This is a genomic window from Paenibacillus sp. J22P143, from assembly GCF_059692035.1.
The window spans coordinates 56,997-114,667 of record NZ_JCAUAQ010000015.1 but is presented as its reverse complement, the minus strand read 5'-3'; the positions used below and the strand labels follow the sequence as shown (position 1 = coordinate 114,667).

Here is a 57,671-nt window from a genome sequence, read left to right as displayed (position 1 = left end):
GTTGTTTGGCGGGACTTTGCCTGTTGCGTTTGCGGCGGATGCCATTTCCCCCCTCCCACATCTGGGTATTTATTATGGCTGGCCCTCACTCGTCAACGGCGCTGCAGGCAATGTAACAACGGCTACGGCTACATTCAATCAATTTGACATTCTCGTTTTTGGTGACGGTATCGAACATGCGGCTCACGGAGACAATGCGAAAACAAAACAAATTATTACGAACTTAAATGCAAACGGTAAAAAAGTATTCGGTTACGTGGACCTCGGCGTTTCCACTCAAAATCTAAGCATTGCCACGATGAAAACGTATGTGGACGAATGGAAAAGCATGGGCGCCTATGGCATATTTTTGGACGATTACGGGTTTGATTACGGCGTCACGCGCGCCAGACAAAATACGATGCTAACCTATATTCACAGCGTAGGACTGAAAGCATTCATGAACTCATGGAATATTGATCATGCACTCGGCAATTTAGACGAATTTGGCGCAAACAATCCTCCTAATACGGTAGCAGGCGATTATTACTTAGCGGAAAGTTGGCTTATATCGGGAAATAGTTATCAATCCGTTTCGAGTTGGTCAGCCAAAGCCGACAAAGCACTCAGCTACTATCGCACGAAAGGCGTGATTACGGCTGCCTTGTCAACGAATGCTGCCAATGGTGCGACAGCTTCGGACAACACAACAGACAAATTCAAGATGGCTTGGTGGGGCGCTGCCATGTACGGTTTCCCGTTCCAGTGGACGGATCTTTGGTACTCAGCAAGTAATAACACACTCCATTACTATTCGAACTTAAGCACGAGTTACGGAACTTCTTTCCCAGCAGATCCTGTTCATCAAAGCAGCTCCACCCTAAACTCTCGCGTTTCAAACTCAGGTACAATTAACGTAAACGGTAACGGATCTTCAACTGGTACTGGCAGCTTTACGTCAATTCCAACCATTACGGTTGACGGCAGTACAAGCGACTGGTCAGCCATCACGGCGCTAAACAGCAGCGGGTCTGGAACTGTTTCCACCATTAAAGCGACAAATAACGGTTCGAACCTGTACCTCCTTATTCAGGGAAGCGGCTTAAATGTGAAAAATCAATTTTATTTAAACACGGACAATAGCACATCATCTGGATACAACCCGACCGGATGGACAACAAGCGGAGTCGATGATTTATTGGAGAATGGTAACCTGCATACCTATGCAGGTCCGATTAATACCTTTAACTGGACATTCGCGCTTACGTTAAGTTCATCTCAATTCGTGAATAATGGCAGTACGATTGAAGTCTCGATTCCTTTATCCTCATTGGGTTTAAGCGCAGGGAACACGATACGATTAGGCTTTATTCAAAATGACTCCGCAACGAATCGCTTGCCTGCTTCAAGCGGAACGCTTTACAGCTACACTTTGCAATAGTCTGGTCATAAGGAAGAAGAGCCATGTTAAGAAACACGGCTCTCTTCTTTTTTATCTCACCATATTGAAAATGCGATAAATCATCACAGCTGCTTGCGCGCGAGTTGTATAATCGCTTGGTGCAAAGCTGCCGTCTTCCATGCCAGTTACGATTCCAGCTTGACGAAGCGCGGTTACCGCATCTTTCGCATATTCTGCTATTTTCGATTGATCTTTAAATGTCTGAGAGCTCACAGTGTTCGGCAGTTTCAGGCCCGACTTTTGGACCATACGGTAGATCATAACAGCCATATCTTGACGGCTGATATTCTCGTTAATGCCGTAACTGCCATCTTCCTTGCCGTTAACGATGCCAAGTTGTTGCGCACTAGCGACAGCTTGCTCATACCAAGCTCCCCGCTCAACATCGCTAAATGTACTCGTTGCTTGCTGATTGATTAAATCCAATGCCCCCATGAGCATTTGAATGAATTCAGCTCTTGAGACTTGGCTTTGAGGGCTAAATTGGCCTTCGCTGATGCCGGATACGATTTTGCGAGCTTCTAGCGCTTCAATGTCAGCTTTTGCCCATGACACAGTGCCTAAATCGACAAACATGGACTTCATATCCACTGCGGCATATTGGCTAAAATGAGCTGGTTTGAATTCGACCATACCAGTCACGGCGTTGTATTTGCCGTTTTTGACAACTTCTAATTTACCATCATCTGACAAGTAATAGATAACTATCTGATGAGGTGATTCACCTGGCTGCAGCTTATATGGAATAGCGACTACAGGACGGTTATTTCCGAATTTGCTTATGGTCTGGCCATCGACCGTCAGTTTGAAGTCATATACAGTGTGATTTCCAATCGTATGCTTGACAGCATCCGACAATGTAGCAGCGTCAACTTTAGAAACAGTAAGCTGAACATCACCTGATTTACCTGAGTCATTCAACAGTCCTGGGGAAATAGTGACGCTTGCCAGACCTGTATTGATTTCGATTTTATCGATTCCAGCATCGTTCGCATGCTGAATTTGCTGTGATGGTATTTGAACGACGACTTGATTCGATTGCTCTGCTCCCTTAATGTTAATCTGCATGTTGTTATCCGTTGTAGAATTGATTGCTTTATCAAATAAGTCTGGCAGAATGTTGACGTTCGATGTACCGTTGGGGCCTGGCGTTGTATCTACATTAACTACTCCTGGGTTTCCTGAGTTTCCTGAGTTTCCTGAGTTTCCTGGATTTCCTGGGTTTCCTGGATTTCCTGGGTTATCAACGCTAGTCACTGTAAGTTCAATTGCGCTGTCGGAACCGTTAGGTATAAATCGACTCTCTGCCAAATTAGCATCCATCAATTTAACCAAGCTAACAGACACTTTCACTTTACCAGCATCTTTGCCCGTAAAAACAAATTTACAAAGTTCTGATTCCCCGTTTATGACAGGCTGGTTAGTGTTCAGGGCGAATGCGCAACGAATTTGATTACTTTCCGTTTTCTGGGCTGAAGAGCCAGTTCCATGCATTAAATTTTGAGGTTCCCCAGGCGTTATGAGTGTCGATTGATCCCAGTTCAGTTGCACTTCATATGCTGCAACACCTTGTAGACCGCTTCCCTTCACGGTAAAAGTTACACTATCCTTGACTTTAATCGTACTCACGTCTGAAGTTAATCTGAAAGTTGGCGAATTGCTAGCGAAAGCTTTATTTCCTAGTAAGGGTAAGAGCATACAACAAGTTAGCATCCATGCAAGAATGGCAATACGTCTCACGAAGTCAACACCTCTTTTGGGGAGAAATAGGAAGAGGACAATCACTTGCCCTCTTCCTTTCATGATTGAAAAATTAATGATTCAGCAGACATCTAACAACAAAGGCCAATTCGTAAAGTCCTACTTCGCCGTCTCCGTCAAAATCCCAAGTTGCTTTCCATCCTGAGTCTCCGACTTTACTTCCGTAGTGAGCAGCAATAACTCCGACATCTCCGATATCGATTCCTACTTTATTGTTAACATCGCCTGTTGTGCTAGTAATGACAAGACTGTCAAATACGGCAATTGCCGAGTTCAGTGCCGCAGCTGCGCTGCTGAGTTCCGCTTGTGTCGCACTTGAATTTCCAGCAACTAACTGTGCGGCATCAAGTGCCACTTGAAGTTTACTTTTTGCACTAGCTGGATACTGACCGACTTGGATTCCTGCAACAGCGTGCGCAAGTTTGTCCTGTCCAGTTTCGATAGCTGCCGTCAGTGCAGTACTGCTAATGATTTCAACAGATACTGCTGCCCCAGTTACATTCGCTGATGTTACTTCACCTGCAGCATCTGAGAAAGCAGCTTGCTTCACTGAGAAGTTTCCTGTCCCTTCAGCGGAGGCAACCGGAGTAAAGTTAATTTTAAGTAATGCAGGTTGATCTCCGTTCAATGCGTTACCCGTACCAGTATTAACGACAATCAAGCGTACTGTTCCTGCAGCCGAATCATTATCGACGTCTTGAATAGCTGATTTACTATCTAAAGATACAGCGTTGTCGAAGGTAAACTTTTGAGCATCATATTTAATGACAACATCCTGTGCCGTAACTTGTTGAGCGCTTGTCACACCAAATTGTAATGCTACGTGACCTGTAGTAGTAACCTTTTGTGGACCTGACAAGACTACTGATGCAGTAGCTGGAGTTGAACCGTTCGACACTTGAATCTGATCCAGTGCGTACCAACCATCGCTGCGTTTACCTGTAATCGCCAAATCAATACCAGGTTTATTTGTGTCGGGAGCAATTACGCCAACCAACACTTTATACGTTCCTGTCGCAAGATTAGCAGGGATTTGCAGTGGAAGATTTGCATCATTGCCACCCGGGAGCCATTTACGAATATCTGTTTGAGTTGCTTTTGTTACGGATGAAGCAACGATATTCCCGCTCGCATCGGCAAGTGCAACAGCAACCGGCCAGTTGTAATAGAACGGAGCCACACCTTTGTTATTCCAATGCGTTGCAATGGAAACCGAATCGCCAGCAGCAGCTTGTGCAGGATGAAAAGCCGATTCAAGTACATAACGATAACCGACCGTTTTCATCCAGGAATCCAAGTTTTCTTGGATATTTTGCGTGACACCATTCTCACCCACAACAAATTTGGAAGGCGAGTTTGGACCTACCCATGATGTATGGGAATAGCGAACTTCATTCAGCTGTTCCACAATATAGTCGTCAGTGAAATGATTAGGCAATGAAATATTGCTTGTAAATTCTCCACCAGAGAAATTAGTTTTCCAGAAATCAGGCATTGCAGAAGCAGCCTTCATTTGTGCTGCATTTTGACCAGGATCAAGAAACAAACCGACATCTCCCCAGCCGTTAACTGTCCAGTCTTTCCATGTTTCCGTCGAACCCTTATCCCCAATAATGTCGTTGAACAATCCCAAATGATTGCTTGCTGAAATCGGGAATGGTTTTCTCATACCAAGTAATTTGTTATGAAAGTTATCGATATAAGGTTGTACATACTGATCGGATACGGAAGCTTTTGGGAAATTACCTAGAGGTGCATTAACATAGGTATTATGGAACTCACCCCAATGTCCCAAAGAACCGATCTGGATGAAAGAAATTCTCGGATCATTATCATAGTGCTCCGCGAACGCTTGAATCATTCTTCTATGTTCACTGATCAGTATCTGGCTATTGTAATTCGGCGCAAAACCTGTACGAGATGTAACATCGCCATAAATCGTTCCAGCATTTGCAACTCCTTGTTCAGCCACAATCTCGTCATACAACCAATCCGGGATATCCCGATGTACTACGCCGCCTGGCGTATCCATGACAATGCGCAGATTAACCTTTGCACCCTGGCTGTACCAATAATCAAGTTGATTCGTTGCTTCGATACCTGCCCAGTCGAAATTGCCCTTCGTAGGCTCGAGGTCTTTCCAGTTGATGCCAGCATAAAGAATTTTTACATCTTGCGGGTATGGCGTATTCTTCAGAGTCCCACTTGTTGTTTCTACACCTTTCGCCCATGGCATGAAGCCCATATACGGATTGTGGAGAACATCAAAGTTTTCTCTTGGGTAGTAAACGCCTGCAGTCACATCTTGATGTACAAGTGATGAGACGTTCAGCATTGCCGCTCCTACTTCAGGAAGAGCTGTAGCGTTTTTGGATACATAAGCAACTTTCAATTGCCCTGGAGCTGATAGTCCTAGTTGATCCAAGTACAGATATACACGACTTGTAGTTGCAGTAATCTCACTGTTCACTGAGCCAACCTTAACCCAATTTGTACCGTCAAAATGATACAGCGTGTTATACGATACTTTGTAATCAATACCTGCATTCGTCCATCTAGTGTCATGATAACCTGTTTGAGCGTTGTTATCGCTGTCGATGAAATATTCATTCTGGGAGTTCAGATTCGCACCTTGCGTCAGCAAGTAAAGCTTGTTGTCATCTTGAACCGCATTCAATGTCATAGAAGTCGAAGTCGAATCTGATTTATTATCGATTGCGCTCCAATCGCTTTCTTGGCCATCTACGGTCATTGTAACGCCATTAGTTGCAGAAAGTGCCATTGGATATTTCGTCCCCGCAGCTGGTGCATTATCGCTTCCAACGACAGCTCCAATATTTAATCCAACATTAACCTTATCCGAAACATTCGTAAAACTGTTCAGATCAACAGACATCTCGAAATTAGTAAAACCAGCTGGTGCATATGTAGCTGACATGACCGTTGGCTGGACGCCAATTGAAGTCCATCCCCATAATCCATTTGCTCCAGAATATTTATAGAGCTTACCGTTCTGAACCATATAGTCCGAACCTGTTGCCGGATTTGCTCCGAATTGTTGATAGCCAGTTGACGTGGAATTGTCAGAGTCAATGAACAGATTTCTAAAAGGTGTAGTCGACACATCACCATGATAATGAGCAAATGCATACACCTTTTTGTCTTTGACGAAAGAACTAAAATCAACAATACCGCCAGTTCCTGCCGCAAGCGGCGCGATGCCTGCCCAATCCGCATCATTACCGTCTACGGTCACTTTCGGAAGCGCAGGGATCACTTTCGCTGCAGCACCTGGTACTTTCGGGGCTCTTTGACCACTGTTACCGCCATCGAATCCTACATAAAGGGTACGCGGAGCTGTTAAGCCAATTAATGAAATCGGGATAGATACTTCTATTGTTTTGTTATCTTTCGTGCCGGATTCCGCATACTGCACACTTGGGTCTGTCAAGCTCGCCAATGAGTCCCAAGCCCATCCAGCGTTATGACTTTTATATACAGCTCCATCCGCGCCATTCTCGATCAAATAATCAAATCCTTGGTTGGGCCAAAGACTGGGTGCAAAAAATCCGGTATTTTTATTGTTATCGGTATCGATCAGAAAATCATTCCAATCGCCGACTTTTCCAGTAATCAATACATTGAGTCTTTCATTGTTCATAACCGCATATACGGAAGTTGTAACGGAACCCGCCGAAGTGGCAATTGGCTGCAATCCAGCCCAATCGTCCGTATTCGCGTCTACCGTAATGTTGGCATCTGGTCCGAAGGCAGGCACCTCTGTGTCAGCGCCTAGCATATTTTTCCCAACATCTGGCAGGAATGCGTTGAAGCCGCTTTGACTATAAGCAACCTTCATAGGTGCGGATGCACTGAGTCCAAGCTGGTCGATGCCAACTTCTGCTTCAGCAATTGCGCCCGTATTGGCATACGGGACAGTCCCTACTTGCGTCCATGCTCCGCTTGAAAATTGATACAATATATTGCCTGTAATCTTGTAATCGATACCGCCCGCATTGCTCCAGCTCGTCACTTTCTCGCCAGTTGCAGGATTATTATCCGCATCGATATAGAATGTGCCTTGATTGCTGACGCTAGTTCCTTTCACCAACATATGGAGCTTGCCGCCGCTTTGAGTCGCTTTAATCATTTGTAGCGAACTGCCTGCTGTGACGGAATCGTGCGGAATCGACGCCCACTCAGCCGATTGTCCGGTAAAATGAACCGTGGGTGGCGCAGCTGCACTCACGGGAACCGATGCAATCGGTACGAAGGCAGACACGAGAAGCGAGGTTAACATGGCCAAACTACTGCTTTTTTTCGACAATAAATTCCTTTTCACTACTAAATACACCTCTTTATGGAAGATTATAAGTCAAAAAAAGACAACAAAAAGACAGCAAGCTGAAAATGTCTTTGACAATAATGATCAAAAATCTTTTCATGAACTTGCTGCCTTCTCGTGATGTCACCTAGGGTTGGATAAAGCCATTACCTTATTTGCCGTAAAGTGTTTTAATTTCTTTCACGGCAGCGTCGATATCACCTTTTCCTGAGAGTGGTTGCGCTAATTTTTGCGGAATGATCTCCCATAGAAGTTTATCCTTACCATCAAAGAATGGCACAGGAATCGCAAATTTCTGAGAGTCAATAAATGTTTGTTTATTGAAACCATCATTAATACCAAGATAAGTTGCAGCAGCAGCTTTATTCGCAGGAATCGATTGACCTTGTTTAGCAAGGGCGATTTGGCCTTCAGGGCCAGCGAGCCAGCTCAACAGCGCCCAAGCGGCTTTCTCGTTTTTCGAATTCGGGCTCATCGCATTACCTGCAACTTGAACCACTGTTTTTGTTTCTTTGAATTTCGGAGGAAGAACAGTGTCGAACTGGATATTCGCTTTCTTGAACTCAGGAGCAGACCAGGAACCAGCGAAGCTCATCGCCACTTTACCCGTTGTTAAGGCCAAGAACGGCTCTTTGGAAAGCGATTGGCTTTGGCTTGACGTTGGTGTTACATGGTATTTCGTAACCAAATCACGGTAGAAATCAAGTACTTGCTTCGCTTCTGGTGAAGACAGGGCAAGTGTTTGATCGTCATTCACGACTTTACCGCCATTCGAAAGAACTTGCGGCTCTAGTACGGAATCTGCGGATCCAGCAGCATCCACCGTGATTCCCCATTGCACGATGTTGTTGGCATCGAACCCGGCATCAGCGGCAGTTTTACCGTTCTTGTCAATCGTCATTTTCTTAGCAATTTCCAGCGCTTCATCCCACGTCATTTCTTTCTTAGGTGCCGTAGCTCCAGCTGGATTGGACTTGCTATTGTCGAACAAGCCTTTGTTATAGTACATAACGATCGTATTGGCATCACGTGGAAGCGACATTTGTTTGCCCTTCACTTGATGAGCAGCAAGAACGCTAGGCTCGAAATCAGACGTATTGAAACCCGTTGATTTGATCAGATCGGTTAAATCTTTCATCGCGCCAAGTTTCGCATATTTATCAACATAAGCGAAGCTCATTTTATAAACATCAGGCAAATCTTTAGAAGCAGCTTGCGCTGTTAATGACGTCCAGTATGTACCCCAATCTTTACTTACAACTTCCACTTCGATCTTCGGATATTTTTTATTAAATTCTTTGAGCAACTCTTTCGTTTGCTCTGTCTCTACGTTCGTTCCCCACTGTGAATACGTCACTTTACCGGAAATCACTTCCGCTGTTGCAGCAGGTGCCTGCGTTTGTGCTGCCGTTGTTGCAGCTGCAGATGCTGCTGGTGCTGGAGTTGTTTGCTCTGTGTTTGAACTGCAGGCTGTAAGAAGTGTTGATGCACCTACGATAACGGTTGCTGTGCTAGTGAGCCATTTTTTTGTTTTCATGGAAAACCCTCCTTAGATTTATACATTCGTTACATGTTAATTCTATAGACAAGATATTGATCCAATCTGCATGACCCATCTTACTTCAAGCCGGTCATGACCACCCCCTCAATGAAATATCGTTGACCAAAGAAATAGATACAGCCAATTGGTAGCAGGGCGAGGAACGATCCTGCAGCAAGAACAGGAAAATCATGCGAAGTTTGACCCATAATCATTTGCAAGCCTACGCTCAGCATTTGAAGCTTCTCCGACTGAATGAAAATCAATGGTGTGAAAAAATCCGTCCAAGAGAACACGAAGGCAAAGATGAAAGCGGTAACAAGGATGGGCCTACAAAGCGGCATTGTTACTTTGCTAAATATGGTCCAGTATCCACCGCCGTCCATATGTGTAGCTTCGTCTAGTTCCATTGGAATGGTCATCATAAACTGGCGGAACATGAAGATAAAGTATGGGTTAGCGAGCATTTTTGGAACGATGAGCGGTAACCACGTGTTGTACCAACCAATGTTTTTGTATAAAATGTACAGCGGAATTAATGTGATTTGGGAAGGAATCATCAACGTGGCAAGGACGATGCCAAACAAAAATTTCCGCGATTTCGCTTTCGTTCTAGCAAAACCAAAAGCAATCAAGGCTGCGCACAAAACAGTTCCTACACCGACCATACCAGAGATTGCGAATGAGTTGAAAATCCATCGGCCCATTAGCGGCATCGTATCGAATAGCCGGCTGAACGCTCCAAAACTGATCGGATGTGGCAAAAATTCTGGTGGAAACTTAAACGACTGTTCCTGTGTTTTCAACATCGTGGAAACGAGCCATAGCAACGGTCCCATAAACACGGCCAATCCGATCAGCAGCAGTGCATATTTCGTCATTTTTGCTGCAAAAGCAGAAGTGCTTGTCATGCTCAGCTTCCTTTCTCCGACTCATAGAATACCCAGCGGTTCGAAGTTTTCATTACGATGAGTGTCAATACAAGAATGATGATAAACAATACCCACGATTGCGCCATCGCATATCCAAATTTCATATCCTGAAAGGCCGATTGATAAATATTCATCACGTACGTTCTGGATGCGTAGTTTGGACCGCCGTCGGTCAACAGTTTAGCTTCGGTAAACATTTGGAAGTAAAAAATGATTTGCATAACGAGCGCGAACAGAATGGATGGTGTTAGCATTGGCAGCGTAATGTTAAAGAAGCTGCGAATTGGACCAGCCCCATCTATTTTGGCCGCTTCGTACAGATGGCTTGGAATGTTCTTGAGCGCAGCCAAATAAACGAGTACAGGACCGCCTGACATCCAGACGCCGATCGAGACAACCAACGGCTTAATCAAAGCCTCCGTGCCGAACCAATCGATTTTGTTCACACCGAATACCGACAGAAGCTCATTGATAAATCCGTTATCCGTACCGAACATCAACTGCCAGATGATAACCGTTGCCACGGGCGGAACGAGATACGGTAAATAGTACAAGGTTCGAAAGAAGCGAATACCTTTAACCTCGAAATTGAGAATGACCGCAGTTAAGATTTGAAAGACAACTGTTACGGGTACTGCAATTCCTACGAAGAACAGTGTATTCGTGAATGCTTTAATAAATATTTTATCCTTTAGCAAATGGGTGTAATTATCCAAACCGATCCATTCTGGCTTCGTGATGGTGTTATAATCGGCAAAACTGAACACCAGACTGACGATTGCGGGCCCGACAAAGAAAGCTAAAAATCCGATAATCCAAGGCGAAATGAACAGTAAAAACTTCAGTTCTTCTTTGGGCTTTGAGGCCAACATCCGTATCCCTCCGCTATTTGATGCTTGTTGACACTTGCTCCAATTCAAGCTCCAGGTCCTTTTTCTGCGCGATAATTTGATCATAGTAGGCTTTCATCTCGATCACTTTACCCTGCTCTAGGCGCGATTGTTCCGCTGCAAATGCCATGATATGTCCTTCAACAGACGCTTCTGCAGAAGTTAGATTGCCATGCGTTCTCCCAAGCCTCACGTCGGCGATGAATTGTCGCATAATTCCCTCGTCGCCTCCGCCATGATGATGTGCAGGTGCATCCACTTGAACAAGTGTCCTTTTACGTGTGGAAAATTGGAACATATCGATTTCGCCTTTCTCAAAATCACCGCGAATTTCACCCTTCGTCCCCATAATCTGCACAATCCGATTAATATCTCGCGTGAAAGCGCTCATACTGAACATTACGGTTGCGCCGTTTGCAAACTCCATGTTAACTACTTGATGATCCACCACATTATTATCGGTACGGTAAACGCATTTGCCGTAAGGTCCCGCTTCCAAAGCTTTCATTCGGTTCTCCATTGTAGGGGGATCGGCAATGAGTCTAGCAAAAGGGTTATCTTCGAGATCCTGCAAGTAATACCGAGTTGCCGAGAACGGGCAAGTATGTTCTACAAGACAGCCATTCGTGCACCTGTCCGTAGATCCTTCTGGCGCATTCTCTTCTGTAAAGTGAGTAAGTGAACCGAAGGAACTAATCTTCTCGCACTCCGCTTCAACTAGCCAACGAATTAGATCCATATCATGGCAGGATTTTTGTAAAATCATTGGACTCGATTGGTCAGAATTTCTCCAATTCCCTCTAACGAAGCTATGCGAATAATGCAGATAGCCGACGTTCTCATTATGCTGGATCGAAACGATATCTCCGATGTCGCCTTGCGATATCATTTGCTTTAAGGTTGACCAGAAAGGGGTGTACCTGGATACATAGCAGATCGACAAAAGCAGATTTCTCTGTTCAGCCATTTGCGCCAAATGAATACATTCATACGGGTCTGGCGACATGGGCTTCTCCAATAATATATGGTAGCCCTTATTAATCGCTTCCAGCGCCGGTTCGTAATGCTCTTGATCTTGGGTGCAAATGAGGACTGCATCACACAGCTTAGGCAGAGTCATCATCTCTTGCCAAGAAGAAAATACAAATTCATCCGGGATTTCATATTCATTTGCGAATATTTCTCTTCGCTGCGCGTTCGGTTCGGCTACAGCAACGATTTTCACTTCATGTGGGAACCGTTTGGCGTAGGGGGCATAGCATAAATATCCTCTTGCTCCTGCCCCAATCACGGCAATCTCTACTTTTTTCATCTCTCTGCCTCCAATTACAGCTGAATTTACATGTTGTCCAAATTTGTCTATATTTGCGCCAAATATTTTCCTTAAGGGCATAAAAAAACAAATCCACATTGTAAGCGTTTACTTATTAGTCAGAAGAAAACACTGGATTTAGTTGGTTAACCAGAAGCAGTGTTTTCTAATTTTTAGTTGAAATGGATGATTCTCTAATTATTAATTCGAAAGGTACTGTCACTTTTAGGGGGATATTGTATTTCCCTTGGATGTAATCAATTAATAATTTCGCTGCAATTTGGCCAATTTCAAACTTCGGGATATGTATAGTCGAAAGTGGCGGCGACGAATACTGGGCAAATTCAATATTATCCAGACTCACGAATGCGATATCGTCCGGCACTTTTAGGCCAGAGTTCGAAACAGCCTTCATTGCGCTCACAGCCATCATATCACTTGCGACAAACATAGCCGTAGGCATATGTTCCCTGTGATTATGGATCAAATGGTCCATAAAATCATAGGACTTTTCAATCACCCACTTGGAATCGCAAACCCAATCCGGATTAAAAACCAGATCCGCTTCAGCTAACGCATTTTTGTATCCGCGGAATCTTTTCTCAAGCTCCATATTGCCTGCAAGTCCTGGTCCTCCAATAAAACCGATGTGCTTATGCCCTTGCTCGATCAAATGCTCGACCGCATATTTGGAAGCCGCAACACGATCATAGCCTAGACAAGGTAATTCGTGATCCGATAAGTCAACCCCGACGATATGCGTTACATTTTTCTTAATGTAATCATACGTTTTCTCGTCATGAATACCCTCAACTAAGATTAAGCCGTCTATACCGCTCTCATGAATGATTTTATGCAAAATTGCTGGGTTTGCCGCATCCTCTGAAGTGTGGATAAAAGCCAACGTACACCCCAACTCCGCAAGCCCCTTCTCAATCCCTTCCAGGATGAAAGAATAATACGGATGATTATATTTGTTCAATGGGCCCGTCACTATACAACCAACGACATGCTCGAGTTTACTTTGCTCTTTATTGCTCTTAACCACTTTTTTCATAATACGATTCTGGTGGTAACCGAGTTCATTAATTGCATCCCAAATTTTTTTGCGAGTTTCCTGGTTGATCGCTCTGCTCGAATCATTATTCACAACTCTTGAAACCGTAGAAATTGAAACTCCAACGTGATCCGCAACGTCTTTTAACTTTATCAATACAATTACTCCTCTTCCACTCCAAATATTTGGGGCAAAGCAGTGTGTGAATCACTTGGTTTGTTTAGCAAGTATTTCTTGTTTTCATCATAAATCCTAGACCCCAAACGTGTCAATAGCCTACCCAAAAATTTGCGCCAAAAACATTGCTTCGTTTGGCATGATTATTTGCGCCAAAAAACTATCCACCAAATTGAATTGGCGGATAGTTAATTTTGAGGTAAATTTATAGGTCATCTGATAGCTTCGTATCATGAACAGCTACTTCTTGTTGCGCTAATATGACTGAGTGAATAAAGTCGATTATTCTCTTATTTCTACAACATTAATTCTTTAATCTTTACAGTAAGACCTAAACTTAGTTAGGTACTCACTTCACAATTAACCATATACAATAATGTTTGAAAACGATTACAAAACGTAAAGGAGGGTTATATCGTGTCATTCGTAAAAGCATTTCGCGGCTTTTTATCCGGACTTCTACTCGTCACTTTGATATTTCCACTAGGTAGTGGACATACATTGGCTGTCGAAAATGAAAGTGGTACGATTGTCTACAATTTTGATGACGGCACAAGCCAAGGTTGGGGAGCTCGCGGTGCGGGAAGCGTTGCTGTAACACAAGATAGCGCCCTATCCACTCCAAGCAGCTTAAAGCATACAGGCAGAACGGGCACATGGAACGGCCCTAGCCTTAATGTCAAAACCATCCTGCAAAAAGGTGCTGTCTATGAAATTTCTGCTGATGTGAAACTGCCGGACAAAACAGCCTTACCGGCCAGTACGGTAAAAATCTCTTTGGAGAACACTCCCGTTGGCGGGAGCACGGGTTGGGCACAAATTGCTTCGGCCAGTATCGCCAATTCCGATTGGACGCATATTAGCGGGAACTATTCCTTCAACCAAGATATGAGCGCACTAACCCTTTACATGGAAAGCTCGGTAGCTACGGAGTCGATCCAGATTGATAATGTGAAAATTAAAATGACTACCCCGCCTCCCGTCGATCAATCGGGTCTCGAGACTGGATTCGAGAATAATACGGTACAAGCCTGGGCTCCGCGGAACGGCGCTGAAGTTCTCACTATTTCTTCAAGTGTTTATCACACGGGTTCGTACAGTTTGTTAACAGAAGCCAAAGGTGCGAATCAGGGACCTAAGATTAACCTGCTTGGCAAGATGCAAAAGGACAGCAAGTATAATTTATCCGTTTGGGTCAGAATGGCGCCAGGTCAAAGTCCTGCCACACTGCGCTTGAGCATTCAGCGAACCTATCAAGGCACCAATAATTACGACACAGTTGTCGGCAATAAGGAAGTCACGGCCGATGGTTGGGTGCAGTATACAGCGGATTACACGTTGAGCAATCCTGTTGATGCCATTGGCGCTTATGTAGAAACAGCTAGCGTAGCCGCAACCTTCTTCATCGATGATTTCAAATTGACTTATCTACCAGGAAAACCGATTCAGCCCAACATCCCATCCTTATATCAGACGTTGTCTGCTTCTTTCCCTAACGGCATTGGTGCAGCCATTGAGCCAAGCCAAACGGTTGGCGCGACCAGCGAGATGCTGAAAAAGCATTTTAACGTCATCGTAGCTGAAAATGTCATGAAACCTGCCAATCTTCAACCTTCAGAAGGCACCTTTACGTTCACCGAAGCGGACAAGCTAGTCGCTTATGCTGAAGCTAACGGCATGAAAGTCCGTGGTCATACACTGGCGTGGCATAGCCAAACCGGAGAGTGGATGTTCAAAGACTTAGACGGCAAGCCTATGATCGAGGAAACAGATCCAGCGAAGCGCGCAGCGAATAAAGCTCTTCTTTTAAGCCGCCTAGAAACGCATATCAAAACTGTCGTGGAACATTTCGGAAACAAAGTTTACGCTTGGGATGTTGTGAACGAAGTGATTGACGATTCCAATGGCTTACGAAACAGTCCGTGGTATCAAATTACGGGTGAAGACTTCATCAAGCAAGCTTTCATTTGGGCTCATCAATATGCCCCGCATGCCAAGCTATACATTAACGATTACAATACCCATAGTCCGAGAAAAAGAGACGATTTATACAACTTGATCCTGAGAATGCAAGCTCAAGGTGCTCCAATCGATGGCGTAGGCCACCAAACGCATATCAATGTGGACAGTCCGTCCGTGAAAGAGATCGGGGATTCCATTGAAAAGTTCGGTCTGCTTGGACTCGACAACCAAATCACGGAGCTTGATGTCAGTGTCTATACCGACAGAAATCAAAGCTATACAACCGTGCCGGAGAATGTGTTGATCAAGCAAGGCTACCGCTACAAGCAGATTTTTGCTGAGTTCATTCGTCTAAAAGCTTATGTCAGCTCCGTTATCCTCTGGGGAGTTGGCGATGATCATACGTGGCTCAGCACGTTCCCTGTCACAAGATTGGAAGCTCCGCTTCTGTTCGATAAGGAGCTTCAAGCCAAGTACGCCTACTGGGGCATCGTAGATCCGAGCAAATTGCCAGTCGCTATTCAAACCATCGATCCTGCAAAGGGAACTCCGGTTATCGATGGAAACTCTGAGCTTGTATGGGATGTTCAGCGATCCCTTCCATTCGATTCAGGTAAAATCAAAGGAGATTTCAACGTACTTTGGGATGATTTGAATCTCTATCTGAAAGTCGACGTAGAAGATGCAACCTTTAATGCCAATGATTTGGTTGAGCTGTTCGTAGATGACAACAACGGAAAAACAGCTGCCTATCAGCCAGACGACAAGCATTATACGTTACAACGAAACGGTACAGCTGTTAGCGGCATGAGTTATTCGGTTAAAGAAACGACGGATGGCTACCGTATCGAGGCATCCATGCCAATCACAGCTGCTGTTCTGGGAAGTAAAAAAGGGTTCGACGTCCGTATAACCGATGCGGATCAGGCGAATGCCCATGTTTCTTGGAATGATGTCACCAACAGCCAGAACACAGATACAACTAAATTCGCAATCTTAACATTAGACAAAGCATTAAACACGCAGGAAGCTATCAAAGGAACACCTGTCATTGACGGAGAAGTCGATGCAATGTGGGCAAATGCGAAAGAAGTATCCACAGATCTATGGGTACAAGGAACGAGCGGTGCTACAGCTAAAGCCAAAATCATGTGGGACGACAACCATCTCTACGTTCTAGCTAACGCAAAGGACAGTCTCTTAAGTGATGCAAGCAGTGCGTTCCACGAGCAAGATTCCATTGAAATCTTCCTTGATGCGAACAACCACAAATCGGCAGACTATGAGTCCGACGATGGACAATTCCGAATTAACTTTAAGAATTTACAGAGCTTCGGAGGCGCTGCTTCAGCAGACAAGATCTCTTCGGCCGTGAGACTTACAAGTGATGGTTATCAGGTTGAAGCGGCTATTCAACTGCCCAACGCTGTCAAGGATCGCATGATTGGATTCGACTTCCAAGTCAACAATGATGAAACAGGAAACGGTTCGAGAAGCAGCGTAGCGATTTGGAATGATACTACAGGCCAGTCCTACCGCAATACGTCCAAGTTCGGCGCTCTTCAATTGGTGGATCCAACTGATCCTACTGAACCTGCAGCTCCTACTGTTCCTAGCGATCCCGGATCCAGTGGCGTAGGCCCAACTGCAGTACCTGTAGATACGATTGTCGCATCAGTCGGTGGAAAGCTAAGCTTGAACGGCACGATGATCGAAGTACCTGCTGGTGCAGCGGCAAGCAACTTTACAATTAAAGTAGAAACCATCAGCGACACCTCTTCCCTGTTCGCTGATCAGCCTTTCGACGCGATCAGCGAAATTTATGAGATCACGAAAAATCAAGAGGGAACATTTATCAAGCCGGTCGTGATTACACTTCCTTTTGACAAAACGAAAGTAGATTTTAGTAAGTCGAAAGTAAGTATCTACTGGTTTAATGAAGAAACGCTGCAGTGGATCCTCCTTGATGGTCAACAAATTGATCAAGCCAACGGCACTGTATCCGCATCTACGAACCATTTCACAAAATTTGCAGTCTTGGCATCCGCGATTGATGCACCTAAGGAAATTGAAACAGCATTATCCGATATCCGAGGGCATTGGTCCGAAGCAAGCATTCGCTCTTTCATGAAATCAGGAGCTATCAACGGGTACCCCGACAACACATTTAAACCAGATAACAACATCACGAGAGCAGAATTCGTTACGGTTATCGTCAAAGCTTTCGAGCTTAAAGCAACTGGTGTGAAAAGCTTTACCGACACCCAGAACCACTGGGCCCAAGCTTCAATTGCCACTGCCGCCGCTTTAGGCGTTGTCAACGGGAACAGTAACGACTCCTTCGCGCCAGATGTTCTCATTACACGCGAGCAAATGGCTGCGATCATCGTTCGTGCTGCTAAGCTCAGCCCAGCTGAAATAAGCAGCAGGTTCACAGACAGCTCTCTGATCTCCGATTGGGCATACGCTGCGTTTAATACCGCCATTGCCAACGGATTGCTCCAAGGCTATGACGACAATACCGTTAGACCGGGCGCAAACAGCACCCGTGCTGAGGCTGTTACCGTCATTCTAAGAGCTATGCAAACAGCGAAATAGTAATAAAAGACGGATTCTTAGTAGATCAATGATCTACGGAGAATCCGTCTTTTTCGACTTTATCTATCCCTTTTTGTGCATACTATGGAAGAAAACATCAAGAATAGGTGGCGACTCATGTGAACATGGACGAACTCATTGTGGAACAAATTAAGAAGCAAGCTATGCCTTTGAAAAGCTCTGATGATTTGGACGTGTTAATCGAAGCAATTGGCGATAAGAAGTACGTTTTACTTGGTGAGGCCACGCATGGTACGTCCGAATTTTATAAGCTGCGCATGGAATTGAGCCGTAAATTGATTGAAACGAAGGGATTTTCATTTATCGCCGTTGAAGGAGATTGGCCTTCTTGCTATGAGGTTAACCGGTATGTGAAGCAGTATAAGGATGCGAAGCCAACTGCCCGTGAGGTGATGGAGGGGTTCAATCGCTGGCCAACGTGGATGTGGGCGAATGAAGAAGTAGGGGAATTAATGGACTGGCTCAAAAAGCATAATGAAGATAAACCGATGGAGCAGCGAGTCGGTTTTTATGGACTAGACGTCTATAGTTTGTGGGAGTCATTTGAAGAAATCGAGCGATACTTACAGGAAAACGGCACGCCAGAGCAGTTGGCTTTGGCTCGTAAAGCCTTTGAGTGCTTCGATTCCTATGAAAAGGAGGGGCAAAACTACGGCGTTTCCGCTGCCTTCTACGGCGAAAGCTGCAAGGACGATGTCGTGAAGCTGCTGAAGGAACTTCACGCGAAACGTGTACGTTACGACGAAGACAGCGAAGCCGCCCTAAGTGCGGAGTTGAATGCGCTTGTTGCCGTAAACGCAGAGGACTATTACAGCACCATGGTCTTGCACTACGCAGAGTCATGGAACGTCCGCGACCAACATATGGTCGAGGCGCTGCGGCGCCTCGTCGACTACCACGGCCCAGACGCCAAGGTCATCGTCTGGGAGCATAACACGCACATCGGCGATGCGCGTGCAACGGATATGCTGGAGGGCGGCATGGTCAACGTCGGCCAGCTTGTGCGCGAAGCGCACGGCGAAGCCGATGTGTGCGCCATCGGCTTCGGCACATACCGCGGCACCGTCGTTGCCGCGAAATCGTGGGGCGCGCCGATGGCGACGATGCAAGTGCCCCCAGCCCAGCGGGGCAGTTGGGAGGAGCTTATGCATCGCGCTGGCGCGCATGATCAGATCCTCCTGCTCAGCCAGGAGGATCCTCTGCTCGGGCACGAGGTGCTGGGGCACCGTGCCATCGGTGTCGTGTACCGCCCCACTTCGGAGCGAGGGAACTATGTTCCCTCGGTGATGGCTCGGCGGTACGACGCCTTTGTACATGTGGACGAGAGCCATGCGCTTCGTCCATTGATGATAGAAAAAGTGCTTGTGTGAGTTCACACAAGCACTTTTTCTTAGATTTAGAAGGTCAAACTGCAATTTCAACAACTTTATTCGATGTTTCATCTACTTTTAGCACAATGCTATCGAAGGAATGTCTTGTCAGCGCGAAGTGCAGCACACCGTCACTGACCGCTCGAACGCATTTCGAGGTACTTTGCTGCTAAGTCAGTCATCTTACGAGCGCGGTCTGCCTGATCTACACTGCCTTTTGCCACTTCATCTGGCTTGCTGTAATTTCTTCAGCGGATGAAGCCACGCTTTCCGAAGCCATATGTACTTGCTTGATCGTTCGGGAAAGCGAATCCAACATGTCATTCATACGCTCAGCAAGCAAACCAAGCTCGTCCTTTAATGTCAAATCAATTCGAGTGTAATAAAATCATTCTTTTTTGCCTCCGACGTTGTTCTATCCTCATTCGCCATCTCCAGTTATTCACTCTGCTTAACATCAAAAAACCTTCCTGTCCCATCATCAACTTTGAACCAACTTGTTACGCCTGATGGACTCGCTGAGGGCACAACTCGTGAGTTAACATTATCTTTGCCACAAGCTGTTGTAATCACCAGCATCACGACCAAACTTTCTAGGGCTGGTACTTTTAACTTACTCCACATGAGCTTCTCTCTCCTTAAGGGACCCAATAGAATCACTTATAGGGTGAGACAACTCGTAGGCAAAAAAGACTGCGTTCGCTTCATAAGCCATTGAAGCAACGCAGTCTTTATTTCAATTCCTCGAGCGCTGTACCTTTTTCATTTCATCGCGGCCTTAGGTGCAGGACGCCTTTTTCATTCCTTTTTACTCAAAAATTTTATTAGCTACTGTTGCAAGGTCTACAATATCAATAACATTGTTTTTCACGATATCCGCTTTCGGATTCCAACCTTCATCTGCAGGCGTTTTACCATACGCTGCAGCGACAATGGCCAAGTCGCCGATGGATACTTTGCCATCCAGGTTGAGGTCGCATTGTGCGGCAATGATGATCGATTCCTCGAAGGTTTGTACAGCAGCTTGCAGAACTGCCAGCGCTTGCTCTACATCCTCTGGAGTTGCAGTCAAATTATTCAGCACAGTAGTAGCAGAAGTAATCGCCAACTGCAGCGCAGCTTTCGCACCAGCTTTGTATTGGCCAGGCAGATTGCCCTCGACAGCTTCATTATGCTTCGCTTCAGCAGACATGATAAGCGAGCGTAAAGCGGATTTATCCGCAACTCCGATGACAATGCTGTGCGAATCACCGGTCAGCTGTGTTTCTACACCGCTACCGTTAGCAATCTTGATGCTAGCCAGCGAAATGGCAGCTGATTGCGACTGTGCAAGCGATTTGGCTTTCCAATGTAGCGCCAATAAATCGCCGGTAGCATTCGAAGCATTAGCGCCTGTGCTTGCTAGAATCAGTCTGAGCTGACCTGTTTTTTCCGATTTGTCTACAATGGCGAGTCCTTCCACTAACGATTCAACAGATTTGAATTCCAGTAAGTCCGGGTCATAAGTGAAGGTTACATCCTGTGCATAAATGTTTTGCACGTTATTTAACCCATACTTGACTATAAAGTCTGATCCACTTTGAACCGCACTTACACCAGTCAATGCAGATACTGGGCCTACAATCACCTTCACAATCACCTTTACACTCGCCGCCAACGCATCCGGGTTGTACACTTCCGACGAGAGCGTGCCGGATACCGTATACTCGCCCGGAGACGTTCCGTCATATTCCGAGCCAGCGATATTCCACGCTACCGCTACTGTCTCGGTCGCGCCGCTCTCCAGCGTCACTTCGACCGTTGCTGGTAGTTGCGCCAGCAAGTCTTCGGCGGACGTACCGTTCGGCACGTGCACATCGGCCACGTCAGCGACTGCCGTCACTGCATCCAACGCCGTTCCTAATACCCGCAGTTCGGCAATTTGATAAGAGTTTCTTTTACCACTTGATTCTTGTATATTTGTTGTAACGATTTTAATATGGCTTGCAGTAACATTTTCTAAGAAGTGATAATCTTCCGCTTCATTCGGAGTTGTTCTGGATGTTTTTTCTGCAACTTTCGTCCATGTGGTTCCATCCAGACTGCTATATAGCTCATAATTATGCCAGTAACCTTGATTGTTATTGCTAAAATTCACTTGAATTTCGTTAACGTTGTAAACATCGCCAAGCGCTACAATCGCCCATCCAGGTGTAATCTTAGTTTCATAAGGCACTCCCGTTGCACTTAATCTTCCCGAATCCCAGAAGGTATCCGTGCTATTATCCGCCACTCTTTGAGAATTGCCGCCAGGATCGTTATGTGCCGTTACCGGTTTATTCAATGCTCGATTTTTCAAGCCAGTGAGATTAAGTTTTATGACCGTCTCATATAAATTCCAGTAGACACTGTTAACTTCATCTACTGCTGCACTATTGGCAATGGCATTTTTCGCATTCTGCAACGCTGTATTAAAACTTTGAATATTACTTGGTTCACTTGCATCAAGATTGATCGTTTTCACATAGCTTACCAAAGAACTTAACTTTTCCAAAGTAGGTAAGATTCGTTCTCCAAAAGCTCTTATTTCTTTGATGGAAAGTTCTTTATCCGATCCATTTTCAGTAACTGCCGAAACAGCTTGAATTTTTACGTATCTTCCTTCGATATTCGGCAATAAAAATTCATCAACCGTATCCGAGATGTCGCTTGCAGCAATTTCTCCCACTTTGTTCCATGAGCTCTTATCGTTGCTTACATACACTTCGTAACCATCAAAAGCAATATCATCAACCTGTACCTGAATATTTGATAATTGAAATTGACCTACCAGATCAACAATCAGCTCAGGTTCCTTGATCATGTTATTTGCTTGTATAGTTACCTTTGTATCCATCTTTCCATCAGTTGCAGCATCCAATTTACCAAGAATATTTTTAGTATTCGTACTAGTCACACGACCAAGCGCTCTGTTCCCTAAATTAGGATCAAGCTCTCCACTTAACATAGTATTCTCGGTCACCAGTTGTAATACTTCACGAAGTTCTTCCGGGGAATCCTTTGCATCCCTGGTATAATTCTGCACACCTAAAACCCAATCCCAGTAAAAATCAAAATAACCTGAAGTACTAATTGTACTAATAGAAGTGCCTGTCTCCAAATTTGCTTCAACCTTGTTCAGATACGCTCCCCAGACATTTTTATAAATATCTATAAACATGCCTTCGTAATTTCTCCAACCATATTCCTTTAGACTTCCATACGATTGTCTTGAACCCCAAGTGGAAATCAATGTTTTGGCATTCAATTCAAAGGCATCTTTTGAGAAATCATCATACGGTGCTGCCAAGTCCTGTGCTTTGCCAACCCATTCTCCAGCAAGCTGTTCCTTCTGTGTTGCCTGTACAGCATTTAACACGTCAAATGCCTTCAAGAATTTTTCTTTTGCTATTTTGAATGCCTGAATGTCCCTGCTATCTCTTGCTGTTAGCAAATCATTATAGACAAGAACAGAATAATTGCTTACCAACTGACGCATAATTTCTGTTAAGTCATATAGATAAGCTTCACTATTTTTAAATTTGTCAAAATCTTTTGCTAGTAAACGGAAGGCCGTTTCAAGCTTGTCGGCTCCATATGCTATATTTTGCTTTCCATAATTCTGCGGGGTTGTATTTTTCATGCCGAATATCTGAGTCGTATATCTAACCCCATAATTATAATTGGCATCCTTCATGATGTCCCATGCCAGTTTAGCATTGTCAGAAGTGCCGCCATATCGTCTTTCTATATATTTACTTATCCATTGATCCAGATTAAAAGTACTGTCCGCCCAGGCCAGATCAAATATCAAATCATAAATGATCGGATTATCGTATTGTGCTTCTGATATAATACCCAATCCTGCCATATGGTTACTTGTCTTTTTAGCATTTTGAATATCATTAACCATAACCTCCATCTGGCCATGCATGGAAGGATTTCCCCCAAAACTCCCCAAAAGACCCCATACCCAATTCGTGTTGTTGAACTCTACTGAATCGAGTCTTGTGCTATCATAAGATGTTTTATTGTATTTCGTATAACTTTCAATAGGATATTTTATCAAATCAACAATTAATACGTGATCTTCTCTTCGATCACCCATACCTTTTAATAAATCATTGGTAGGATTACTTTGCCACCCTTGTACCATCCATACTGCATCTTTATTATGTTCAAGCATTGAATTTAGGACTTCAGTTGCAATCGTTCCATCACTTAGTCCAGAAGGTCTTCTACCGCCTTCATGGAACGGGTCAGCTGCATAATATTTGGATGTTTTACCATAAACAAATTCCTGTGCTTCATAAAATAACCTTGCATATTGGTCGTATAAGGCCGAATTTGTAGCAATCATATCCGGTCTGCTAAAACCATTCCATGAACCCTGCTTAACTACCTCAACTCCAGGCTGAAACTCAGTAAAGTTTGTAGGAACCATGCCAGCATATCCCTGTAGAACGGTTTGCATACCCAGAGAGTTTTTCCATCTTTGTGTACTTCTAGCAAGCTCTACTCGATCTGTAATATAACCATCAGGAACCGGACCTCCAAACCCCTCCATATTAGACATGAACTGCCATGCGTTATAGGCTGGACCTGTAAGCCAGTCTTTCGCATCATCAAATGAATAACCAAAATTCATTAAAAATTTGACCCATGTAGCTTCTTGCCCTGCAAGATCCAGTACGACGTTGACACCATTAAGCGCCAACCAGTCATTTTCTCTCTGCCAGGCATCTACGCCAAAGAAGGCGAAAGAATAACTTAACGTACAATAGTTAAATGCATAGCGAATTTTATATTCGGTTTCTTTACGCACGCTATTCCCTATTTGTACAATGTTCGCAGGCATTTTGACCTGCATGGTCTGTTCAGCTATATGCACATTCAAGTAATTTTTAAAGTAATAATTCAAACCTGTTGTAATCGAGATTCCTTTATTGCCTGTAATATGAATCTTTCCATCCTTGTCACTTAACTCAAAGTAATCATTATCATTGGCTGTATTCGGCGCTACTTCGAAGGAAAACCAGTCGCGATATTGCGGGCCAACCGTACGCTCCACAATTCCGGAAATATTTTCATAGGTTTCTTCATTGGTTAATTCTATTGCATAGTCAGTATTCTTATAGTCTTCTATTCCCAGAATTTGTTCAAGCGTTCCTGTTCGTAAAGGCGCGGTATTCGTATTCGTATTCGTCTTGGTTCCATGCACTCTCACTTCAGATAAATAGGCGTTATTATCACCCTGTGTATATTCCATGTAGACACGTATAAGACGGTAAGAAGTCTTTTCCTCGAAGACAATACGGTCTCCACTTACTGTTGCAGCCGTTTTTGTTCTCTTTTGGTAGAGTCTATCGTAACTTGTTCCATCATTGCTGCCATAAATCGTATAGTTTGTTATTTTACCGGTTGGTACATACAGTTGAATCTCGCTCAAATCATATTGATCCATTAAATCAATGTCTACATAAGATGGATAGAAAATCCCGGTCCATGATGTGCTCAGATTTCCGTCCGTAACATTTTCCGCCAGATTCTTGGAAAGATTGCTTCTTGCAGGCTTTTCGTAAGCGATATTATTGGGATCGTTTGGATCGATCGGATCAGTGGGTTCTGGCTCGATAACTATTTTGTTTGACCCGACAATTTTCGGTCTCTTGGTCCCATCACTCGTTTCTTTACTATGAATCAAAATAGAAGTATTCAGATCATTTTTTGCCGTCGCAAAAACAGTGATTTCCTTGTATCCTTGATTGACCAATCCAATAATAGTATTGGATATATCTGTTGTGATCGTTTTTTCTGCATCCGTCTTGAATTCATATTCATAATTCTGACTAATATCAAACTGGAACAATACATTAGTATCCGTTCTGTTCATAAAAGATGGCTTATTGTTCCAAGTTAAGGATGATTCGCTCCAGGCCGTGTTCGTTGAGTAATGAAAGATGTAGGATTGATTTCCGAATGTGTAATTTGCATTTTTGAAAATACTAAAAACAAAATTAAATTGATTCAGTTCCTTTTCTTCCATTTCCTCCTTCGTAGGCAATTTAATTTTCATTGCCGCTATAATTTCATCTGCTCCAGAGTATTTTGTATTGATTACAGTAATGCCTTTACCCGCATACTGAGCTCCATGAGCGCTCGTAATATTTTCAAAACTATAAATAGAATTACCATTAGCTTTTCTAACATAAGCATCTTCGAATACAGGATAGTCTACGGAATTAGATGTGCTTTCAGCCTTAACATATACGGGTATACTGGAAACCCAGACAGCAACGATTAAACATATGATGAATGTCTTTAAGCATGTACGCATTAGCCTATCTCCCTTTCTTAATAAAATTCTTTTCCCGCCTTATTTCACGGCGCCTGCTGATGATGAGCACGGGCAAAATGGGACATCAGCAGACCTGCAAACAACGGCCCCCATTCCGTGCGGTATTCCGCCCTTATTCGCAAATCTGGCCAATACATAAGCCGTCATCGCCGAGAGAAACAACGAGAGCAATATGCTCCGGACCGTTACCATGATCGAATTGGTAGGTTTCACTCCTCATGCCAATTCAATCGTGTCCCGTTTTAATACCCTCTGCAAAATGACGGTGGTCAGCTCCTTTTATCATTTATTCGTCTTGAGTAAATTCTTGCTGGCCATTGCTTTTTAGGATTTCCTCATTTCTATGTCCTCCCTTAAATTTTGCGTCGTGATCTTTCGACATAATCATATTATTTTTTGCGGTCGATAAACATTGAAAAAACCACTTCAAATAGTTGAAAACGTATTGTCTTTTTATGCGTCTTATAGAAAAAACAAAATTAAACAAGGCCAGGAATGCCTTCCTTGCCTTGTTCATGCTGTAAGTTAGCGACTCTGGTTGTGGTGCAAAGAATAATTAAATACTTTAACACAGCCGTGACTTTCTGCTTCAGTGGGATATAAATTCAATATCCAATCGTTCTACGTAGCCCTACAAACAGCAGCGACACAGAATCGCAAACGAATTAATAGCTGATCATCAATTATATAGCGGTTAAAAATGCACTCTTTTTTACTTCGTTTTTTCATACGATTTCACACGAGTTCAAATCATTTCGGCACGAAATCGGCACGAAGATTTATTTAACTTGCCCAGAAGCCTTCTTCAATTCATCAGCCAGACGGTGAAACTCCGCTCTGGCAGACTTGTTGCCACATTGCAGTAGTGTCATCCCAATATTCACCACTTAAATCTATAAAATTCGTTCCATGAGCGGTAGCTATGCCAGTCTTCAATGTGACTGCCAACAACAATAGACTTGTATCCGAATAACCTAATACCCATTTGTTCTTAATATTTTCAAAATCAATGTATTCAAGTATCTCAATTAACAGTTCTCCACCCCAAGGAGGAATTATAATACTAATAATATCGTTTCGCATCATTTCATTAAAATCATCTGCACGCTTTTTGGCATGCGATGATTTTGCCTTATCTTGCGTCCAAACAGTATCTCCGCATATGACACCAAAACCTTCCTTTTCCAAACGGTTACATGAAAGTTTAACCTTTTCATGCAATTCAACCTTCACCCCGGATGATGGTGCTGTTACCCCTATTGTTGTTCCTTTTTCTAAAAGAGGAATATACGCAATAATTTTAGTTATTGAAATGCAACGGTAAAGCGATATGTAATTATTTCACATCGTTAAAGCGTTGCAAAATCAAGAAATTTGTAATACAGGGTAAAAATTTGATATTTTACGGCACTTTGTACGAAATATGGACGACCACTCCCTAAGCATGATTGCCATAAGCCCTGGAATCGGTTGCTCATTAAGACTGGCAAGCGGAAAATTAGATTTCACGATCTTCGACACACATGTGCTTCTCTATTGCTTACACTAGGTAAACATCCAAAGATTGTTCAAGAAAGACTAGGTCATACGTCATTTAAAATCACGATGGATCTGTATTCACATCTAATGCCTAACATGCAATCTGATGCTTCTGATGCATTAGATAATCTCCTGAAATAACCCGTTGTTCCCCTTTACCTCCTACAATTGTCGACCAAAAACCGACCAAAACACGGTTTTTCGGTGTTTCAGCTCCTTCAAATCTTCAACAAACCCTTACGTATCAAGCATTTCATCCCCAGACAAAAAAAAGGAACCCAGCCAACGGGGCCGGGTTCTAAAATGTTTATATTAAAAAGGGGGTCTTGCTTATTATATTACCAAGTAAACATTATGGAACCATAACAGGAATATTTCATTTCTGTTACAAATTTGAAAACGCTTTATTTATTTTCCTCCCATTCTCCAGTTGCACCTTTCACCCATGTGGCATATACTAAAATAAAAATTAATTAGAATAATTCTAATTAAGGAGGTACCCTATGAGCGTCCAGTATGACTATCATCATCTCCACCATGTGAAAGAACAAAGTAAGTCAAGAAAAACCCTGTGGGTCACCCTCATGTTAACTGCTTTTTTTACGATTGTTGAAATTGTCGGTGGGGTGCTCTCGAATTCCCTTGCTCTTTTATCCGATTCTGCCCATATGATATCGGATGTTATTGCGCTTGGGTTGAGCATGGTTGCTATACAGCTAGCTACGCGTCAGCCCAATGCCCGCTTCACTTTTGGATTCCTTCGCTTCGAGATTGTCGCTTCTTTCCTGAACGGATTAGCACTTTGTATCATCGCTTTGGGTATTTTTATCGAAGGCATCCAACGTGTCATTCACCCCCAACCGATCCAATTAGGACTCATGCTGGGCATTGCTTCGATCGGTTTCGTCGTTAACCTTGTGCTTACGTTGGTTCTCCATAACAGTGTCAAAGAGGAAGACAATCTCAATGTGCAAAGCGCGCTCTGGCACTTTTTTGGCGACTTACTCAGCTCCGTAGGTGTCATCATTTCAGCGATTGTCATTTACTATTCAGGACTGCTCTGGTTCGATCCGCTGATTTCGATGGTGATTGGGGGCATTATTTTTACAGGTGGCAGCAAAATCATTCGAGAATCCTTCATGATCCTGATGGAATCCGTCCCCGAAAAGTTTAATCTAGACGACATCCGCGCTGTGATCGCGAAGGTAGAGGGTGTTGAAGATGTGCATGAAATGCATCTCTGGGCGGTTTCGACCGACCACTACTCACTGACTGCGCATGTATTTATTAGCCCGAACATTCAGCCCTTCTGTGTCATTCTCGCCATCAATGAGACATTGAAGAGCAAGTACGGCATCGAGCATGCCACGATTCAAATCGAGCACGCGGACATTAATCCCCATGGCGAGTATGGAAAGGACTTTCTGCGGCAGCAAAAGCAACTAAAACAGCAAAGCCACACTGGCGCCTGATGTAATAGCAAAACAGTTACCTATTTCCCGTTCCCCTTAGTCACTTCTACGACACATAAAAACCGTTAATCACTTCTCCCGAAGTGATTAACGGTTTTATGCATTTTGCGTTGATTTACGCACAACCATTTCCATCTCGATGAGCAGCTCGTGCCCCTTCATCTGAGCCAGATACGAATCGAGCAGCTTCGTGCTCTCCTCATCCAGCTCCTCGCCCATCTGCCGCATGAGGAAAGCCGCGACCAAGCTCGTTTGCAGCTCGACGGGCATCTCGAAGCTCGTAATCGAAGGGAAACTCGCCTTCGCAAAATGCTCATTATCCATCCCAATGAGCTGGACCTCCTCGGGAACACGGATGCCTCGATCATGGCACTCCGAAATCAGTTCCAGCGCTAACGCATCATTGAATGTATAAATACCGATCGGTCGCAACCCACCGCTCACGCGCAGCGCCTCATCCAAGGTTCCAGCCACTCCCAGCTCTCCGGCATCCAAAAGCGCATGCACTGCAGGCTCCGCCTTATCGCCTAGCCCCGCGAGAAATCCCTCGATCCGCTGCTCATTCGCGCCCATTCCTTTACGTCTACCTGCATAGAAAACAGCTTGGCAGCCATGCGTCAAAAAGTATCGCACAGCTTCACTCGACGCCTTGGCGAAATCCAAATTCACCGCCAGCTTCGTAATCTCATTCGGCCAGCCCCAGCCGTTAAATATGACGAGCGGCGTCCCTTCACCCACCAACTGCTGCGTGGAATGCATGCTGATCGCTAAGCCATGTGAAACCAATCCGTCCACACGTCGTTGCAATAGGTGCTCAATATGCCGCGTCTCCACCTCAGGATCCATGCCCGCCGCTGAAAATACAGATAAATGATAACCGTAACTGTGAAACCTCTGTTCCAGCTTCTCAGCAAATCTGCCATAATACCCGCCAAAATGCGGAAGAATCAGCCCCAACTCATTCGAGCGGCGCCGACTTAAATTCGTTGCCATGACGTTCCGGCGATAACCTAGTTTCACAACCGCTTCTTCCACCTTGCGGATCGTCTCTGGCGCCATCGGAACCTTCCTACGGTTAATCACATTCGACACCGTCGCAATAGACACACCTGCCTCTGCGGCAACATCGACGATCGTAGCTTGTTTATTTTTCTTCATCCCATACCCTCACTCTTGAAACACTTAAACTCATTGTAGCTAGAAGGGTATTACTCGTCAAATCCCTCTTCCCCGTCGTAGCCGTTTGCCCAGCTTTCCCAGCAAAACAAAAAGACACCAAAAGCAGATCACGCTGCTTTGGTGCCCTTCTGCCCTTACTCGTCGTGATGCCCAATCAACGAAATGATCTGCTTCTTCAGCTTCACGAAAGCTTCCGAATCCTTCACATCTTCCACCTGCCGCAGCCCGCGCGGTATGACAATCTCACTGCGGATCGTGCCTGGATGCGCCTGCATCACATACACCCGTTGTGAGAGGAAGATCGCTTCCTCAATGTCATGGGTGATGAAGACAACCGTCGTTTTCTCCTTTTCCCAAATGCGCAGCAACAGCTCCTGCATCGAGTTTTTCGTTTGTGGATCCAGTGCGCCGAACGGTTCATCCATCAACAGTACATCCGGATTATTCGCCAAGGCACGCGCGATCGCAACCCGCTGCTTCATCCCGCCCGAAAGCTCCTTCGGCAGTGATTTCGCAAATTTATGCAAACCGACAAGTTCCATAAAATGATCGGATATGGCTCTCTTTTCAAATAAAGGAACACCCTTCAGCGTTAATCCGAATTCGATATTCTCTCGCACGGATAGCCATGGGAACAACGTATAGCTCTGGAAGACCATGCCTCTGTCAGCACCAGGACCGTCAATTTCATGGCCGTTGATACTCAAATCCCCCATCGTCAAGGGCTCTAAGCCAGCAATGATGCGCAATAGGGAAGACTTCCCGCAGCCCGAAGGACCGACGAAACTGACAAACTCATGTGCATCAACGTGAAAGGACACACGATCCAAAGCTACGAATTGCGACTTCTTCGTACTGTACACCTTTGTAACATCAACAGCATCGATTTTACGCAAACCCACGCTTTTCCCTACAGAGGGCACGCTGTTATCTGCCAAGTTCAAAGCTTCCATCCTAACGCCCTCCTTCCAGCCATGGGAAAAATCGCTTATGACAATAAGCAAATGTGCGATCCGTCAGCAAGCCTAACAAACCAATCGCAATAATGCCTACAAAAATTTGATCCGTATTCAGAAACCGTTGCGCCTTCATAATGGAAAATCCAAGTCCACTGCTTGCCGCAACCAACTCTGCTACAACTAGATACGTCCATGCCCACCCAATGATTAAGCGCAGTGTATTCATCAAATCTGGGAGCAGTGCGGGAATCAGCACCTTTTCAATCACTTGCCAGCGTTTCGCACCTAGTGTATACGAGGTTTGCAGCAGATCATTGGAGACCGACCGTGTATTGTCTGCAACCATCAGCATGAGTTGGAAGAAGCACCCTAGGAAGATAACGAGCACCTTCGCCCATTCGCCAATCCCAGCCCATACCATGATCAAGGGAATGAACGCTGTCGCAGGCATATAACGAATAAATTCTGTAGGAGGTACCAGCAACGCCTCTGCAAAACGATACGTGCCCGCCAAGATCCCAAGCGGTATCCCGATTAAACAAGCGAGTAAGAATCCACCGCCAACCCGGAAAATACTAATCCAAACATTATGCCAGAACACAGGGTTCTGTAATTGAATTCCGAACTGCCGGAGCACCTGATCCGGTGTTGGAAGGAAGGTTCGATTTACGAATTCTCCGTAGCTCATCATGCTCCAGAACAGCAACACAACAGCTACGATAAGCACAACGCCAGACATATAAGATTTGCGGCTAATATCGCCTCTTATGGCAAACAACGTGGACTTGCGTCTTTTTTTCATCAGCGTTTCCATCTGCAGTCCTCCTGTTCAGCCTTTATTTCTTGCGTTCCTTCATGACTTCCTCTACAAAATGGCCATCCAAGAAGGTTTCCGCTTTCGGTATCGTCGTCAGCATATCCAAGCCTTTTAGAAATTCAGCTGTTTTCCCAGAAGTATAGGCCAGTGATTCGTAAGAATCCCCTTTTGCGAAAGCTTTGATATTATCCTCTAATTGAAAAATCTTCACGCTGTCCACGCCAGCTTTGTATTCATCAACCGGTGTCTCAGCCGCTTTGGCCATAATTTTCAAGGATTCCTCTGGATTAGCCTTCCAGTAGTCCAAAGCATCGAACCATGCGTTAATTATTTTTTTCACATCATCTGGGCGATCCTTCGTAATTTCTTCCTTAAATACGAGCAAATCTGGAATCAATCCCGGTGTATCCTTGGATGAGAATAATAGCTTTCCTTTTCCCTCTTGAATTGCCTTGCTCAGGAAAGGTTCCCATAGTACCGCAGCATCCAGATTACCTGAGATGAACGCCGGTCCCGCATCATTCACCGTCATATTTGTATAGGAGACATCTTTTTCGGCTAACCCTGCTTTTTCAAGAGCTGTCAGCATAAGCAGATGATCGACAGTTCCAAGTTCAGTTGCTACTTTTTTGCCTTTCAAATCATTCAAAGAATTGATACTTGGCTTCACGACAACACCGTCGCCGCCATTGGAATTATCGTTAACGAGCACGGCTTTGAGCTTGATGCCCTTACTTGCCGGCGCTAGTGTATCACTTAAAGTCTGACTATTTGCATCTACTTTACCTGAAGCGAGTGCCGATAAAGAGTCACTGTACACAGGGAACCAAACCAGATCCACGTTCACACCATTTTTCTCAAAAAATCCTTTTTCCTTCACGAGGTACCAAACGAACCAACCCGGCCATGGACTAAGCGCCAATTTGATCGGCTCACCGCTGCCTCCTGCTTTCGTACTCGCCTCTTTACTCCCACATCCGCTGATAATTGTAAAAGTTAATAATAGCGCCAACATCAGAAATATTGTTTTTTGTCTCATTCCCCGAACTCCCTCTCTGTATAAAATGATTAGGAAAAAGCCCGGAATGATATCATATCCTGATATCCTCCCGGGCTTTTATCCCTCCGTGTGCACGATGAAGCTCATCGTGTGTCTTCTCTTGGACCTGACCAACAGCCTTCATCTGTTGCGGAACCCTAGAAAACAAGTTTGCTATGCGGTTGTTATTTCGCTGTCTTACTTTTGTCTATATCATACTTAGATTGATCATTCATGTCAATATATATAACACAAATAAATAATAGGTTGTCAAAATGATCGAACGCGTAATATTATATAACATATACAACGTCTAAACGGAGGTGTCGCGATGTATTCGATTCATTTCCACATTCACATGTTAGATAAAAAGCACATTCAACCAGCCGCGGCCATGATACCAACTGAGGTATCTTCAGCACTTTATGACGATCTCTCCCTGCCGAGCCATTCCTTCCAGCACCCTCACTTGATTCCCCCTATAAATAAGCATGATGTCACTGAACCACCCACTTGCCCCGCGGCTCACTAACCTCTATACACATGATGAAGATGACCTGAGACTCTGACTCAGGTCTTTTTGTTGTGACGATACGCGAGTCTCGGCGGGGATATCCGCGTAGCAAAGGAGCTCAAACGAACCACCGCCAGCCTGATTCCAACGCCTTTAGTGATGAAAAACATCACTAAAGCTCAATAAAAGCCACCCCTAGCCTGATTCCAACCCCTGTAGTGATGAAAAACATCACTACAGCTCAATAAAAGCCACCTCTGACCTGATTTCAACGCCTGTAGTGATGAAAAACATCACTACAGCTCAATAAAAGCCACCCCTAGCCTGATTCCAACCCCTGTAGTGATGAAAAACATCACTACAGCTCAATAAAAGCCACCTTTGCCCTGATTCCAACGCCTGTAGTGATGAAAAACATCACTACAGCTCAATAAAAGCCACCCCTAGCCTGATTCCAACCCCTGTAGTGATGAAAAACATCACTACAGCTCAATAAAAGCCACGCCTAGCCTGATTCCAACGCCTGTAGTGATGAAAAACATCACTACAGCTCAATAAAAGCCACGCCTAGCCTGATTCCAACCCCTGTAGTGATGAAAAACATCACTACTGCTCAATAAAAGCCCCCTCTGGCCTGATTTCAACGCCTGTAGTGATGAAAAACATCACTACAGCTCAATAAAAGCCACGCCTAGCCTGATTCCAACGCCTGTAGTGATGAGAAACATCACTACAGCTCAATAAAAGCCACGCCTAGCCTGATTCCAACGCCTGTAGTGATGAGAAACATCACTACAGCTCAATAAAAGCCACCTCAGGCCTGATTCCAACGCCTGTAGTTCTCAGCGGGTGCTTATTTGCCACGCCGCCACGCCAAAATCAAAAAAGCCCGTCACTCCCATAGCCGGGAGGACGGACTTCATTTCAGCGCAGCTTACACGCCTAACCATTTCTTGAACAAGTGCTTCGTCGTGTCCGCATTCAATGCGGCGATTGACGTCGTAAGCGGAATGCCCTTCGGACAGGAGCGTACACAGTTCTGCGAGTTACCGCAGCCTTCGATACCGCCATCTGTCATCAGCGTATCCAAACGCTCGTCTTTGTTCATTTCACCTGTTGGGTGAGCATTGAATAGACGAACTTGGGACAATGCGGAAGGCCCAATAAACGAGTTCTTGTCGTTTACATTCGGACAAGCTTCCAAACAAACGCCACATGTCATACATTTGGACAATTCGTAAGCCCATTGACGCTTCGACTCGGCCATACGCGGTCCAGGACCTAGATCGTACGTTCCATCGATTGGAACCCACGCTTTAACCTTTTTCAACGCGTTAAACATACGTCCACGGTCGATAACAAGGTCACGCATAACAGGGAACGTGCTCATTGGTGCCACGCGGATTGGCTGCTCAAGCTTATCGACAAGCGCCGAACAAGCTTGACGCGGCTTCCCGTTAATAACCATCGAACAAGCGCCGCATACTTCTTCCAGACAGTTGGATTCCCAACAAACGGGTGTTGTTTTGTCGCCTTTGGCATTCTTCGGATTACGCTGAACTTCCATTAATCCGCTGATCACGTTCATATTCGCGCGGTATGGAACTTCAAATTCCTCTGTATACGGTTTGGAATCCGGACTCTCTTGACGAGTCACGATAAACTTCACTGTTTTCGGTGCGCTCAGTGTCTCCGCCATGATCAGGATCCCTCCTTTTTCTTCTCCGTGGAGTAGTCACGTTTACGAGGTTTAATCAACGATACATCAATTTCATCATACGAAATCTTTGGACCATCTGGCGTCCAGTCAGCGATTGTCGTTTTCATGAAGTTGTCATCATCACGCTCTGGGAAATCAGGCTTGTAATGTGCGCCGCGACTTTCATCACGCATCAAGGCACCAACGGTCATCGCTTCAGCAAGCTCAAACATGTTCCAAAGCTGGCGTGTGAACGCAACACCTTGGTTGTTCCAACGTGCCGTATCTGTGATGTTGATGTTGTTGTAACGCTCTTTCATATCTTTGATTTTGCCAATTGTATCTTGTAAACGATCATTGTAACGAACAACCGTCATATTCGCATTCATCATGTCGCCAAGCTCTTTATGAAGCACGTACGCATTCTCTGTACCGCTGTTCATTTTAAGCAAGCTCTCATAACGATCTGTGTGACGCTTCTTCTCACGGTCGAATACGATCGATGATGTATCGTCCGCATGCTTCTCTAAGCCACGAATGTACTCAACCGCTTTCGGACCGGAAACCATACCGTCATAAATCGCGGAAACGAGGGAGTTCGCGCCCAAACGGTTTGCACCGTGATGCTGATACTCACACTCACCTGCTGCGAATAGGCCAGGAATGTTCGTCATCATGTTATAGTCAACCCACATGCCGCCCATGGAATAGTGAACCGCAGGGAAAATCTTCATTGGAATTTTACGCGGATCGTCACCCATGAACTTCTCGTAAATTTCCATAATACCGCCAAGCTTAATATCAAGCTCTTTCGGGTCTTTATGTGAAAGATCCAAGTAAACCATGTTCTCGCCGTTAATCCCTAGCTTCTGATCAATACACACGGAGAAAATCTCACGAGTTGCGATATCACGAGGCACTAGGTTTCCGTAGGCTGGGTATTTTTCTTCAAGGAAGTACCAAGGCTTACCGTCTTTGTAAGTCCAAATACGTCCACCCTCACCACGAGCAGATTCGGACATCAAGCGCAGCTTGTCGTCACCAGGAATCGCTGTAGGGTGAATTTGAATCATTTCACCATTGGCATATTTAACACCTTGTTGGTAAACCGCACTCGCTGCAGTTCCTGTGTTAATGACCGAGTTCGTTGTTTTTCCGAAAATGATACCAGGACCGCCAGTCGCCAAAATCACGGCATCAGCTGGGAACGTTAGAATTTCCATGCTGCGCAAATCTTGTGCTGCGATACCTCGGCATACGCCTTCGTCATCTAGAACCGAACCAAGGAATTCCCAATGTTCGAATTTCGTTACAAGACCTGCCGTCTCCCAACGACGAACTTGCTCATCCAATGCGTACAGAAGTTGTTGACCTGTAGTCGCCCCAGCAAATGCTGTACGGTGATATTTCGTACCACCGAAACGACGGAAATCAAGCAAACCTTCTGGTGTACGGTTAAACATAACGCCCATACGGTCCATCAAGTGAATGATGCCTGGAGCTGCGTCGCATAATGCTTTAACAGGAGGTTGATTCGCTAAGAAATCTCCTCCGTATACTGTATCGTCAAAGTGCTCCCATGTGGAGTCACCTTCACCCTTCGTATTCACCGCACCGTTAATGCCGCCTTGCGCACATACGGAGTGGGAACGTTTAACAGGAACCAAGGAGAACAATTGTACATGAACCCCAGCTTCTGCTGCTTTAATTGTCGCCATGAGTCCCGCAAGGCCTCCGCCGACGACGATGATTTTTGAATTAGCCACTTCTGTTCACCCTCCCTTAATGCCCCGTATGCGCTTCTACTGGAACCGAAAAGTCCGTACCTGTAAACGCAGTTAATGACATGATAAACATCACGGTCATACCAACGAATAAGCCCAATGTAATGTAAGTCGAAAAGCGTTGCGCACGCGGTCCAATTGTAATTCCCCAACTTACTAGGAATGACCATAGACCATTGCAGAAATGGAAGGATGCAGAAACAATCCCTACCAGATAGAACGTGAACATGAAAGGATTCGTCGCGATTTCATGCATCGTCCTGCCCAATTCTTCATGCGCTACATTGCCTAAAGCAACCTGAACACGCGTCTCGAACAGATGCCAAGCAATGAACAAAAACGTAAGCACACCTGTCACACGTTGCAACATAAACATCGTATTACGGAAGTACCCGTAGCTTGATACGTTATTACGTGATTGGTACGCTACATAAAGTCCGTAAACGGCATGATAAAGAAGCGGAAGCCAGATTCCCACGATTTCCATAAGGAGTACCAAAGGCAAGTCGTTCAGCCAGTTAATTTGATCCACGAAAGCTTCAGGCCCTTTCGTAGCTTCATAGTTAGTGAGCAAATGCTCAATAAGGAAGAAGCCCACCGGAATGACACCTAATAACGAGTGGATCTTTCTAAAGTAATACGAATTACTCATAATGTAACCAATTCCCCCCTCAACAAAATTCAATCCCAACTAACATCCGACAAGTTTTGACAAAACAAGCCACATATCATTGTACTCTCGCCGCAAACGAGCGTCAACCCATAATCATCCACGCCTATTTTGCCAATTCAGTCAATGATTATACGCGAAAGATCACGAAATATAGATAAATTGTGACATGTACATCGTACCTCTTTCACGCTTATAATGGAAGTGCCGTTTTTTTATATCTACTTATAACTATTTCACATAAGAGGTGAGATTAAACACATGGAGCTTTTAGATGTTTTCGCTATCGTTGTTGAACAAGTCAGCCTCAATAAAGCTTCGCAATTGTTAAACATTTCGCAGCCTGCACTTTCGCGTAAAATTATGAAGCTGGAAGATGAGCTGGATGTGGAGCTTTTTATCCGGAAAGGAAAAAGACTGGAGTTAACCAAAGCGGGGCAAATTTGCTATGATCATGCCTTAGAGAAACGTCATCTGGAGCGCAAGTTCAAACAAGCTATTCATATGTATAAAGCCGCGGGTAGTCATGCGTCACTTACAATTGGCGCCTCGCTCACAACGCTTCAAGCAACACTGCCTGATCTCATAACGGATTACTTGCAAGAATATCCCCTGACAGATATTAAGCTTCTTACCGGCAAAACGCATGAGGTTGTGTCTATGGTGAAAGACAACAAAGTAGATATCGGTATCGTAGCTTCACAAATTAATGCGACAAGCCTTCACTGTGAGCCTTTATTCGATGACCATCTCTGCCTTGTACTTCCATCCGGACACCCGTTTATCGATCGTTCGGAGATTACGATGCAGGATCTGAATGAACTGCCGATGATTCTCTTCTCTAAAGGTACTTGGTACCGCATTCTGATGGACGAGCTATTCAACCGTTTCACGATATTTCCCAATGTTCAAATGGAGATCGATTCCTTCGAGGCGATTATTCGGCTCGTTTCCACCTGCAAAACAGCAACCTTATTACCCAAATCCTATTTACGTGACGATTTAATTCAGAATAATGAACTTATTTTAAGACAGCTCCATGAATTGGAACAAACGAAACGAACGACCTCACTCATCTACTCCGATCACTCTGCTGATAATGCAGAATCCATGAAGTTCGTCGCCCAAGCAATCAAATACTTTGCCAAACACCGCTAGCTGCAATTGCATTACATCCACACGAATTTATACCCAACCCCCCAAACCGTCCGAATCCACTTCGGCTCTTTGGGGTTATCTTCAATTTTTTTACGAAGATTCGCGATATGTACATCAATAGCCCTGTCTGTGACAAAAGAATCGAAACCGCGAACCGTTTGCAGTAAATCTTCGCGGCTGTACACCCGACCCGGGCTGTTGATAAAGCATTTCATAATTTCGAATTCGGAATAGGTCGTCTCCACAATCTCGCCATACACACACATGGAGCGTGTCTTCGGATCCAATGTTATTTTCTCATGCTAGCTCCAGGACATGGAATGTGTTGGGATCAGCCGATAACTTGACTTTCGAATTCATTGATTTGGTTGTTGGTTCCGATGATGACCATAATGTCGTTTTCATTCACGATGTCACCCGCATGCGGCGCAATGATTACCCCAGACTGCTTATTGATCGCGACAACACTACAGCCGTACTTGGCCCGCGGATCCAATTGTTGAATCGTATAGCCGCATAAGCGTTTCGGTACCGAGAGTTCAACAATCGTGTAGTCTTTGGATATTTCAATATAATCTAACAAATTCGGGGTTGCGAGTTGATGTGCCACACGAATCCCCATATCCCGCTCCGGATAAACGACGCGATCGACGCCTAATTTCGTCAGAACCTTCCCATGAAGCTCTGTTAACGCTTTGGCAACGACTTGATTGACCCCTAAATCTTTCATCACAATAGCCGTCAAAATACTGGATTGAATATCATCTCCAATGGCGATAACCGCGCAATCAAAATTCCGAATTCCTAATGATTTCAGCACATCTTCATCCGTGGCATCCGCGACAACCGCATGCGTCAGTTGATCGCTCATTTCGTTTACGACTTCCTCATTTAAGTCAATCCCTAACACTTCATGACCGAGTTTCATGAGCTCTTTGGATAGGCTTGACCCAAATCGCCCAAGTCCTACTACTACGTATTGATTCTTCTTCATCTTTCCTAACCCCTATCCAATCGTAATTTTCCCCTCAGGGTATCTAAATAATTCTTTTTCCTGCTTCGGCTGTAAGGCATAGGCAAGTGTGATTGTCCCTAAGCGCCCAGCAAACATCGTTAAGCATATAAGCACTTTCCCAATCGTTGTTAAATCCGGCGTTAAACCCATCGTTACGCCTACAGTTCCGAATGCGGATGTGACCTCGAACAAAATTTTGATAAAAGACGAGTCCTCAGTCGTAGATAAAATCATCGTGACGAAGATGACTAAAAATAAAGCCATCATAGATAACGTAATCGCTTTGAGAATTCGATCCTTGGCAAGACGGTAGCGAAAAATAACGATATCCTCTTTACCACGTATCATCGTAATAATGGCACTTATCAGAATCGTAAACGTAGTTGTTTTAATTCCTCCGCCCGTGGAGCCTGGTGAGGCACCGATAAACATGAGAATGATCAGGAGAAATTGGGAAGCTGAACGAAGCGCGCCAATATCCACTGTATTCGGACCCGCCGTCCGGGCAGCCGTAGATTGGAAAAAGGACGCTAACACTTTGGAACCAAAATCCAAGGAAGCTAAGGTTCTGATATTGGTAAATTCGAATATAAAAATACCAAGCGCACCTACTAAGAGAAGTAAACCGCTCATGCTTAGAACGACCTTTGAATGCAGGGAAAGCTTCTTCTTATTGCGAAATTCCATCAGATCGGAGATGACAATAAATCCAATCCCTCCAAGGATAATCAGCATCATCGCTACAAAATTAACGACAAAATCGCCGACATATCCGGTCAGAGAAACGAAAGGTGCATCCACGGTTCCAAATAAATCAAAGCCCGCATTATTAAACATGGATACTGAATGCCAGATGCCGTAATAAAGACCTCGCGTAAAGCCAAAATCAAATGAAAACCGAATTGTAAAAATGATTGCAGCCACAGCCTCAATGGACAAGGAATATATAATAACTTTACGAATTAAACGGACAATGCCTTCCATACTGCCTTGGTTGAAAGCTTCTTGTAAGACGAGCCGTTCTTTTAACGTAATTTTTTTACGAAAAACAAAAGCGACTAGCGTGGCCATGGTCATGAAGCCAAGACCGCCGATTTGAATCAAAGAGATAATCACAATTTGTCCAAAAGTGGTATATGCACTGCCTGTATCTACGACAACAAGCCCTGTTACACAGGTTGCCGACACCGCAGTAAAAAGAGCATCAATAAATGACATAGACAATCCAGTGGTCGATGCAAACGGCAACATCAAAAGCCCCGCTCCTATGAAAATGATAACAGCGAAGCCAAGAACCAATATTTGAGGCGGTGTTAGTTGCCATATATTCATTTTTTTATTCATGGTACCTTATCGTGCCTCCCGGGTATGTAAGAAAATAATCGGAATTCAAGTTGTAACGATAGACTTCCCCCGTTAACATGTAGAAATTCCCCAATAAGCAATTGATAGGTATTATATAATTGTTTCCGAATCTTTACCAGTAAATTGGCTTTCTTTTTAATCTATGATAACGTAAAGAAATGATTGAGAATCGCGAATTCAGAAGGGATTTGACTATGCTAAAGCTGAAATTTAATCGTTTTCTCCTCTTCTTGGCTTGTATCGGCCTACTCCTTTATATCAGTATTGCGATGTTGTATGGATTGCGTGATGAAGAACCGCCAGTTGCAGATATCCCTACGATTACTAAGCAGCAAGCTGCAGAAAGTGCGGCAGCCTTTATTCTTCAGCGCTACGAACTGCGCAATCCAGAAACTTATGTTGTCTATCAATCTAAAAAAGAACGAAATGGCTACTTACAAAAAGAGCATTTACTAGAAGCTTATACGAAGCAATATGGGGAACGGTTCCCCCTCGACTATTATCAAGTCAGTGTAAAGGATACCATAACGAAACGACAGTTTGAAGTCGATGTGAATTACACGAATTCGAACATCATCGGCTGGCATGAAAATCTAGAAATCACGAACAAGGGACAGTCGTCGCCGATTAGTAAGACAAAAGCAGATACGTTAGCGAAGCTGGAGCTTCGTCAGATGGACTTTGACCCAGCGGACTTCAGCCAAGTGGATGCGACAAGCGATGATGCTTCCGAAGAACAAACAACACTGCATTATGAAAAACGCACGAATCCGATCGGTGAAGCCAAGCTTCACGTTCGCGTGAATTTCGATCAAGCGAATCTTACCGGTTTTCTTGTCAGCTTTCAGCTGCCTGCGTCTCATCTGGATTGGTTAGCAGAACAAGATGACTCCGCATCTCTCATGACTTGGATTTCCATGGGCTTCACCCTGCTGATGACGCTTGCTGCGATTGTTTTTGCCATCATATATAGGAAACATATGAAATTCAGCAGAGGTCTGCTTTTAACCACTATCTTCTTAGTCATTTATCTCACGAATAATGTGAATATGTATCCGGCCTTCCGAGTGATGAGCGGTGATACGAACAGTGACTTGGCCATATGGTTTACAATTGTCTTCATGAGCGTAATTACTGTTCTTCTAGGCATCTCGCTCTACCTTTCTCTGGTCGCTGGTATTGGACTTTGGAACGCCATCGGTCAGAGAAAATGGCCCTCTTGGAAAGACGGCCTGTTCGGTCAAGAGGTTTACAACGGAATGGGACGCGGTTATTTACTCGCACTCTTCATCCTTGGCATTCAGCAGGTGTTATTTTACGCAGGCGAAGTGAAGTTTGATGTCTGGTCCGTTAATGATCCCACGGATTCGGTACTCAACATGCTTGAGCCTCGATTATTCCCGCTCATGGCATGGGTTGCGGCCATTTCAGAGGAGGCGACCTTCCGACTGCTCGGAATCATCCTTTTCAAAAAGATGTTCCGCAACAACTTCATTGCCATCTTATTACCAAGTGTGATCTGGGCAGCCAGCCATACCCAATATCCGATCTATCCGGTGTATACGAGACTCATCGAGGTCACCATCATCGGTATCATTCTCGGATATGTATTCCTGAAATATGGGTTCATTACAGCCATATTTGCCCATGCATGCATGGATAGCATTCTGATGGGATTGTCCCTCTTCTCCTTAGGCCATGTCGGCGATGTACTTGCTGGTATACTGTATCTCGTACTTCCGGGACTGGTTGGACTAGTCTTAGCTTGGCTGCATGGAAAAAGGCGAAAGCCCCCTATTCTTGGGGAGCCGCCGCCTCGCCTTGAAGTGCTTTGATAATTTCGCTCGCTAATTTCTCACCTATACCGAGAGGCTTGAAGTCCGTGACTTCGGCCTCTTTTATTTTGCGTACGGAGCCAAAATGCTTCAGCAACGCTTTGCGGCGCTTCTCGCCGACGCCCGGAATGGCGTCGAGCTGCGAAACGACCATCGATTTCGCTCGCGTTTCTCGATGGAACGTGATGGCGAAGCGATGGACCTCGTCTTGAATCCGCTGCAGCAAGTAGAACTCCTGGCTGTCTCGCGGTAACGGAACAATTTCGGCAGGATCCCCGATCATCAACTGGGCTGTTTTGTGCTTGGCATCCTTCACAAGCCCGCAAATCGGAATAAATAAGCCCAATTCATTCTCAAGAACGTCGATAGCGGCAGATATTTGCCCTTTACCTCCATCGACAACGATCAAATCAGGCATCGTGAGATTGTCCTTCAATACACGTTCGTACCGACGCCGAATCACTTCTCGCATCGTTTCATAATCATCTGGCCCTACGACCGTTTTCACCTTATATTTACGGTACTCCTTACGATCAGGCTTACCATCCACGAAAACAACCATGGCCGATACCGGATTCGTCCCTTGGATATTCGAGTTATCGAACGCCTCAATTCGACGAATCGTGCCGATACCAAGCCACTCGCCGAGGTTCTCAACCGCCTTCGTCGTACGACGCTCATCGCGTTCAACAAGTCGGAATTTCTCATCCAATGCGTTCACTGCGTTGTCTCTGGCCATATCGACCATTTGCTTTTTCAATCCGCGCTGCGGCATGTGGACTTTGACCTTAAGCCAACCTTCCAAGGCTTCGCGGATCTCCTTCTCGTCTCCCTCTGAACGTCTTACCACATCATCCGAAGCCTCTTGCTGCACTTCTGGCTCAGGCATCGTTGGCAAGAAAATCTCCTTCGGCAATGCCGGATTTTCGCTATATACCTGTGTGACATACGTCATGAAATCGTTGTACTCATCACCGTAGTAGGGAAAGAGCGAAACATGCCGCTCGATGAGCTTGCCCAGGCGCATATACTGGATATGCACCGCCATCCAGCCTTTGTCGACGGCGTAGCCGAACACATCGCGGTCGAGCGCGTCGGCCGTTGTGATCTTCTGCTTCTCCATGAGCGCGTCGATGCTCATGATATGATCGCGCAGCTCCTTCGCGCGCTCGAAGTTCAGTTCTTCTGCTGCCGCCAACATCTTGGTCGTCAGCTCTTCTTTAATGACGTCGTGTCCCCCGTTCAGGAAACGACTGATCTCTTGCACCATCCGCTCGTTCGTCTCCGCGGATACCTCTAAAGCGCAGGGCGCAAGACATTGACCCATGTGATAGTATAGGCATACTTTATCGGGCATGGTCTTGCACTTGCGCAGCGGATACAACCGGTCCAGCAGCTTCTTCGTCTGCTGCGCCGCGAAAGCGTTCGGATAAGGGCCGAAGTACTTTCCCTTATCCTTGTACACACGCCGCGTGACTTCCAGACGCGGCTGTTCTTCATGTGTAATCTTAATGTACGGGAATGTCTTATCATCCTTCAGAAGCACGTTATAGCGAGGATGATGCTGCTTAATCAGATTACACTCTAAGATGAGTGCCTCCATATTGGACGAAGTAATGATATATTCAAAGTCGCGAATTTCGCTGACTAGCTTTTGCGTTTTTGCGCTGTGACTCCCTGTGAAATAAGAGCGCACACGATTTTTCAAAACCTTAGCTTTACCCACGTAAATAATGGTACCTTGATGATTCTTCATGATATAGCAGCCCGGCTTATCCGGAAGTAAAGATAGTTTATGCCTGATCGTTTCCAAGCTCTGTTCGCGGACGTCAGCGTCCTCTTGCTCGAAGTCAGTCATTTATTCTCATCTCCTTTCAGAAAAAATCAGCACACAAGAAAAAGCTCTTTCTCAGCATAGCAGAAAAAGAGCTTTTTCTCACGAACAATTGTTTCTAGTTTGTAACGGTTATGACTTATTGATGACGGGAAACAACGTTTTTCAACGCGTCTTTGGATTGGAAGCCAACCACTTTATCAACCGGCTGTCCGTCTTTGAAGACGATCAGTGTCGGGATACTCATTACGCCAAAGCGAGCAGCAGATTCTGGATTGTCATCTACGTTTACTTTTGCGATTTTCAAAGATTCAACTTCTTTATCCAGCTCTTCCAATACAGGAGCGATCATTTTACAAGGTCCGCACCAAGGTGCCCAGAAGTCTACAAGTACTGTACCTTCTCCTTCAACTTCCTCTTTAAAACTGTTGTCAGAAACATTCACGATTGCCATGATAGTTCCTCCTTCTTAGAATGAATTCAATTTATAAGGTGAAAAGTAAGATTAAGCTGTTAACTTAACTTGCTTTACATCACGGGTGACAAAGTCAACACACAAAGTATACCACAGTTAGGTACCTTTTCAACCAAGCCATTAGTTAGAAAAAAGGGCATCCCTCGGTCTACTTCGAAGGTAATTCTACTGGCAAGCCTTGGCGTCGCTGCTCTTCAATATAGGAGATTCTATCCTTCAAGTTGGCTTGAAGCAGCTGCAGCATCTCCATTTGCTTCTCGATTTCTAGAAGCTTCTCGGTATATAGCGGAAGCAGATCATCGCACTGTGACTCCTGATTCTTCATCACACAGTTCAGAAAGCTCTCAATCTGTTCGGTCGTGAAGCCGAGGCTCAAATAAAACTGAATCGTCTTCACACGTTCAACAACCATTTGATTGTAGACGCGATAACCATTCTCTTCACGCTGTGTTGCGATCAGCCCTTTGGTCTCATAGTAGCGCAAGGACCGAATACTGGCTCCGGTAAGCTTGGATAGCTCACTAATCCGCATGGACTTCACTTCTTTCCTTGTTCCTTCATGAATGGAGGGATGTCTTTAATATAAACCATGACACTAATGTCAGAGTCAAGAGCTATTTTGCCCAATTCGATCTCATTTGTGTTTGTTTGCATAATTGTCACTTTTGATTAGCTTTACAACTTTCGACGAATTTGGGTATACTAGGCTTACAAATATGAATGTCGGACGTTAGGGGGTAACCACATGAGCAATCAACACCCTGAGCATCACGTGTACGAAGAACCGCGTAATGATTTCATGGATGTAGGCATAGGCTTTGGCGCATTCTTTGGCGTATTGTTCGTCATTGCAGTCATTGCTACCGTCATCCAAGTGATGAAATAGGATAGAACAACACATAAAAAGCCGCTTTGCATCTTTATGCGAAGCGGCTTTTTTTCTGCCATTTTCTTCAAAGATGCTAAAGCACACTCATTTTTTGGGAAAACGGATAAATATGGATGAATTCGTGCGAAAGTGCAACCTTTCGGACCCATATGGTGACAAAATGAGAAATACCAGCAGAATAGTTGCACTTTTGCAAGCATTTCAGTTAGACAGGTGAACTCGACGAGAAAGGTTCCCTTTTCGCATCTTTGATAAGCTATATCCACGCCGCAAACGAGTTGACGCAAAAAAGAGGGTGTTCCCCGCCACATACATGGCTTATGGGACACCCTCTTTGCTTCGCATCTTATTTCCCTCGTTTGTTCGTCCCCGTTACCTCAACTACATCAACGAATGGTCGGATCCGGTCCATAATTCGTTGGCCCTTGTACTCCTCGTCACCATCTTTGTTCGTGAAGCTGAAATGTTTCTCCAAACCCGACAGCACATAATTGGAGGTGTAGAAGGTTGGTTTCCGATTCATCCGGTGATTGACGATCGCACCGATGACATGATCTCGGAGCCAAGGGTTCAAATTCTCTGCCCCGATATCATCGAAAACGAGTAAGTCTGTTTCCTTCAGAAGGTCTATCGTCTCTTTCAGCTTATAAGGCTCTTGGAACATGCTCTTCAAGTCCTCGGCAAAGTCTGGCATATAGACGATAGCGCCCGTCATCCCTACTTTGGCAAGCTGATGCAGCATATAGCCCATCAAGAACGTCTTCCCCGTACCGAACGATCCAGATAAGTACAGGCCACGAGGTTGAAGTCCTTCCTCGATGGTTAAGTTCACGTAGTCATTGATCTGCATAACGGCTTTCGCCCGATCCAAATCCGTTTCCAAAATATCACCAAAAGAGAAGCTTCGCGAAATCATACGCGGATCCACGTGAAACGTGCGGATACGGCTGCTGATGGCATCCTGTTGTCCTTTGGCAATGAACTTTTTACAGGAAACCTTCTCCTCATGGATAAAAGCAGCGCGACCCTCCACGGATTCAGCCGAAATTATGGTGTAATGCCCCGTCATATCGTTAGGACATTTGTCCAACCCTGGGCAATTGGAGCAATTTTTATATTCAGAAACATGCTGATACAGCTTGTTCATATTTATTTTAATCGCATAATCATCGACAAAAGGATGTTTCTGACGAAACTTAGCAATCAATGGGTCCGCGAGAACTCCTTGAATCTTCGCTTCTGCTTTTCTTTTCCATTCTGAATCCGGTAATGATTTAAGTAAATGAGATAAGGATTCCATCCGATCGGCACCTCCTAACAGTCACATCTTTCTAGCTCTTGCGATTAAATCGCTCATCCAGCTTCTGTGCCATTCGTCTAGCAGCCTCTAACTCCTCTGCAGACAGCCTTGTAGACGCCGTTGTTCCCGAATCTGGCAATACAATAGGGATATGAGGCTTCTGTATCTTACCCTGACGTCCACGTGTAGCAGAGCCTCCACCTGCCTTCGCAGATTCCACTTTAGAAGCAGCCTTCTGTTTATAATTGATTTTCTCACGCACATATTCAACAGCTTGTTCATACGTATTAATTTGCTTGCCTAGCATATCGGAAGCTACAGCCTCAATCGAGGATTTGGCCCAAGAGCGACGATCAATATGCAGGAAGTGAATCAGAACATTGATGACTTCTTCTTTTAATTTATAGTTCAAATCGATTTTTTCGAAAATATTAAGTACGCCATCAGGTATCGAACCCTGTGTGAAAAACATTTTCAGCACGGCCGTGTATGGCTCATTTCTCATGATGTAGTTGTACTGATGATCTGTGCACTCGCCGCGCAGCTGCTGAGGAACTTCTAAGTAATAGGCCATCTCAACGGACTGCTCTTCCGACGGTTCAACGCTATCCTCAGTTTTCGTTGTCGTCCGCTCTCGTTCCTCATCCCGTTTCTTGCTCTGTCTGTAGAACAGATTCGCATTATATTGCATGAGATCCATGACAAGCTCACCCTCTTCCGTGAACACGCCATCCTCATCCAGCAAGCGGCACGTTTCTTGCAAGGAAAGGTTGTATTTCTTCGCCACAATATTAATGGCTACCATATGCTCTGGCTTGTGCTTCAACGCCTCGACAAACATGCGATTACTAGCTCCACGCGGGAACCTCATAATAATATCAGCGTACTTGAAGCCCTTGGTCGTCACATCCATTCGAGCGTCCCCTTGCTTGCTTGCAGACGCCTCATAGAGTGCTTGTTCCAGCTCATAATCCACGACCTGTGTATTCAGACGGAATAGCTCATAAAAAGGAACCGATAAGTTCTCCTCGGTCGCCTCTCGACACTCCTCAGGTTCAGGTGAGAGAAGATCTTCGCGCAGCGACAGCAGCATAAATTTGCCGACCTTGTCGCGGAGAAACAATGTTAAATGCTGGTTACGGAAAAACTCATTCGGCCCTAACGGCGCGAACAGCGTATAGACGAAAACATAATCCTCTTCCTCCGGAATAAACTTGCGTGTCGTCTGAAGGAGACCGATCGCTTCTAGCTTCGAGGATTGTTCAATAATATACTTCCGGCCGCGCTCATTCTGCTCCAGCTCAAGCAACAGAAACAGCTTTCGTTGCTGCTCCATCGGCGAATAGCCTACCTTCTCAGCACTCATCTGCTGATAGAGCGCCTGATAGAAACTAATCGCCAAGCCGCCTATCATTGGCTGATACATCATCGCTAACATTTTATAATCTAAACTGCTCAAAGAAAACTCACGGTTCACACAAAACCTGTGATTCTCGGTGAAATGCAGCATATTCGTCATTCTCATCCCGTTACAGCACCATCCTGCCTCAGCTCGACCGAGTCGCAACTACAAATCTAGCTGCTTACTGCCTCAGTCTCTCTCTATTAGTCTACCACAAAAATCGACAATCTTGGTATCTACAAGAGAAAGATAATTTTACCTTATGGGCAAGAAAAAGATTCCATCGCAATTACTCACTAGCAATGGAATCTTAACGTGGGCTCAACTATTCAACGTGTTTTCGGGATCAACATCAGGTTCTCCTACATGTCCATACATCTGCGGATGCAACTTCTGTGCGATAGTCAGATCAAGCTTCCAATGTTCGCTCTGCTCGTTCTCTGCTAGGCTTTCCATCCATAATTCAATAAGATCATTCATACGCGTTGCGCTTTGAATCGGTACAGGATGCTTAGCATCTTTGATGAAAAAAAGAGAGCTTTGAGGCAGCCCCTTGTGAAGAATTTGGGCGTATGGATGGAATCTAGTGTCCTTTTGACCATAGATCAATAAAACAGGCTGCTGAATCCTAGGAAGACGGCTTGTGCAGGAGTAGTGCAGCGATTGTTCGAAATACGATTTCACATTGCCTGCTGCGTCATGTAAAGCATGTTCGTTCAACTTATGATAGGTTGTCGTTTTATCGGCATTGCCATACGTAATTGCCTTAATCAAAAGTTTCATAAATCGACTAGGATTCGCCATTCGAACCGCAAGCCAAACTCTGAGCCTATTGTAGGTATCTGTCAATTCAGACATCCCGCTTACGATAATCCCCCCAACAAACCGGGTGGGATGCGAGAGTAATGCTTCCAAAGCAACGGTTCCTCCTGTGGAATAACCGCACAGAAAGGCTTGCTTGATACCTAAGTGATCAAGAAGCCCTATCATGTCTTCCGTAATAAGTTCATAACTTAGTGTCCGAGCTGAGCAAGCACTAGCGCCATGCCCCCTAATATCAAAAGTAATCAATCGGAAACGGTCCCCTAGTTGTTCCTTCTGATACGTGAATGCTTCAAGCGTAAGCAACGGAGGATGAATAAACACAATCGGCGTACCCATTTCTGGCCCCGTTAACTCATAATGCAGTGTTGATCCATTCACATTCGCCCAAGGCACGGGTCGTGTCACCTCCGTAAGTGAGATTATGTTACCCCCTCTTAGCGTGACCCGATTAGCTTACCTTTATCACACGGCGACTAGAACATTTTGAAACCGCGAGTACGCAGTGCTTTGATCGCAGAGCCACTCAAAATCGCGCCAATTAGACCCCCGATTGCGGGAATAACATCAACAATCGTAAAGCTCTCGTCGCTGGATAGAAAAGTGGAGGATCCCATATAACCATAGATGATAATCCCAATCACCAAGGCAATGAACGCGTACAGCGGAAACCATGTCGTTTTCATCAGCATGTTTAGAATAAATCCGATCCCAAAGAATAACACCATCATTAAGACAGTGGCAATAACCATTTGCAGCACGATAGTTCCCCCTTAAATATGTAAGAAGCACTTCATTTCATTGGCTCCTGTAGCTCTTATTATTGTAATCGACAGGAAGGTACAGGTAAAGTGTACACAAATTGAACAATTTCCAAGCAACTTCAGAGTAATTTCACCCTTTGTTCATTTGCCCTTTCTCCATGAATTGGATACAATGTAGGGGATATTAGCCCTTGAATGGAGGAAAAACAATGAGTGAAGCCGTACAAACGCTGGAAGGCTGGTATGCGCTCCATGATTTCCGTCTGATGGATTGGAATGCATGGCATGCCGCAACCCCGCAAGAACGTAAGCATGCAGCGGATGAGCTGCAAACTTTCTTGTCCCAGTGGCAGCAAGTTGAAAACGATAAACTAGGCAGTACTGCCGTTTATAGCATCGTAGGTCAAAAAGCTGATTTCGTTTTCATGCAAATGCGTGAAACACTGGAAGAGCTGAATGAGCTTGAAACTGCTTTTAATAAGTCCAGCTTTGCTGCGTTTACTATACCCGTTTATTCCTATGTCTCGATCGTAGAATTGAGCAGTTACCTTGCGAAGCCAGGTGTTGATCCTGCACAGGATCCTGACATTCAAGCCCGCTTGAAACCAATTCTTCCTAAATCCAAGCATATCTGCTTCTATCCGATGAACAAGCGTCGTGATGGCAACGATAACTGGTACATGCTTCCTGCTGAAGATCGTAAAACGATGATGCGCAGTCATGGTATGATCGGTCGCACTTATGCAGGTAAAGTGAAACAAATCATTACAGGCTCCGTTGGTTTGGATGATTGGGAGTGGGGCGTTACACTATTCTCAGATGATCCCCTTCATTTCAAAAAGCTCGTGTACGAAATGCGCTTTGATGAAGTCAGTGCACGCTTTGGCGAGTTCGGAGATTTCTACGTTGGTAATGTAATGCTGCCAGAGAAATTCGCGGCATTCATTCAAATCTAAAGCATACCATTTAAGAGCAAAGGACCACGGTCCTTTGCTCTTTTTTCATTCTTCCCATGACAAAAAGCAAAAAAGAAGCATTGCCCTTATACAGAGGCAATGCTTCTTGGCTCATTTATTCATCGTCCTCGTCGTCTCGCAAAGCAGCTTCCAATTCAGCTTCCATCTGCGCTTTACGCGCCAGATACGCTTCCGTATCACGGTCACGTTGACGACTTTTTTCCTTCAGACGTTCAATCGCAGGAAGAATGAGAATATCAATTTCCTTTTGGACAACAGCGACATGATCGTAACGTTTCTCAGTCTCTAAGAAGTGACCGACCTCGATCAAGGCATTGTAACGATCCAGTTCATCCCGGGTAAGAAGTCCTCTTACTTGGACACTGCAGTGCCGCATGGCAATCCCCCCGTTAGGTAACCTTGACTAGAAACGTCCTTTACGTATAACTAACGGAATTCCGCCAATAATGTAAAGGTATCTCATATCAACCACTTTTTTCATCATAGCAGCTACATTACCTTTCAATTTACGGGAACCAACGATACCGATCGCTTGACCTTTACCAAGAGAAGCTACTGTACCTTTGTTCGAGTATTTGAAGGTTTTCATTTGTGATCCACGGATCGACGCGATCAAGTTGTGTGCAACAGCTTCACCTTGCTGCATAGCAATCTGTGCTGTTGGCGGATATGGTCTGCCTTCATCGTTCATCACGATGGAACAGTCACCCACAACATAGATATTATCGAAGCCTGGTGCATGAAGATGCTCATTGACTTTAATTCTTCCTCGCATCGTTTCGAAACCAGCTTCGTCTAACATATGGTTACCGCGGATACCGCCAGTCCATACTACCGTCGCTGCTTTAATAAACTCATCGCCAGCAATTAGAACACCTTCTGGTGTACATTCTTTAATCGCTGTACCAATTTTGAAAGTGATACCTTTGTCGGTAAGAACTTTCATCGCATACTCAACAAGCTCAGGATCGAAACCTGGCAATGCTGTTGGAGCTGCTTCAATATTATAAATCTTCACAAGGGAAGGATCCACATCGAACTCTTTGCAAAGCATTGGGATACGATCAGCAAGCTCACCGATAAACTCAATACCCGTAAATCCAGCTCCACCGATAACGAAAGTTAGGTAGTCTTTACGATCTGGTTCACGCTTGTACTTCGCGAATTGGTATTCAATATGCTCACGAATGAATCGTACGCTGTTGATACTGCGAATGTTCAAAGCATTTTCTTTAAGGCCAGGAATACCGAAAGTTTCCGCTTCGCCACCAAGTCCGATAACAAGGTAGTCATAGGAAAGTGTTCCGTCTTCCAAAATTACTTTTTTCTCATGCGGACGAATTTGTGTGACTGTCGATTTTACGAAATCAACTTTAAATTCATCAATCAGCTTCAAAATGTTCACGCGTGCATTTTCAGGATTATCCGTCCCCGCTGCAGGCATGTGAAGATGTGTTGTAATGTAGTGATAATCATGCTTGTTAACAAGCGTAACATCAGCTTCGTTGTAGTTCAATTCCTTCTGCAAACGAATTGCAGCTAGAATTCCGCCGTAACCGGCTCCTAATATAACGATTCTTGGTATTCTACTCATGTCTCTCTCACTTCCATATCCGTATTTTGTCCTATGGTCTCTCTATCTTGTGAAAAATTACACAAACAGCTTCAAAAGTATTATACTGCTACTAGTTTGCTCGCATTCGCAGTGAATTATGTTGAAACAGGCTGAAATTCGTCACAACATGTGTAAACCGATTCTCATGATATGATATAATTTTCATTAGTAAATATCAAGTGCTATTTTGCTTTAAAATCAAGCAATATGGCCCTTTTAGCCTATCTAGCGAATGTAAGCATTTACTTATCATATCAATAAGCGAATTATGTGAGAAATCCTCTTTCGAAAAACTTATGCCTTCTAAAATGTGGAGAAGAATTTTAAATTTTCTGTTTCCTTCATTAGAGGAGACGTTTATAATGATAATGATTATCGATTTATTCTGAATACTTACACATATCCGGGCCAAATCGGAGGTTCTATTATGAACGTGGGAGAAATAAATCAAGAAATCGTTGACATTATTGTCATCGGCGGTGGTCCCGCTGGCATGTTCGCTTCCTTCTATGCGGGAATGCGTCAAGCATCTGTGAAAATTATTGAAAGTATGCCTCAACTAGGCGGTCAACTTGCAGCGTTATATCCCGAAAAATATATTTATGACGTCGCTGGGTTTCCTAAAGTAACTGCACAAGAGCTAGTAAATAATTTGTCTGCACAGATGAAACACTTCCCTATCGGCATTTGCTTGGAAGAGAAGGTACATCGGGTTGTGAAGAAAGAAGAACGTCTTTTCGAAATCACGACGGACAAAAGTGTTCATTTGAGCCATGCCGTCATTATTACAGCTGGCGTTGGGGCATTTGAGCCGCGTCGTCTTGAATTACCGGAAGCTGCGCAATTCGAGAAGAAAAACCTACATTACTTCGTAAGTGACTTGAATGCTTTTGCTGGACAAAAAGTTGTGATTAGCGGCGGCGGTGATTCTGCAGTTGACTGGGCCTTAATGCTTGAGCCAATTGCTGAGAAAGTAACTTTGATCCACCGTAGAGATAAATTCCGTGCGCATGAGCACAGTGTTGAGAACCTCATGAACTCCAAGGTTAATGTTGTTACACCTACGGAAATTACGAAGCTTCACGGTTCGGACCGTATCGAGCAAATCACCCTCAAAAATATTAAATCAGGCGAAGAAAGCATCCACGATGTCGATGCCGTTATCATCAATTTTGGTTTCGTTTCCTCTCTTGGGCCGATTTCCGAGTGGGGCCTAGAAATTGAAAACGGGTCAATCGTTGTTGATTCCCGTATGGAAACGAATATTCCAGGTATCTTCGCAGCTGGTGATATTACGACCTACCCAGGCAAATTGAAATTGATTGCTGTTGGCTTCGGTGAAGCACCTACAGCAATTAATAACGCGAAAGTTTACATCGACCCAAGTGCCAAGCTTTCACCAGGACACAGCTCAAACTTGAAATTTTAATTTTCGGTAATAAAAAGGGGTATTCTATACCTAATCTACGGATTAGGAGGAATACCCCTTTGTCATCTATATGTCCAGTTTGTAATGGCTTACGAGAATTGCAAACCAACTGTCCTATGTGCTCGCAGCGTATGTGTGACCATGGTAAGCTGAGTGACTTGCTCGGTCCCTATTCGCCTTACGAGATGAACGACATTTCCTTGACCAACGAGTATGGCAGCAACAATAACCAAAACCAATGCCTTCATCTCTTGAATTGTCCCGACTGTCATTCCAGCTTTCCCCTGCAAATACCTGCTGAGTGAACTTTAATTGAGTGGTGTCTCATCCTTAACCAACACGGATAACTTTAATTTACGTCTCTGAATTTCCGCGAGCAAAAGTTCAAGAAAATCGGATTCTAATCTTAAATCTAGTGCTTTGTAATAAGAGTCGATCAACGTCTCATCGCTAATTTGTCTCACTGAAATCACCCATATTCTATAATTTAAACTTATAGTATCATGGTGTTTTTAATAGAACAAGCGTTCCGTTATCCACAGATAACTGTGCATATCCTGTGGGTAAATTGTTAATATGTACCATAGAGGCAGGAAATATATAGGGGGATAATGTGCATAAACTTATACACATCCAAAACTTGGCAAATGCCGATAAAAAAAATTGATCACTAATTTAGGTATTTTTCACGTTCTGTTAACATAACCTTCATTTTTTTCACAAAATTGAAAAGAAATTTTAATCGTCCCTTAATAATTCTCGTTTACAATGATACCAGAAAGACAATCCAAAAGGAGATGAACGAGTATGATCGTATACGATATCGTATTAAATGGAGAAATTAAAGAAACTATTAAACCGCGCAAGAATCGTTTGAAAGAAATTTATGCCTATATGCAAGAGCAAACGAAATTGATGCAAGCCAAATATGGCGAAAACGTACGTATTAAAGGCCGAATGGTTTACTAGGAAAAGAGTAATTTCACCCCCGGCCTCTCTCCTTCCACATCTAAATAATCCCTTTCCGGTGTAAAACAGTCAATAATCGATAGAAATCGTAGCTGCCTTTCTCCGGTGTGTCGATCAGTCCAGCCTTTACTGCTGCATCAATGCCTGACTTCGCCCATGTCGGCACGACCGTCAACGCTGCCTGCTCCTCTAGCGAATGAACTCTACTCGTTAATTCTGCGATTTGTTCCTGTAATTTTTCTAACATCCGTATGACCTCCTCATCGAAGAAAGTTAACCCTTCTGTTGCTATAATCGCATTCAACTTACTTGCATACGCAGGGTCGGTCGCATATCCACTGTTCTGTAAGGCTGCTGTCTGAGCCAGTTTGGAATTCGCTGACCGTACTGCTGCATAGCGAGCAGCTTGGAATAACAGATCTTGATCCCGAAATCCATCTTCGATGAATGAATAGGCTCGAAAGTCCCCTATGGCATTCGCCACATTCTCCCCTTTAATGAATTCCCACGTTCTTGCTGACACACGATCTCCTCGCCAGTAAGGCGTCTGCACACCACTTCCAACCTTATGTCCCACCAAGTTGTTCCACGCATTGATTTGACCACCGGTTTCGAGTATAGCTTGTGCAATTCTGACGGACGGGAACACAGGTGAGCCCTCAAAGCGCAGCTTCACTGCAATCGGTGCTACGAGATCGATGAAATCCTTTCTTGTTGCCATATGACACCCTCTCCTCTAGCAACTACTAGTACTTGCTTAATTCTATTTTATTCCACAAATTGGAAAATGGAGACGGCTAGTTGATAGAGGATAGAATAGAATTAGAGCTACTATTACCAAAGCTCGGTTTCTTTTGTTTGCAAGAACGGAAGAGGGTGCCCCTCCGTCATTTTCATGACTTTTGGGACACCCTCATTTAATTTCAATTAATAAACGTCGCGTTGGTAACGTCCTTGCTCTTGCAAGCCATTCAAATACGCTTCAGCATCTTCGCGGCTTAACTTGCCTTCTTTTTCAATAATGTCAATTAGGGTGTTGTGAACATCCTTTGCCATGTTTTGTTTATCGCCGCACACGTAGAAGTAAGCTCCGCGCTCTAACCATTCGAATAGCTCGTGGCTATTCTCCTGCATTTTATTCTGCACATACACTTTCTGCGCCGTATCACGGGAGAAGGCTGCGTCGATTTTGGTCAGTGCACCAGATTGTTGATATTGCTCAAGCTCCTCCTGATAGAGGAAATCTGTCGCAGAGCGCTGGTCGCCAAAGAAAAGCCATGCTTTGCCTGTCGCTTTGCTTACCGCACGCTCTTGAATAAAGGAACGGAATGGCGCAATACCTGTGCCAGGACCTACCATGATGATATCCTGCTCCGAGGACTCCGGTAGGTTAAAATGTTTGTTTACTTGAACAAAGACCGGAACGGTATCTCCTTCGTTCAGGCGCTCTGCGCACATCACGGAACATACACCTTTACGCTCGCGGCCGTGCGCTATGTAGCGAACAGCACCGATCGTGAGGTGAACTTCCCCCGGATTGGCTGCAAAGCTGCTTGCAATGGAATATAAGCGTGGCGGCATTTTTCTTAATAAAGCGACAAATTCGTGCGCGGAAGCTTTCCAAGGTCCAAACTCACTCAGTAAGTCGAGCACATCGCGGCCGTCTACATAAGCCTTCAACTGCTCCGAATCCGCCACAAGCTGCTTCAACGCTTCATTGTCGGAAAATTCAGCTGCTTGCTGAACGATTTTCCTGGACAACAGCGTAAGCTCGAAATGCTTCAATAGCGCTTCTTTCAACGGGAGCGTTTCGTTCTGTTTATTAATGACAACTGCCGTGTCTGCATCCCACTTCATAACCTCAAGGATAGAAGCGACCAACTCAGGATCGTTGTCAGGAACTACGCCTAAGCAATCGCCAGGCACATAGGACAGGCCAGAGCCTTCGAGTGAAAGCTCAATATGGCGTGTTTCTTTGCTGGAGCCTTCTCCGTTTAAATTTAAATTTTTCAGCACTTTCGCTTGAAACGGATTGGTTCTTGAAAACAAGGACGGTACTTTTTCGACATCAGTAACTTGCATTTCTCTTCACTCCAGAAATTATTTTTTTCTTAGAATAGCACATGCCGCTCAACTTAGGAATGTTTTTTAATTAACCATATTATGAATTTTTAACTTTTTCGAAAAATTTAATCAATTTGTCTTAATTAGAGGCCAATTGTTTATTCTACAAGCCGAATTGTTATTTACTTTTCCCTTACGTTAATGTTTATTTAATGTGAGAGAAAGGGTGAAATTATGCAAATTAAAGATGTTGCTAGCAAATTGAATATAACTCCAAGGGCCATCCGCTTCTATGAAGACAAAG

General features: G+C 44.5%; 44 protein-coding genes, 2 pseudogenes and 1 riboswitch (2 of these 47 cut by a window edge). Of the genes and pseudogenes, 12 read left to right on the top strand and 34 right to left on the bottom strand.

Going from position 1 to position 57,671, the window contains the following annotated elements:
• On the top strand, positions 1–1,420 hold the 3' portion of the coding sequence (locus AC58PQ_RS19630) for a hypothetical protein (protein ID WP_497244431.1). Its footprint begins 53 nt before the window's first position; only the last 1,420 of its 1,473 coding nucleotides appear in the window; its start codon lies off the left edge, out of view; it ends in the stop codon at positions 1,418–1,420.
• A 51-nt stretch (positions 1,421–1,471) separates the two neighbouring features.
• On the opposite strand, the gene AC58PQ_RS19625 is transcribed toward AC58PQ_RS19630, so the two are convergent.
• The 7 genes from AC58PQ_RS19625 to AC58PQ_RS19595 all read right to left on the bottom strand — a co-directional run bounded on the left by AC58PQ_RS19625 (position 1,472) and on the right by AC58PQ_RS19595 (position 13,434).
• Entirely contained in the window at positions 1,472–3,181 is a 1,710-nt protein-coding gene (locus AC58PQ_RS19625) for an S-layer homology domain-containing protein (RefSeq protein ID WP_497244429.1), read from the bottom strand.
• A 73-nt stretch (positions 3,182–3,254) separates the two neighbouring features.
• Entirely contained in the window at positions 3,255–7,544 is a 4,290-nt protein-coding gene (locus tag AC58PQ_RS19620; protein WP_497244427.1) for a DUF4832 domain-containing protein, read from the bottom strand.
• 154 nt (positions 7,545–7,698) lie between these two features.
• Entirely contained in the window at positions 7,699–9,084 is a 1,386-nt protein-coding gene (locus AC58PQ_RS19615; RefSeq protein ID WP_497244425.1) for an ABC transporter substrate-binding protein, read from the bottom strand.
• An 80-nt stretch (positions 9,085–9,164) separates the two neighbouring features.
• Positions 9,165–9,998: a carbohydrate ABC transporter permease gene (locus AC58PQ_RS19610; protein WP_497244423.1), complete on the bottom strand. Its 834-nt coding sequence runs from the start codon at positions 9,996–9,998 to the stop codon at positions 9,165–9,167.
• A gap of 2 nt (positions 9,999–10,000) precedes the next feature.
• Positions 10,001–10,891 carry a carbohydrate ABC transporter permease gene (locus AC58PQ_RS19605; RefSeq protein WP_497244421.1) on the bottom strand — a complete coding sequence of 297 codons (891 nt, stop codon included), beginning with the start codon at positions 10,889–10,891 and terminating at the stop codon, positions 10,001–10,003.
• 13 nt (positions 10,892–10,904) lie between these two features.
• Entirely contained in the window at positions 10,905–12,221 is a 1,317-nt protein-coding gene (locus tag AC58PQ_RS19600) for a Gfo/Idh/MocA family protein (RefSeq protein WP_497244419.1), read from the bottom strand.
• A 166-nt stretch (positions 12,222–12,387) separates the two neighbouring features.
• Positions 12,388–13,434: a LacI family DNA-binding transcriptional regulator gene (locus AC58PQ_RS19595; protein WP_497244417.1), complete on the bottom strand. Its 1,047-nt coding sequence runs from the start codon at positions 13,432–13,434 to the stop codon at positions 12,388–12,390.
• 438 nt (positions 13,435–13,872) lie between these two features.
• Between AC58PQ_RS19595 and AC58PQ_RS19590 the strand changes: the two genes are divergently transcribed.
• Entirely contained in the window at positions 13,873–18,015 is a 4,143-nt protein-coding gene (locus tag AC58PQ_RS19590; RefSeq protein WP_497244415.1) for an endo-1,4-beta-xylanase, read from the top strand.
• A gap of 125 nt (positions 18,016–18,140) precedes the next feature.
• A complete protein-coding gene (locus AC58PQ_RS19585; protein WP_497244461.1) occupies positions 18,141–19,406 on the top strand; it encodes an erythromycin esterase family protein in 1,266 nt (421 codons plus the stop codon).
• Between the two features lie 205 nt (positions 19,407–19,611).
• Here AC58PQ_RS19585 and AC58PQ_RS19580 read toward each other — a convergent pair whose 3' ends face one another.
• From AC58PQ_RS19580 to AC58PQ_RS19565, 4 genes and pseudogenes are all read right to left on the bottom strand, one after another.
• Entirely contained in the window at positions 19,612–19,773 is a 162-nt protein-coding gene (locus tag AC58PQ_RS19580) for a hypothetical protein (protein WP_497244413.1), read from the bottom strand.
• Between the two features lie 71 nt (positions 19,774–19,844).
• A complete protein-coding gene (locus AC58PQ_RS19575; protein ID WP_497244411.1) occupies positions 19,845–20,030 on the bottom strand; it encodes a hypothetical protein in 186 nt (61 codons plus the stop codon).
• Between the two features lie 184 nt (positions 20,031–20,214).
• Positions 20,215–25,761, bottom strand: a complete 5,547-nt coding sequence (locus tag AC58PQ_RS19570; protein ID WP_497244409.1) for an alpha-N-acetylglucosaminidase TIM-barrel domain-containing protein — start codon at positions 25,759–25,761, stop codon at positions 20,215–20,217.
• A gap of 840 nt (positions 25,762–26,601) precedes the next feature.
• Positions 26,602–27,081 (bottom strand): annotated as a pseudogene (locus AC58PQ_RS19565) (LD-carboxypeptidase); the annotation flags it as partial.
• A 126-nt stretch (positions 27,082–27,207) separates the two neighbouring features.
• Here AC58PQ_RS19565 and AC58PQ_RS19560 point away from each other — a divergent pair.
• Together AC58PQ_RS19560 and AC58PQ_RS19555 are read left to right on the top strand one after the other, a co-directional pair.
• A pseudogene (locus AC58PQ_RS19560) lies at positions 27,208–27,462 on the top strand (tyrosine-type recombinase/integrase); the annotation flags it as partial.
• A gap of 362 nt (positions 27,463–27,824) precedes the next feature.
• Positions 27,825–28,793, top strand: coding sequence for a cation diffusion facilitator family transporter (locus AC58PQ_RS19555; RefSeq protein ID WP_497244407.1), 969 nt, complete (start codon positions 27,825–27,827; stop codon positions 28,791–28,793).
• 96 nt (positions 28,794–28,889) lie between these two features.
• Here AC58PQ_RS19555 and AC58PQ_RS19550 read toward each other — a convergent pair whose 3' ends face one another.
• The 7 genes from AC58PQ_RS19550 to AC58PQ_RS19520 form a co-directional block, all read right to left on the bottom strand.
• On the bottom strand, positions 28,890–29,951 hold the full coding sequence (locus tag AC58PQ_RS19550; protein ID WP_497244405.1) for a LacI family DNA-binding transcriptional regulator: 1,062 nt from the start codon (positions 29,949–29,951) through the stop codon (positions 28,890–28,892).
• 155 nt (positions 29,952–30,106) lie between these two features.
• Complete coding sequence (locus AC58PQ_RS19545) at positions 30,107–30,925, bottom strand: ABC transporter ATP-binding protein (RefSeq protein WP_497244403.1); 819 nt, start codon at positions 30,923–30,925, stop codon at positions 30,107–30,109.
• 1 nt (position 30,926) lies between these two features.
• Positions 30,927–31,745: an ABC transporter permease gene (locus AC58PQ_RS19540; RefSeq protein WP_497244401.1), complete on the bottom strand. Its 819-nt coding sequence runs from the start codon at positions 31,743–31,745 to the stop codon at positions 30,927–30,929.
• A gap of 22 nt (positions 31,746–31,767) precedes the next feature.
• Positions 31,768–32,787, bottom strand: coding sequence for an ABC transporter substrate-binding protein (locus AC58PQ_RS19535; protein ID WP_497244399.1), 1,020 nt, complete (start codon positions 32,785–32,787; stop codon positions 31,768–31,770).
• A 65-nt stretch (positions 32,788–32,852) separates the two neighbouring features.
• A riboswitch (guanidine-I (ykkC/yxkD leader) is annotated at positions 32,853–32,960 on the bottom strand.
• Between the two features lie 1,275 nt (positions 32,961–34,235).
• The gene (sdhB, locus tag AC58PQ_RS19530; RefSeq protein WP_477591043.1) at positions 34,236–35,000 is read right to left on the bottom strand and encodes a succinate dehydrogenase iron-sulfur subunit; all 765 of its coding nucleotides are present in this window, start codon (positions 34,998–35,000) and stop codon (positions 34,236–34,238) included.
• 2 nt (positions 35,001–35,002) lie between these two features.
• Positions 35,003–36,766 carry a succinate dehydrogenase flavoprotein subunit gene (gene sdhA / locus AC58PQ_RS19525; RefSeq protein ID WP_497244397.1) on the bottom strand — a complete coding sequence of 588 codons (1,764 nt, stop codon included), beginning with the start codon at positions 36,764–36,766 and terminating at the stop codon, positions 35,003–35,005.
• Between the two features lie 16 nt (positions 36,767–36,782).
• Positions 36,783–37,439 (bottom strand): succinate dehydrogenase cytochrome b558 subunit, encoded by a 657-nt coding sequence (locus tag AC58PQ_RS19520; protein WP_497244459.1) that lies wholly within the window; start codon positions 37,437–37,439, stop codon positions 36,783–36,785.
• Between the two features lie 276 nt (positions 37,440–37,715).
• Here AC58PQ_RS19520 and AC58PQ_RS19515 point away from each other — a divergent pair, with 276 nt between their 5' ends.
• The gene (locus AC58PQ_RS19515) at positions 37,716–38,612 is read left to right on the top strand and encodes a LysR family transcriptional regulator (protein WP_497244395.1); all 897 of its coding nucleotides are present in this window, start codon (positions 37,716–37,718) and stop codon (positions 38,610–38,612) included.
• Positions 38,613–38,623: 11 nt separating this feature from the next.
• Here AC58PQ_RS19515 and AC58PQ_RS19510 read toward each other — a convergent pair whose 3' ends face one another.
• The 3 genes from AC58PQ_RS19510 to AC58PQ_RS19500 are packed head-to-tail and all read right to left on the bottom strand — an operon-like array spanning position 38,624 to position 40,971.
• Positions 38,624–38,899, bottom strand: coding sequence for a winged helix-turn-helix domain-containing protein (locus tag AC58PQ_RS19510; protein ID WP_497244393.1), 276 nt, complete (start codon positions 38,897–38,899; stop codon positions 38,624–38,626).
• Between the two features lie 44 nt (positions 38,900–38,943).
• Positions 38,944–39,606, bottom strand: a complete 663-nt coding sequence (locus tag AC58PQ_RS19505) for a potassium channel family protein (RefSeq protein ID WP_497244391.1) — start codon at positions 39,604–39,606, stop codon at positions 38,944–38,946.
• A 12-nt stretch (positions 39,607–39,618) separates the two neighbouring features.
• Positions 39,619–40,971, bottom strand: a complete 1,353-nt coding sequence (locus AC58PQ_RS19500; protein ID WP_497244389.1) for a TrkH family potassium uptake protein — start codon at positions 40,969–40,971, stop codon at positions 39,619–39,621.
• Between the two features lie 215 nt (positions 40,972–41,186).
• Here AC58PQ_RS19500 and AC58PQ_RS19495 point away from each other — a divergent pair, with 215 nt between their 5' ends.
• Complete coding sequence (locus AC58PQ_RS19495; RefSeq protein ID WP_497244387.1) at positions 41,187–42,827, top strand: CPBP family intramembrane glutamic endopeptidase; 1,641 nt, start codon at positions 41,187–41,189, stop codon at positions 42,825–42,827.
• On the opposite strand, the gene uvrC is transcribed toward AC58PQ_RS19495, so the two are convergent.
• The 3 genes from uvrC to AC58PQ_RS19480 all read right to left on the bottom strand — a co-directional run bounded on the left by uvrC (position 42,787) and on the right by AC58PQ_RS19480 (position 45,668).
• Positions 42,787–44,685, bottom strand: a complete 1,899-nt coding sequence (gene uvrC / locus AC58PQ_RS19490) for an excinuclease ABC subunit UvrC (protein ID WP_497244385.1) — start codon at positions 44,683–44,685, stop codon at positions 42,787–42,789. The two genes, AC58PQ_RS19495 and uvrC, sit on opposite strands and share 41 nt — an antisense overlap.
• Before the next feature lie 115 nt (positions 44,686–44,800).
• Complete coding sequence (trxA, locus tag AC58PQ_RS19485; RefSeq protein WP_477591056.1) at positions 44,801–45,115, bottom strand: thioredoxin; 315 nt, start codon at positions 45,113–45,115, stop codon at positions 44,801–44,803.
• A 169-nt stretch (positions 45,116–45,284) separates the two neighbouring features.
• Positions 45,285–45,668, bottom strand: a complete 384-nt coding sequence (locus AC58PQ_RS19480) for a MerR family transcriptional regulator (RefSeq protein ID WP_497244383.1) — start codon at positions 45,666–45,668, stop codon at positions 45,285–45,287.
• Positions 45,669–45,881: 213 nt separating this feature from the next.
• On the opposite strand from AC58PQ_RS19480, the gene AC58PQ_RS19475 reads away from it, so the two are divergent.
• Positions 45,882–46,022 carry a YqzM family protein gene (locus tag AC58PQ_RS19475; protein ID WP_477591058.1) on the top strand — a complete coding sequence of 47 codons (141 nt, stop codon included), beginning with the start codon at positions 45,882–45,884 and terminating at the stop codon, positions 46,020–46,022.
• Positions 46,023–46,371: 349 nt separating this feature from the next.
• On the opposite strand, the gene dnaI is transcribed toward AC58PQ_RS19475, so the two are convergent.
• From dnaI to AC58PQ_RS19455, 4 genes are all read right to left on the bottom strand, one after another.
• On the bottom strand, positions 46,372–47,325 hold the full coding sequence (gene dnaI, locus AC58PQ_RS19470; protein ID WP_497244381.1) for a primosomal protein DnaI: 954 nt from the start codon (positions 47,323–47,325) through the stop codon (positions 46,372–46,374).
• 31 nt (positions 47,326–47,356) lie between these two features.
• Positions 47,357–48,850 carry a replication initiation and membrane attachment family protein gene (locus AC58PQ_RS19465; RefSeq protein ID WP_497244379.1) on the bottom strand — a complete coding sequence of 498 codons (1,494 nt, stop codon included), beginning with the start codon at positions 48,848–48,850 and terminating at the stop codon, positions 47,357–47,359.
• A gap of 198 nt (positions 48,851–49,048) precedes the next feature.
• On the bottom strand, positions 49,049–49,945 hold the full coding sequence (locus AC58PQ_RS19460; protein ID WP_497244377.1) for an alpha/beta fold hydrolase: 897 nt from the start codon (positions 49,943–49,945) through the stop codon (positions 49,049–49,051).
• Between the two features lie 80 nt (positions 49,946–50,025).
• Positions 50,026–50,310 carry a YuiB family protein gene (locus tag AC58PQ_RS19455; protein WP_497244375.1) on the bottom strand — a complete coding sequence of 95 codons (285 nt, stop codon included), beginning with the start codon at positions 50,308–50,310 and terminating at the stop codon, positions 50,026–50,028.
• Between the two features lie 212 nt (positions 50,311–50,522).
• On the opposite strand from AC58PQ_RS19455, the gene hemQ reads away from it, so the two are divergent.
• Positions 50,523–51,269, top strand: coding sequence for a hydrogen peroxide-dependent heme synthase (hemQ, locus tag AC58PQ_RS19450; RefSeq protein WP_497244373.1), 747 nt, complete (start codon positions 50,523–50,525; stop codon positions 51,267–51,269).
• Between the two features lie 115 nt (positions 51,270–51,384).
• On the opposite strand, the gene AC58PQ_RS19445 is transcribed toward hemQ, so the two are convergent.
• Entirely contained in the window at positions 51,385–51,666 is a 282-nt protein-coding gene (locus tag AC58PQ_RS19445) for a hypothetical protein (protein ID WP_477591067.1), read from the bottom strand.
• Positions 51,667–51,693: 27 nt separating this feature from the next.
• Positions 51,694–52,884, bottom strand: coding sequence for an NAD(P)/FAD-dependent oxidoreductase (locus AC58PQ_RS19440; RefSeq protein WP_477591069.1), 1,191 nt, complete (start codon positions 52,882–52,884; stop codon positions 51,694–51,696).
• A gap of 448 nt (positions 52,885–53,332) precedes the next feature.
• Between AC58PQ_RS19440 and AC58PQ_RS19435 the strand changes: the two genes are divergently transcribed.
• Entirely contained in the window at positions 53,333–54,334 is a 1,002-nt protein-coding gene (locus AC58PQ_RS19435) for an NAD(P)/FAD-dependent oxidoreductase (RefSeq protein WP_497244371.1), read from the top strand.
• 89 nt (positions 54,335–54,423) lie between these two features.
• On the opposite strand, the gene AC58PQ_RS19430 is transcribed toward AC58PQ_RS19435, so the two are convergent.
• Positions 54,424–54,606, bottom strand: coding sequence for a hypothetical protein (locus AC58PQ_RS19430; RefSeq protein WP_497244369.1), 183 nt, complete (start codon positions 54,604–54,606; stop codon positions 54,424–54,426).
• Between the two features lie 36 nt (positions 54,607–54,642).
• Complete coding sequence (gene sda, locus AC58PQ_RS19425; protein WP_310502381.1) at positions 54,643–54,798, bottom strand: sporulation histidine kinase inhibitor Sda; 156 nt, start codon at positions 54,796–54,798, stop codon at positions 54,643–54,645.
• A gap of 343 nt (positions 54,799–55,141) precedes the next feature.
• Between sda and AC58PQ_RS19420 the strand changes: the two genes are divergently transcribed.
• A complete protein-coding gene (locus AC58PQ_RS19420) occupies positions 55,142–55,303 on the top strand; it encodes a mechanosensitive ion channel protein MscL (protein ID WP_068664416.1) in 162 nt (53 codons plus the stop codon).
• 40 nt (positions 55,304–55,343) lie between these two features.
• On the opposite strand, the gene AC58PQ_RS19415 is transcribed toward AC58PQ_RS19420, so the two are convergent.
• Positions 55,344–56,024 (bottom strand): glycoside hydrolase family 73 protein, encoded by a 681-nt coding sequence (locus tag AC58PQ_RS19415; protein WP_497244367.1) that lies wholly within the window; start codon positions 56,022–56,024, stop codon positions 55,344–55,346.
• A 206-nt stretch (positions 56,025–56,230) separates the two neighbouring features.
• Positions 56,231–57,385, bottom strand: coding sequence for a sulfite reductase subunit alpha (locus AC58PQ_RS19410; RefSeq protein WP_497244365.1), 1,155 nt, complete (start codon positions 57,383–57,385; stop codon positions 56,231–56,233).
• A gap of 216 nt (positions 57,386–57,601) precedes the next feature.
• Between AC58PQ_RS19410 and AC58PQ_RS19405 the strand changes: the two genes are divergently transcribed.
• Positions 57,602–57,671, top strand: partial view of a MerR family transcriptional regulator gene (locus tag AC58PQ_RS19405; protein ID WP_497244363.1) — the 5' end (the start) only. It continues 983 nt past the right edge of the window; the window shows 70 of its 1,053 coding nt (coding positions 1–70); its start codon is at positions 57,602–57,604; its stop codon lies off the right edge, out of view.

Bases quoted from the DNA above. Each gene is read 5' to 3' on its own strand.
- AC58PQ_RS19615 (WP_497244425.1), bottom strand. From the start codon at position 9,084: ATGAAAACAAAAAAATGGCTCACTAGCACAGCAACCGTTATCGTAGGT.
- AC58PQ_RS19610 (WP_497244423.1), bottom strand. From the start codon at position 9,998: ATGACAAGCACTTCTGCTTTTGCAGCAAAAATGACGAAATATGCACTG.
- AC58PQ_RS19605 (WP_497244421.1), bottom strand. From the start codon at position 10,891: ATGTTGGCCTCAAAGCCCAAAGAAGAACTGAAGTTTTTACTGTTCATT.
- AC58PQ_RS19600 (WP_497244419.1), bottom strand. From the start codon at position 12,221: ATGAAAAAAGTAGAGATTGCCGTGATTGGGGCAGGAGCAAGAGGATAT.
- AC58PQ_RS19585 (WP_497244461.1), top strand. From the start codon at position 18,141: ATGGACGAACTCATTGTGGAACAAATTAAGAAGCAAGCTATGCCTTTG.
- AC58PQ_RS19575 (WP_497244411.1), bottom strand. From the start codon at position 20,030: ATGTGGAGTAAGTTAAAAGTACCAGCCCTAGAAAGTTTGGTCGTGATG.
- AC58PQ_RS19570 (WP_497244409.1), bottom strand. From the start codon at position 25,761: ATGCGTACATGCTTAAAGACATTCATCATATGTTTAATCGTTGCTGTC.
- AC58PQ_RS19555 (WP_497244407.1), top strand. From the start codon at position 27,825: ATGAGCGTCCAGTATGACTATCATCATCTCCACCATGTGAAAGAACAA.
- AC58PQ_RS19550 (WP_497244405.1), bottom strand. From the start codon at position 29,951: ATGAAGAAAAATAAACAAGCTACGATCGTCGATGTTGCCGCAGAGGCA.
- AC58PQ_RS19545 (WP_497244403.1), bottom strand. From the start codon at position 30,925: ATGGAAGCTTTGAACTTGGCAGATAACAGCGTGCCCTCTGTAGGGAAA.
- AC58PQ_RS19540 (WP_497244401.1), bottom strand. From the start codon at position 31,745: ATGGAAACGCTGATGAAAAAAAGACGCAAGTCCACGTTGTTTGCCATA.
- AC58PQ_RS19535 (WP_497244399.1), bottom strand. From the start codon at position 32,787: ATGAGACAAAAAACAATATTTCTGATGTTGGCGCTATTATTAACTTTT.
- sdhB (WP_477591043.1), bottom strand. From the start codon at position 35,000: ATGGCGGAGACACTGAGCGCACCGAAAACAGTGAAGTTTATCGTGACT.
- AC58PQ_RS19515 (WP_497244395.1), top strand. From the start codon at position 37,716: ATGGAGCTTTTAGATGTTTTCGCTATCGTTGTTGAACAAGTCAGCCTC.
- AC58PQ_RS19505 (WP_497244391.1), bottom strand. From the start codon at position 39,606: ATGAAGAAGAATCAATACGTAGTAGTAGGACTTGGGCGATTTGGGTCA.
- AC58PQ_RS19500 (WP_497244389.1), bottom strand. From the start codon at position 40,971: ATGAATAAAAAAATGAATATATGGCAACTAACACCGCCTCAAATATTG.
- AC58PQ_RS19495 (WP_497244387.1), top strand. From the start codon at position 41,187: ATGCTAAAGCTGAAATTTAATCGTTTTCTCCTCTTCTTGGCTTGTATC.
- uvrC (WP_497244385.1), bottom strand. From the start codon at position 44,685: ATGACTGACTTCGAGCAAGAGGACGCTGACGTCCGCGAACAGAGCTTG.
- trxA (WP_477591056.1), bottom strand. From the start codon at position 45,115: ATGGCAATCGTGAATGTTTCTGACAACAGTTTTAAAGAGGAAGTTGAA.
- AC58PQ_RS19480 (WP_497244383.1), bottom strand. From the start codon at position 45,668: ATGCGGATTAGTGAGCTATCCAAGCTTACCGGAGCCAGTATTCGGTCC.
- AC58PQ_RS19475 (WP_477591058.1), top strand. From the start codon at position 45,882: ATGAGCAATCAACACCCTGAGCATCACGTGTACGAAGAACCGCGTAAT.
- dnaI (WP_497244381.1), bottom strand. From the start codon at position 47,325: ATGGAATCCTTATCTCATTTACTTAAATCATTACCGGATTCAGAATGG.
- AC58PQ_RS19465 (WP_497244379.1), bottom strand. From the start codon at position 48,850: ATGAGAATGACGAATATGCTGCATTTCACCGAGAATCACAGGTTTTGT.
- hemQ (WP_497244373.1), top strand. From the start codon at position 50,523: ATGAGTGAAGCCGTACAAACGCTGGAAGGCTGGTATGCGCTCCATGAT.
- AC58PQ_RS19445 (WP_477591067.1), bottom strand. From the start codon at position 51,666: ATGCGGCACTGCAGTGTCCAAGTAAGAGGACTTCTTACCCGGGATGAA.
- AC58PQ_RS19440 (WP_477591069.1), bottom strand. From the start codon at position 52,884: ATGAGTAGAATACCAAGAATCGTTATATTAGGAGCCGGTTACGGCGGA.
- AC58PQ_RS19435 (WP_497244371.1), top strand. From the start codon at position 53,333: ATGAACGTGGGAGAAATAAATCAAGAAATCGTTGACATTATTGTCATC.
- AC58PQ_RS19430 (WP_497244369.1), bottom strand. From the start codon at position 54,606: ATGACAGTCGGGACAATTCAAGAGATGAAGGCATTGGTTTTGGTTATT.
- AC58PQ_RS19420 (WP_068664416.1), top strand. From the start codon at position 55,142: ATGATCGTATACGATATCGTATTAAATGGAGAAATTAAAGAAACTATT.
- AC58PQ_RS19415 (WP_497244367.1), bottom strand. From the start codon at position 56,024: ATGGCAACAAGAAAGGATTTCATCGATCTCGTAGCACCGATTGCAGTG.
- AC58PQ_RS19410 (WP_497244365.1), bottom strand. From the start codon at position 57,385: ATGCAAGTTACTGATGTCGAAAAAGTACCGTCCTTGTTTTCAAGAACC.